The following is a 55,361-nucleotide window of genomic DNA, read 5'->3' on the forward strand; positions in this document are numbered from 1 at the left end:
GGTGCCATTCACTATGAGAGGACTGCGCCATGAGTGAAGTCGTACTCTCTGTTGAAAAACTGATGATGCACTTCGGTGGCATCAAGGCCTTGAGCGATGTCAGCCTGAAGGTCAAACGCAACTCGATTTTCGCCCTGATCGGCCCCAACGGCGCCGGCAAGACCACGGTGTTCAACTGCCTGACCGGGTTCTACAAGGCCTCCGGCGGCAAAATCGAACTCAACGTGCGCGGCCAGCAGACCAACGTCATCCAGCTGCTGGGCGAGTCGTTCAAACCAACCGACTTCGTCTCGCCGAAAAACTTTGCCAGTCGCCTGTATTACAAGATGTTCGGCGGCACCCACCTGGTGAACCGCGCGGGCCTGGCCCGGACGTTCCAGAACATTCGCCTGTTCAAGGAAATGTCGGTGCTGGAAAACCTGCTGGTGGCCCAGCACATGTGGGTCAACCGCAACATGTTGGCCGGTATCCTCAACACCAAGGGCTATCGCAAGGCCGAAAGCGACGCGCTGGACTGCGCGTTCTACTGGCTGGAAGTGGTGGATCTGGTGGACTGCGCCAACCGTCTGGCCGGTGAACTGTCCTACGGCCAGCAACGCCGTCTGGAAATCGCCCGGGCCATGTGCACCCGGCCGCAGATCATCTGCCTGGACGAACCGGCCGCCGGCCTCAACCCTCAGGAAACCGAAGCGCTGAGCGCGATGATCCGGCTGCTGCGCGACGAGCACGATCTGACCGTGGTGCTGATCGAACACGACATGGGCATGGTAATGAGCATTTCCGATCACATCGTGGTGCTGGACCACGGCATCGTCATCGCCGAGGGCGGTCCGGATGCCATTCGTAACGATCCGAAAGTGATCGCTGCCTACCTGGGCGCCGACGAAGAGGAAGTCGTATGACGCAACCCATCCTCGAACTCAAGGATCTGGACGTGTTCTACGGCCCGATCCAGGCCCTCAAAGGCGTTTCGCTGCAGATCAACGAAGGGGAAACCGTCAGCCTGATCGGCTCCAACGGTGCCGGCAAATCCACACTGCTGATGTCGATCTTCGGCCAGCCACGGGCGGCGGGCGGGCAGATCCTCTATCAGGGCGTGGACATTACCCACAAGTCATCGCACTACATCGCTTCCAACGGCATCGCGCAGTCGCCGGAAGGGCGGCGGGTGTTCCCCGACATGACTGTCGAGGAAAACCTGCTGATGGGCACCATCCCGATTGGCGACAAATACGCCAAGGAAGACATGCAGCGCATGTTCGAGCTGTTCCCGCGGCTCGAAGAGCGCCGTACTCAGCGTGCAATGACCATGTCCGGCGGCGAGCAGCAGATGCTCGCCATCGCCCGGGCGCTGATGAGTCGGCCCAAGCTGTTGCTGCTGGATGAGCCAAGCCTGGGGCTGGCGCCGATCGTGGTGAAACAGATCTTCGCCACCCTGCGGGAACTGGCGAAAACCGGCATGACCATTTTCCTCGTCGAACAGAACGCCAACCATGCATTGAAGCTGTCCGACCGGGCGTACGTGATGGTCAACGGCGAGATCCGCCTGACGGGCACCGGCAAGGAGCTGCTGGTGAACGAGGAGGTGCGTAACGCTTACCTCGGCGGTCACTGATCGCTTGAAGTTGTCCACAAGCCCCGATGCGCGAGTGTCGGGGCTTTTTTGCGTCTGCTCGTTCACTGAAAACCAGGACTTTCGGGAAATTGTGGAAAACAAAATCACCAACCTGCCAAAGCGCGACATAAAGCCGCTGCAAATGGCTGTTTTTCCACAGTTTTGACTTGTCCCCGTTTGCTGTGGAGCCGGCTGTGAATAACGTGGGTGTAGCTGGCTGAAAGCCTTTGAATACGTGGCTTGTAGCGCTGTGGTTGTTTTTTGAGCAGTGTGTTTTTGCTGAGGGGAAGGCCTGTTTGTCAACCTTTTTATGGGGGGGCAAAAAGGCGCGGATCGCTGTGGTCAAGCCTGTGGATAAGTCTGTGATTAAACTCTGGAAAGACTCGGCTAAGGGCCGTAATTGCTGGCCTCGCGCAATCACGGGCATGACCGGCCGGTCGTGCAAAATGCCCTGCCCGGCACAACTGGTTGTTCAGGGTCAAGCAAAAAACTTTCAAAATCCCCCGCAAAGCCTTGTGTGGCGCGGCTTTGCGCTTTCCCAGTTGCCCCCGGAAACTGTGGAAGGGCTTGTGGATAACGTGCGTGCACATGGCTACAGGCCACGGCGCGTATGGCGTAGCGGCTGTTGGTCAATTAATGAGCAGGATTCGGTGGTTGCCGGTTAAAGCGGGGCCGGGCATGCTGCCCGCTGATTTTCTATTCCAATGGCTGCCCCGGCGGCCGAAGCAAGGAGAACACGATGTCCAACACCCTGTTTATCACCGGCGCGACCTCCGGTTTTGGTGAAGCCTGTGCCCGTCGTTTTGCCGAGGCCGGCTGGAAACTGGTGCTGACCGGTCGTCGTGAAGAACGCCTCAACGCGCTGTGCGCCGAGCTGTCCAAGCAGACCGAAGTACATGGTCTGGTGCTGGACGTGCGTGATCGCAAGGCGATGGAAGAGGCGATTGCCAACCTGCCGCCGTCGTTCGCCAAACTGCGCGGCCTGATCAACAACGCCGGGCTGGCGCTGGGCGTGGACCCTGCACCCAAATGCGACCTCGACGATTGGGACACCATGGTCGACACCAACGTCAAAGGCCTGATGTACAGCACTCGTCTGTTGCTGCCTCGCCTGATCGCCCACGGTCGCGGCGCCGGCATCATCAACCTCGGCTCCATCGCCGGTAACTACCCGTACCCGGGCAGTCACGTTTATGGCGCGACCAAGGCGTTCGTGAAGCAGTTCTCGCTGAACCTGCGGTGCGACCTGCAGGGCACTGGCGTGCGCGTCAGCAATATCGAGCCGGGCCTGTGCGAGAGCGAGTTCTCGCTGGTGCGTTTCGCCGGCGATCAGGCGCGTTACGACGCGACCTACGCCGGTGCAGAGCCGATCCAGCCGCAGGACATCGCCGAGACGATTTTCTGGGTGCTGAACGCACCGGCGCATATCAACATCAACAGCCTGGAGCTGATGCCGGTGAGTCAGACCTGGGCCGGTTTTGCCATCGAGCGTAACAAGGCTTAAAACCTTGTAACGGCTATTCGCGAGCAAGCTCGCTCCCACATGAGACCGCGATCAACTGTGGGAGCGAGCTTGCTCGCGAAGGGGCCGGAACAGGCAAAATCCCCGCATGGGGTAGACTCCTCACTCAACAACCCCACCGCACCCTGCGGTTTTCAAGGTTTTTCGAGGAGTTCAAGTGAGTAACCGTGGTGAGCAGTCGCTGCTCAAACAATCGACCATCCTGATGTTGGCCGTGTCGATCGCCGGGATCGCCACCGGTTTTGTTTCGGGTTCCCAGTCCATCCTGTTCGATGGCTTTTTTTCGTTGATTGCAACGTTCATCAAAGTCCTGATGCTGATCACGGCGAAGCTGATCGCCAAGCAAAGCAACCAGCGCTTCCAGTTCGGCTTCTGGCATCTGGAGCCGATGGTGCTGCTGATCGAGGGCAGTTTCCTGCTGCTGATCGCAATCTACGCCTTTCTCAACGGCGTGTTCGGCATCATCAACGGCGGTCGTGAGATCGAACTGGGGCTGGTGATCATCTACGCGGCGGTGTTCACCGTTGTCGAGTTCGCCTACTTCTTCTACGTCCGGCACCGCAATCGCACGCTCAAGTCGAGCCTGATCCAGTTCGACAACATCAGCTGGCTGGTGGACGCGATGCTGTCGGTGGGCCTGTTGATCAGTTTCCTCGCGGCGTTGCTGCTCAAGTCACAGGGTTATGGTGAGTGGGCGAAGTTTGTCGACCCGCTGATTCTCATCGTGCTGGCCCTGACCATGCTGCCACCGGCGTTCAAGATCCTCGGCCCGGCACTGCGTGACGTGCTCGGCATTGCGCCGGATACGCTGGACGATCAGGTGCGCCAGGTGATGGAGGCGGCGAAGGTCGAGCATGGTTTCGACGACTACGTGTCCTACGTGCAGAAGCACGGACGGGCGCGATTCATCGAGATTCATGTGGTGTTGCCGGCGGATTACGCGCTGAGCAGCGTCGCTCAGTTGGATGCGTTGCGGGAGGAAATCTCGGCGAAGCTGGGCAAACCGGATGCGGCACGGTGGTTGACCATCAGCTTTACGGGCGACAAAAAGTGGATCGCCTAGCGACCGCGTAAAGGCCTTCGCGAGCAGGCTCGCTCCCACGTTGGAATTGCGCCGAACAGACTATTTGTGAACCGCACAATCACCTGTGGGAGCGAGCTTGCTCGCGATAGCGATTGAACAATCAGCGCAGATAATCGGCGAGGCCGCGATAGCAGGTCGCCAAGTGATACGGCGTGGTCGACGGCATGTCCTTGCGGCTTACCTCGCCCTGGGCGTCACGGCACTCGTGCCAGCCGCCGGCGTGCAGGAAGCGCTGTTGCAGCGCCTGCAACTGGCGCAGCACCGCGCTTTCACAGCCCGGACGCAACGTCAGGGCGCGCAGGTATTCGGCCTGGGCCCAGATGCGCTGGGTCGAATCCTTCCCGTGTCCTTGCGGATCAAGCATGGCCAGCACCGCACCGGTGTCGGCCTCGACGCCCTGTTGTTCGGTGAAGGCAAACGCACGATCCAGTGCCGCGTGCAGCTTCGACCCGCGCAACAGCGGCGAGGATTCGAGCAGGAAATACCATTCAAACTGATGCCCCGGCTCAAACCAGTTATCCACAGCCCCCAGCGGCTTTTCCATCAACACGCCCTGTTGTGGTTCGATGAAGCGCTTGTGCATGGCTGTGCATAATTCGCTCAGCGCCTGCCGGGTCTGGGGATCTTCGCGAACGGCCAACGTGGCCAGGAAGGCTTCGGCCAGGTGCATCAGCGGGTTTTGCAGCGGGCCGGTTTCCAGCGTGATCCAGTCGCGGTCGAGGCAGGCTTCGTAGAGGCCGTCGCCCGTTGCGAATCGCCGGCCAATGACTTCCAGCGCGGCGTTCAGGGTCGATTCCACCAACGGTTCGCGAGACTTGTCCCAATAGTGGGCGCAGGCGAACAGGATGAAGGCGTGGGTGTAGAGGTCCTTGCGCTGATCCAGCGGTTTGCCCTGCGGATCGATGCTGTAGAACCAGCCGCCGTGCTCGGCATCGTGGAAGTGCCGTTGCAGGGAACGGAACAGCGCAGCCGCGCGGGCTTCGGCGTTATCCACAACCCCGATCAGGCTGGAAAACAGGTACAGCTGCCGTGCGCAGGCCATGGCCCGATAGCGCTGCGGCGGCAGCGGCTGATGCGCGGCGTCCAGCGCCTCGTAAGGCAGCGCCATGTCGGCGTTCCAGCCCGGTCCTTGCCAGAGGGGCACGATCACGTTCAGAAAGTGCTGTTGCACTTCACCGAACAGGGCGGTCAGTTCAGGCAGGGAGGTGGAGCGGGAAGCGTGGGGCATGGGCGGACGTCGTCACGGCAGGGGCGATTGCGCGACATGTTAACAGAGCGACAACCATTAGCGGCTTGGTGTCTGATCGGCCGTCATCGCTGGCAAGTCGAATCGTCGCACCGCAGCTCCCACAAATTACTCGGTGTAGCCACAATCGTGCGATCACCGAAGATCCCTGTGGGAGCTGGCTTGCCAGCGATGGGGCCGGATCAGGCGATAAAAATCAGCCAGCCAACAACCACGCGCCCGTCACCGCCGAAGCCGCTCCGGCCAGTCGAACCAGCGGTGCAGCAGCCTGAGGCAGAAAACGAACCACTGCATAACCCGCCGCATGCAGGGCCGCCGTCGCGACCACGAAACCGGCGGCATATGCCCACGGGCTCGACATGTCCGGCAGCTCCAGCCCATGGGCCACGCCATGAAACAGCGCAAACAGCGCCGTCGCCGCCACCGCCATCACCAGCGGCGGACGCACCGCCAGCGCCACCGCCAGACCCAGCGCCAGCACCGACGCGGCAATCCCGCTTTCCAGCGCCGGCAATTCCAGCCCTTCAAACCCGAGTAAACCGCCAATCAGCATGGTGCCAACGAAGGTGCAGGGCAGCGCCCAGCGTGCGGCGCCTTGCTGCTGCGCCGCCCACAGACCGACGGCCAGCATCGCCAGCAAATGGTCGAGGCCGCCGATCGGGTGGCTGATGCCGGCCACCAGGCCAGAGTCGCCGTGGCCGGGGTGGGCGAAGGCCAGCGCCGGGGTCAGCAGCAGCGCGACGGCGCCGAGAATACGTTTGAGTGTCATGGATAAGCTTCCTTGTTGATCAGTGAATCAGGCTGCAGTCAGCAGGCCCTGGCGTTCGATGAAGGCAATGATTTCTTCCAGGCCCTGACCGGTTTTCTGGTTGCTGAACACGAACGGCTTGCCGTTGCGCATGCGTTGAGTGTCGCTGTTCATCATCTCCAGCGAGGCGCCGACCAGTGGCGCGAGGTCGATCTTGTTGATCACCAGCAGGTCGGATTTGCAAATGCCGGGCCCGCCCTTGCGTGGCAGCTTGTCGCCGGCCGACACGTCGATCACGTAGATGGTCAGGTCGGACAGTTCCGGGCTGAAGGTCGCGGACAGGTTGTCGCCACCGGACTCCACCAGAATCAGGTCCAGCCCCGGAAAACGCCGGTTCAGTTGATCCACCGCTTCGAGGTTGATCGAAGCGTCCTCGCGGATCGCGGTGTGCGGGCAGCCGCCGGTTTCCACGCCGATGATGCGTTCCGGCGCCAGGGCTTCGTTGCGCACCAGAAAGTCGGCGTCTTCGCGGGTGTAGATGTCGTTGGTGACCACGGCGAGGTTGTAGCGCTCGCGCAGGGCCAGGCACAGGGCCAGGGTCAACGCGGTCTTGCCGGAACCGACCGGGCCGCCGATGCCGACGCGCAGAGGTTGTGTGTTCATGTGATTCTCCAGATAAAAGGCCCTAGGAACGGAACAGGCGGCTGTACTGGCGCTCATGGGCCATGCACGCCAGGGACAGACCGAACGCGGCGCTGCCGAGGTGTTCGGGATTGATTCGGGTGGCGTCCTGCTGGGCCTGTTGCAGCAGCGGCAGCAGTTCGCTGGTCAGGCGCTGGGCGGCTTGCTGGCCCAGCGGCAGGGTTTTCATCAGCACCGCGAGCTGGTTTTCCAGCCAGCTCCACAGCCACGCGGCGAGGGCGTCCTGCGGGCTGATGTGCCAGGCGCGCGCCGCCAGTGCCCAGCACAGGGCCAGGTGCGGCTCGACGCAGTGTTCGAGAAAGTCCCGCGCGGGCTGATCGAGTTCGGGCAAGCCATTGAGCAGTTGCTGCAACGAATAGCCCATCTGCCGGCTCTCCAGATGCAGTTCGCGGGTTTCACGGCTGGCGCGGTGGCTTTCGCAGAGCTTGCGCAATTCATCCCAGTTTTCATCCGCAGCAGCCTGGCAATGGGCGAGCAACATGGGCGCCTCGAACCGCGCGAGGTTGAGCAGCAATTGATCGCTGATCCAGCGGCGGGCGCTGTCCGGGCTGTCGACACGGCCGTTATCCACCGCCATCTCCAGGCCCTGGGAATAGCTGTAGCCGCCAATCGGCAATTGCGGACTGGCCAGGCGCAGCAGCGCCCAGGCCGGGTTCACAAACGGACGCCGAACTGATGGAGTTTCGGCGCGTAGTTGAAGTCTTCGTCACCGTGCCGCGAATGGTGATGGCCGCCACCGTAGGCGCCGTGTTCCGGCTGGAACGGCGCTTCGATCGATTCCACGGCGGCGCCGAGCTGCTCGAGCATCGCCTTGAGCACGTAATCGTCGAGCAGCCGCAACCAGCCGTCACCGACTTGCAGCGCCACATGGCGGTTGCCCAGGTGATAGGCGGCGCGGGTCAGTTCGAAGGCGTTGGCGCAGGTGACATGCAGCAGCTGTTCGGGGCGGGCGCAGACCCGGACGATCCGGCCGTCTTCGGCTTGCAGGCATTCGCCGTCATACAGCGGCGGCTGACCGCGCTCCAGGAACAGTCCGACGTCCTCGCCTTCGGCACTGAAACAGCGCAGGCGGCTTTTGCTCCGGGCTTCGAAGGTCAGGTGCAACTCGGCGGCCCAGACGGGTTGGGGGTCGATTCTGCGATGAATCACCAGCATCGGAAAGCTTCCAGCAGTGGACAATGCTCAGGCTAGAGCAAGGGGCTTGCCAATCGGACGAAATGTAGGAAAACCCTGTCGGAGACTAGTGGATGTTTCAAGATGTTGCAGGGATGTGGGGTGTTTTGGTGCATGAAGTTTTTTACATGCACCAAACAGGAGCCAGTGTGGGAGCGAGCTTGCTCGCGAATGGCGTCCGCCCAGTCATATTGAGTTGACTGACACACCGCTATCGCGAGCAAGCTCGCTCCCACAGGGGATTGGGGCTTCAGAGGAATTATTCGGTACTGCCGAGCCCTTGCCAGTGCTTCAACCCGATAAAGATGAAGCGCAACTGCTGGGTGATCTTTGCCTGTGGCGTCAGATGCTCCGGCAGGGCTTCGGCCGGCGGGTCGATGATGTCCGGCAGGGTGGCGAACACCGATTTGACGATCAGGTCGGCCATCACGCTCAGACCGTCACGATTGAGGTGCTGGAGCTTGGGCATCAAGGCCAGATCCGCCGCCAGGTCGGAGCTGATGTCCTCACGCAAACGGCCAATCGCCTGACGCACCGGCAACGATCCGCCGTACTGCTCGCGGGCCAGAAACAGGAATTGCGAACGGTTGGCGCTGACCACGTCGAGGAAGATCCGCACCGACGCATCGATGATGCCACCCATGACGAATTCGTTGTGGCGCACCAGGCGGATGGTTTCGCGGAAGGTCTGGCCGACTTCGCTGACCAGTACCAGGCCGAGTTCGTCCATATCGGCGAAATGCCGGTAGAAACCGGTGGGCACGATGCCGGCGGTTTTCGTCACTTCACGCAGGCTCAGGCTGCCGAATCCTCGGCCGCTTTCCATCAAGTGGCGGGCAGCGTCCATCAGGGCGTTGCGGGTCTGTTGTTTCTGTTCGGCGCGGGGCAGCATCGCAAGGGTGTGTTCTTAGGCAAGACAAGCGCCGCACTCTAGCAAATCGGCTTTGTCGGCGTCGAACGGCAGCGGGGGAGATGGAAGCGGGAAATCGCGACTTCTTTATACAGGCTGCTGAAAAGTCAAAAGCCCAATCCGGGGATTGGGCTTTTTTTCCAGGCCGCCATGGGCTTAGCTCAAAGCGCTGTTGCGTTCGATCACGCGGTCACCACCACCTTCGGCCAGAGTTTGACCTTGTGGGGTTTTGTCGTAGCCGTCAGCAGCCAGGGTCTGACCTTGTGGGGTACGGTCGCCGCCGTCAGAAGCCAGAGTCTGGCCTTGTGGAGTGCGGTCGCCGCCATCAGATGCCAGGGTTTGACCTTGTGGAGTGCGATCCGAACCGTCTTGAACCAGACCTTTCTCTTCCAGACGATCACGGCCGCCTTCGGCTACGGTCTGACCTTGTGGAGTTTTGTCATAGCCATCTTGAACCAGACCTTTTTCTTCCAGACGGTTGCGACCGTTTTCAGCCAGAGTCTGGCCTTGTGGAGTGCGGTCACCACCATCAGCGGCAACAGTCTGGCTGAACACCGAGTGGCTGGATTTCACTTGCGGGGTAGCCTGATCGGCGGCTGGCAGAGCGAAAGCGGTGCTGGCCAGCATCGAGAGGGTAAGACTGAACAGAAGTTGGCGTTTCATGATGGGTTGCTCCTTGGGAGGGCGATAAAGTGGGTACGAGGGCAATGCTACTCTCGATAAGTCGATATAAAAGTTCATAAACACAATGGTAATAATCAACAGAATTGATTGTTCGCTTGGGAGGCTCTAGCTCGCGCGTTTCAGGCGGGCGGTTTTGCACAGCGGTGGGTATTTTCCACCCACTCGCGCCCCGCAAAAGTGCGGGTCCGGTAACGCCGAATCGACCGATCGGTCAGGATGGCGACCGTTTTTTGCCCTCGATGGGGCTTTGGATTAAACCTGCGGGCTGTTTGTCAGTCACAGATTTCATGAGGGCCATCACGGCCCGCCGTTTCAGCTGCGTCGTGCCAATGGATGCAGTCGTCTTCAGGAGCTTTGTGCAATGACGCGCACGCGTAAAATCTTCGCCTGGACCTTCGCCACCCTCGTGCTGCTTCTGGCGGTGCTGGTGCTGATCATCGTGTTCTTCGACTGGAACCGGATCAAACCGCCGCTCAACGCCAAAGTCTCGGAAGAATTGCACCGACCGTTCGCCATCAACGGCAACCTGTCCGTGGTCTGGCGGCGTGAACTCGACGAGGGCGGCTGGCGCGCCTGGGTGCCGTGGCCGCACGTGGTGGCCGAAGACCTGACGCTGGGCAATCCGGACTGGTCGAAGCAGCCGCAAATGGTCACCCTCAAACGGGTCGAGCTGCGCATTTCGCCACTGGCCTTGCTGGCGCAACGGGTGACGATCCCGCGCATCGACCTGACCGAACCCAACGCGCAATTGCAGCGTCTGGCCGACGGCCGCGCCAACTGGACCTTCAAGTTCGATCCCAAGGATCCCGATGCCGAGCCCTCGAACTGGGTGGTCGACATCGGCGCCATCGGTTTCGACAAGGGGCACGTCACTCTGGATGACCAGACCCTCAAGACCAGCCTCGACCTGCTGATCGATCCGCTGGGCAAGCCGATTCCGTTCAGCGACATCGTCGGCGACAAAGCCGCGAAAACCGCACAGGACAAGGGCGGTGCACCGCAGGATTACGCCTTCGGCCTGAAAGTCACCGGCCAGTACCACGGCCAGAAACTCGCAGGTCAAGGCAAGATCGGCGGCCTGCTGGCCTTGCAGGATGCGGCTAAACCGTTCCCGTTGCAGGCCCAGGCGAAGATCGGCGATACCAGCGTCGAACTCGCCGGCACCCTGACCGATCCGCTGAATCTCGGCGCCCTCGATCTGCGCCTGAAACTGGCGGGTGCCAGCCTCGGCAATCTGTATCCGCTGACCGGCGTGACCCTGCCGGACACCCCGCCGTACGCCACCGACGGCCACTTGATCGCCAAACTGCACGAGCCGGGTGGTGCGCAATTCCGCTATGAGCAGTTCAACGGCAAGATCGGCAGCAGCGACATTCATGGCGATCTGGCTTACGTCGCCAGCCAGCCACGGCCCAAGCTGAGTGGCGCGCTGCTGTCCAATCAACTGCTGTTCGCCGACCTCGCGCCGCTGATCGGTGCTGACTCCAATGCCAAGCAGAAGGCCCGTGGCGGCGAGAGCAAGCAGCCGACGGACAAGGTGTTGCCGGTGGAAGAATTCAAGACCGAGCGCTGGCGCGACATGGACGCCGACGTCGAATTCACCGGCAAACGCATCGTCCACAGCGAAGAACTGCCGTTCACCGACCTCTATACCCACCTGAAACTCAACGACGGCGAACTGAGCCTGGAGCCGCTGCGCTTTGGCGTGGCCGGTGGCAATCTCGATGCGCAGATTCGCCTCAACGGTCGCACCGAGCCGCTGGAAGGCCGGGCGAAACTGACCGCACGCAAGTTCAAGCTCAAACAACTGTTCCCGACCTTCGAACCGATGAAGACCAGTTTCGGCGAGCTCAACGGCGATGCCGATATCGCCGGTCGCGGCAACTCGGTGGCCAAACTGCTGGGTGGCGCCAACGGCAACCTGAAGATGCTGATCAACGACGGCGCCATCAGTCGCGAGTTGATGGAACTGGCCGGGCTCAACGTCGGCAACTATGTGGTCGGCAAGATCTTTGGCGACAAGGAAGTGAAGATCAACTGCGCGGCGGCGGACTTCGACATCAAGACCGGCCTGGCGAGCACGCGGCTGTTTGTGTTCGACACCGAGAACGCAATCATCTACATCGACGGCACGGCGAACATGGCCACCGAGCAACTGGATCTGACGGTGACGCCGGAATCCAAGGGCTGGCGTTTGATTTCCCTGCGTTCGCCGCTGTACGTGCGCGGCAAGTTCATCAAGCCGGATGCCGGGGTGAAAGCGGTGCCGCTGATTCTGCGCGGGGCGGGGATGGTGGCGCTGGGGGTGATCGCCGCGCCGGCGGCGGGCCTGTTGGCGCTGGTGGCGCCGAGCGGTGGCGAGCCGAACCAGTGCGCGCCATTGCTGGAGCAGATGAAGGCGGGCAAGGCGCCGGTGACTGTCAAACCCACCAAATGATTTTGTAGCGTCAGATCGTTCCCACGCTCCGCGTGGGAATGCCGCCATGGACGCTCTGCGTCCGCTCTTGGGACGCGGAGCGTCCCGGGATGCATTCCCACGCAGAGCGTGGGAACGATCGGTCGTCGGGGTCAGCGGGGTTAGCGGGGCTCAGAGGTCTTTCAGGATGTCGGCCATGTCATCGGCATGCTCTTCTTCCTGAGCCAGGATGTCTTCGAAGATCCGGCGGGTGGTCGGATCCTTTTCGCCGATGTACTGGATGATCTCGCGGTAGCTGTCGATGGCGATCCGCTCGGCCACCAGGTCTTCGTAAACCATTTCCTTCAAGGTGTTGCCGGCCACGTATTGCGCGTGGGACATCTTCGACAGCAGGTCAGGGTTGAACTCGGGCTCGCCGCCCAGTTGCACGATGCGCTCGGCGAGACGGTCGGCGTGTTCGGCTTCCTGAGTGGCATGTTCCAGGAACTCGTTGGCCGCGACGTTGGCTTTCAGGCCGTTGGCCATGAAGTAGTGGCGCTTGTAGCGCAGGACGCAGACCAGTTCAGTGGCCAGCGATTCGTTGAGCAGGCGCAGCACTTCTTCACGGTTGGCGCTGTAGCTTTCGGTCACCGCGCCATTTTCCACATGCAGGCGTGCGCGCTCGCGCAGGGTTTGAACATCAGACAAATGCAGGTCACTCATTTCAGTCTCCTGGAGGCTAATCCGATTGGCGTCACGTTCTGCTGACGTGATCGTTACCAGGTTGTGAGTGATGAACGCTGCAAAAAGTTTTGTCGGATTCAGCGCGGGACATGCCCGGAAAGCTGAGCCTCTTCGCGCAGCCAGGCAAAAAACGCCTTCACCGGTGGATGCCGCTCACGGCCCGGTACGCAAAGCGCGCTGTAACCGGCGCCGTCGACCTGCACCTCGCCCTTGTACGGCACCAGCAGACCGCTGGCGACGCTCTCCGACACCAGAATATTGCTCGCCAGCACCAGCCCCTGTCCGGCGATGGCCGCTTGCAGGGCGTAATGCTCTTCGTCGTATTCGCGGACGGCCGGGTGCTGATTCAACCAGTTCTCGCCCGACTGCGCGCACCACGCTTCCCAGCCGTGGGCGTAGAGCTTGGAGTTGTGCCAGCGCACGCTGATCAGCGCCGGGGTCCGACGGGCGGCCAGCGCCACTTGTTCCGGCGAGCCGTACACGCCGAACGACTCATCGAACAGGCACAGCCCGTAGAGGTTCGGGTAATCGTCGAGGCTGTAGCGCAGCACCAGATCGACGCTGGCGTCCTGATGCAGGTCGATCACTTCGCAATGGGTGTCCAGCCGCACATTGATGTTCGGGTGTTTTGCGTAAAACCGCCCCAGTCGTGGCACCAGCCACAGCGCGGCGAACGCGGCGGTGGTCGACAGCGTCAGGCTGCTGCCACTGCGTTGCGGGCGCAGGGTGTCGACGCTTTGCGCCACCTCCAGAAATGCGCCGTGCAGGCTGCGGAACAGTCGCTCGCCACCCTCGGTCAGGCGCACCTGTCGCGGCAGGCGTTCGAACAGCGCCACGCCGAGCCAGTCTTCCAGCGAGCGGATCTGATGGGAAATCGCCGTCGGCGTCACCGCCAGTTCTTCGGCGGCCGCCTTGAAGCTCAACAGGCGTGAGGCGGATTCGAATGCGCGCAGGGCGGTCAGGGGCAAGGCAGCAAACATGAAAACTCCACGGATGAAATAAATTCATCCAAACTGATTTTTGCTCATTTGAGGCGATGACGTGATGCCTGCAATATGGCGCCACACCGTCACTCAAGTCTAGTCCCAAGGAGATTCAGATGAGCAAGATTCTTGCGATCCATGCCAGCCCACGCGGTGAGCGTTCCCATTCGCGGCGTCTGGCGGAAAGTTTTCTCAGCGCCTGGCAAGTCCGTCATCCACAGGCTCAGGTCACCCGCCGTGAAGTCGGGCGGGCGTTGATTCCGGCGGTGAATGAAGCGTTTGTCGCAGCGGCGTTTTACCCGGAGCCTGGAGCACGGCCGCTGACGATGCAGGCCGATCTGGCGCTCAGCGATCAACTGGTGGGCGAGTTGTTCGATCACGACCTGCTGCTGATTTCCACGCCGATGTACAACTTCAACGTGCCCAGCGGCCTCAAGGCCTGGGTCGATCAGATCGTGCGATTGGGCCTGACGTTCGACCACACCCTGGACAACGGCATCGCCCAGTACACGCCGCTGTTGCACGGCAAGAAGGCGCTGATCGTCACCAGTCGCGGCGGTTTCGGATTCGGCCCCGGTGGCGAGCTGGAGGCGTTGAACCACGCTGATCCATGGTTGCGCACGGCATTGGGTTTTATCGGCATCAACGACGTCACGGTGGTCGCCGCCGAGGGCGAGGAATCCGCCGAGCGCACCTTCGCGGTGTCGGTGGCCGAGGCCGAGCAGCGCCTGCTCGACCTGGCCCGGGCGTTCTAGGTGGCCTGGCTGTTTCTGCTGATCGCGGCCGGGTTCGAGGTCACCTTCGCCATGGGCATGAAGTACGCCGAGGGTTTCACCCGGCTCTGGCCCTCGCTGATCACCGTGGTCGCGGCGGTGGGCGGGGTGTACTTCCTGACTCTGGCGATGCGCGAGTTGCCGGTAAGTATCGCCTACCCGATCTGGACCGCCATCGGCTCGCTCGGCACGGTGTTTCTCGGTTTTGCCCTGCTGGGCGAGAGCCTGACGCTGGTGAAATTGCTGTCGGTGGGGCTGATTGTGGCGGGGGTGGTGGGGCTGAAGTAGGCTGGTCGTGGAGTTGTCATCATCGAGGAGGATGCTTGGCGGGCGTTTTGCACGCCCTGCATCCACTCACCGACCACAAGGATGTTTGCCCATGTCGCAAGATTCGGCCACACGTTATCCACTGGTGCTGGTGCCGGGAATGCTCGGTTTCATCCGTCTGGTGCTGTACCCGTACTGGTACGGGATCATCAAGGCGTTGCGCCGTGGTGGTGCGACGGTGATTGCGGTGCAGGTGTCGCCGCTCAATTCCACCGAAGTGCGCGGCGAGCAATTGCTGACGCGCATCGATGAAATCCTGCGTGAAACAGGCGCGGCCAAGGTCAATCTGTTTGGCCATAGCCAAGGCTCGCTGACGGCGCGATACGCGGCGGCCAAACGTCCGGATCTGGTGGCTTCGGTCACGTCGGTGGCCGGGCCCAATCATGGTTCGGAACTGGCCGACTATCTGGCGAAACACTATCCGGCGGACAGCGCCAAGGGTCGCATTCTGGAAGCGCTGTTACGCTTTGTCGGTTGGCTGATGGCGCTGCTGGAAACCGGTTACCACGGACCGAAACTGCCGGTGGATATCCACGCTTCGCACAACTCCCTGACCACCGAAGGCGTGGCGCTGTTCAATCAGCGTTATCCACAGGGCCTGCCGCAAACCTGGGGCGGGCACGGGCCGGAAGAGGTCAACGGCGTGCGTTATTACTCGTGGTCCGGCACTTTGCAGCCGGGCAAGACCGACCGTGGCGGCAACCTGTTCGACGGCACCAATCGCAGTTGCCGGTTGTTCGCCAAGACCTTCGTGCGTGAGCCGGGACAATGCGACGGCATGGTCGGACGCTACAGCTCGCACCTGGGCACGGTCATCGGCGATGACTACCCGATGGATCACTTCGACATCGTCAACCAGTCGCTGGGACTGGTCGGCAAAGGCGCGGATCCGGTGCGGCTGTTCGTCGAGCATGCGGCGCGCCTCAAGGCTGCCGGGGTCTAACAGTCAGACCACGTTATCGTTCATCGCTGGCAAGCCAGCTCCCACAATGATTCAGGTGTGCACAAGATCTGTGCTCGACTCCAACTCTGTGGGAGCTGGCTTGCCAGCGAAGAGGCCAGATCAGGCGACGCTGAGTTTGCGGCCCAGCACTGTGGTCCAGCGCTCGGAAAGAATCACCCCGCCCAGCGTCAGCAAGCCACCGACCAGGTGATACATCGCCAGTTGTTCCTTCAGCACCACCGCGGCAATCAGCGCCGTTATCAACGGCAGCAGGTTGAAGAACAGCGTGGTCCGGCTCGGACCCAGGCGCTGTACGGCCTGCATCCACGCCAGCGGCGCGAGCATCGAAGCCAGCAGGCACGCATACAGCACCAGCGGAATGTTCTGCAGGGTCAGGCCGGTTTTCGGTGAAGTCGCGTACAGCGGAAACAGCACCACCACTGCCACCAGCACCTGCAGATACAGCAACACCAGCGGCGGCAAACGCAGCTGCCATTTTTTCAGCAGGGTGCTGTAGATGGCGTAGGCGAGGGTGGCGATCAGCATCATCGCGTCACCCAGGTTCACCCCGTGTTGCAGCAGTGCGCCGAGGCTGCCGGACGACACCACCACCAGCACACCGGCGAACGACAGCACCGCACCGACCAGCGCGCCGGCGGTCAGGCGCTGGCCGAGGCTGATGATTGCCATGGCCAGTGACATCAATGGCATCAGCGACAGGATGATGCCCATGTTGGTGGCGCTGGTCATGGTCGCCGCGAAGTAGGCCAGGCTCTGATAGACCGCCATGCCGAGCACGCCGAGGATGAAAATCTTGCCCAGGTTCGGGCGGATCTGCGGCCAGTGTGCGATCACCTTCTTGAGCATGAACGGCGTGAACAGCAGGCCGGCGAGCAGCCAGCGGTAGAAGCCGATCTCGGCGGGAAAGATCGCACCGACCGCTAGCTTGTTGATCACGGTATTGCCGGCCCAGATGAAAATCGCCAGCAGGGGAAACGCGTATTGCATGGGAGGAGAAACCAGTACGTTGATGAGCGGTGATTATCCCCTGTCTGGATACAGGCCTATACTGCGAACCGGACAACCCGCACCTGATTCCGGACAGCATGAACAGTAAACACATCGATCTGCTGGATTTCAGCGAATTGCCGTCGGCGGTGTATTTCCGCTATGCCGACTTCAATGCCCATGAATACGCCGCGCCGCACCGACATCCGTGGGGCACGCTGGAGTACGCGGCCCACGGCGTGCTGCACATGGATGTCGACGGCAGTCGTTTCATGTCGCCGCCGCAATACGCGGTGTGGGTGCCGCCGCAGGTCGAGCACAGTTTCTACAGTCATCAGCCGGTCAATTATCGGGCGGTGTGTCTGGCGCCGGATGTCTGTTCCGATTTGCCGGCGCAGGCCTGCACCCTGGCGATCAGCGACATTCTCAAGGCGATCCTCAAGGACTTCGCCGCCCGTGATGTGAAGATCCCCGCGTTCGAAGCCGACCAGCGCCTGGCCCAGGTGTTGGTGGATCAATTGCGCCAGGCACCCGTTCATCAGTGCTATTTGCCCTACGCCAGTAGCCCCGGTTTGCTGACCATTCTCGAAACCCTGCAGGCCGAGCCCGGCAACAACGAGCCGCTGGCTCACTGGGCGGCGCAGGTGCATGTCAGCGAGCGCACCCTGGCCCGGCAGTTTGTGCGGGAACTGGGGATGAGTTTTGGCGAATGGCGTCAGCGCCTGCGTTATCTCGCGGCCATCGAGGCGTTGGAAAGTGCGCACAGCGTTCAGGAAATCGCCTTCGACCTTGGTTACAGCAGCGGCTCGGCCTTCATCGCCATGTTTGCCCGACAGGCCGGGTGTACCCCGGAGCAATACCGGCGCAGCCATCTTGAGGGCAGGAAGGTGTAACAAGCTTTGACTACACTCAGCCGGAGGCCGCCTCCATCGAGGCGGCGCCAAGGAGAAAACTCCATGAAGATGCTGCGTGTCCCTTTGTTGATGATCGGTCTGCTGCTGTGCTCCCAGGGTTTCGCCGCCACGGCGCAACAGAACAAGATGACCACCTGCAACGCCGACGCCACGGCCAAGAGCCTCAAGGGCGACGAGCGCAAAGCCTTCATGAGCACCTGCCTCAAGGCAGCCCCGGCTGCCAACGACGCCAAGGCCCTGACCCCGCAGCAGGAAAAGATGAAAACCTGTAATGCCGACGCCAAGACCAAGGCGCTGACCGGCGATGCGCGCAAGACCTTCATGAGTGACTGCCTGAAGAAAAAATAGACGCCGGAGCTTTGTGGTGAGTGTGCTGGCCCCATCGCGGGCAAGCCCGCTCCCACAGGGAGTGAGGCTGTTCACAGCATTTGTGTTCGATTCTTAACTTGTGGGAGCTGGCTTGCCAGCGATGAGGCCCGAAAGGTCTGCCCGCATATCCCTAGTGCTCACCTCGGATCGCTGGCAGACTGCCAATCCTTTTACGCCGTTCGTTTTGAGGCTGTATGCCAACGTTTTCTGAGCGTCATGTAGTGTTCTGGGTCAGTTGCATCATCATTTTCGGCGGTCTGTTGCTGGTGTTGCCATTACGCCTGCTGCCCAGTCTGCTGGCCGGCTTGCTGGTGTTCGAACTCGTCAACATGCTCACACCCCAACTGCAACGGCTGATCGAAGGCCGCCGCGCGCGCTGGCTGGCGGTGGCGCTGCTGGGCACGCTGGTGGTGAGTGTGCTGACACTGATCTTCGCCGGCGCCATCAGTTTCCTGCTGCATGAAGCGGAAAATCCTGGCGCTTCCCTCGACAAATTCATGGGCGTGGTCGACCGCGCGCGCGGGCAGTTGCCGCCGTTCATCGACGCCTACCTGCCGGCCAGCGCTGCCGAGTTCCGGGTGGCCATCGGTGAATGGGCGAGCAAGCATTTGTCCGAACTGCAACTGGTGGGCAAAGACGCGGCGCACATGTTCGTGACGCTGCTGATCGGCATGGTGCTGGGCGCGATCATCGCCTTGCAGCGCGTGCCCGACGTCACCAAGCGAAAACCGCTGGCGGCCGCGCTGTTCGATCGTCTGCACCTGCTGGTCCAGGCATTTCGCAACATCGTCTTCGCACAGATCAAGATTTCCCTGCTCAATACCTTTTTCACCGGGATCTTCCTGGCCGTGGTCCTGCCGCTGTTCGGGATCAAGCTGCCGCTGACCAAGACCCTGATCGTCCTGACCTTCCTGCTCGGCCTGTTGCCGGTGATCGGCAACCTGATGTCGAACACGCTGATCACCATCGTCGGACTGTCGCTGTCGATCTGGGTGGCGATTGCGGCGCTGGGTTACCTGATCTTTATCCACAAGCTGGAATACTTTCTCAACGCGCGCATCGTCGGTGGACAGATCAGTGCCAAGTCCTGGGAGTTGCTGCTGGCAATGCTGGTGTTCGAGGCCGCGTTCGGCCTGCCGGGGGTGGTGGCGGGGCCGATTTATTACGCGTATCTGAAGAGTGAGTTGAAGCTGGGCGGGATGGTTTGATCCAGGCCTTGTAGCGTCAGAAAGGCCCACTTCGCGAGCAAGCTCGCTCCCACAGGTTCAGTGTGATCCTGTGGGAGCGAGCTTGCTCGCGATTGGCAGCGCCGCAGAAACTGGATCAGTTCACCGAGCCATAACGTTTCATGGCCTCGATCGCCAGACCGCTGCCGATGCTGCCAAAAATGTTCCCTTCCACATGCCGCGCGTTCGGCAGCATCGCCGAGACGCTGTTGCGCAACGCCGGAATACCGCTCGAACCACCGGTGAAGAACACCGTATCGACCTGACCCACCGCTACGTTGGCGTCCGCCAGCAATTGGGTGACGCTGCCACGCACGCGCTCGAGCTGCGACTCGATGGCCGACTCGAACAACGCCCGGGTCAGTTCCACGCTCAGGCCTGACTCGATGCGATCCAGCGGCACGTGACGGCTGTCGTTGTGGGTCAGCTGGATCTTGGTTTCTTCCACTTCCATCGCCAGCCAGTGCCCGGCGCGCTGTTCGATCAGCTTGAACAGACGGTCGATGCCGCCGGTGTCCTCGATGTCGTAGCGCATGCTGCCAAGGGCCAGAGTCGATTTCTGCGAGTACACCGAGTTGATGGTGTGCCAGGTCGCCAGGTTCATGTGGTGGCTGGTCGGCATGAACGCGCCGCTTTTCATACGGCTACCGTAGCCGAACAACGGCATCAGGCCTTGCAGGCTCAGCTGTTTGTCGAAGTCGGTCCCGCCGATGTGCACGCCGCCGGTGGCGAGAATGTCGTCGTGACGGTTATCGACACCGCGACGCTCGGGCGACAGGCGTACCAGCGAGAAGTCCGACGTACCACCGCCGATGTCGACGATCAGTACCAGCTCTTCCTTCTCGATGGTCGACTCGTAGTCGAAGGCCGCAGCGATCGGCTCGTACTGGAACGACACATCCTTGAAACCGAGTTTGCGCGCCACTTCCACCAGGGTGTCTTCGGCTTCCTGGTCGGCCAGCGGATCGTCGTCGACGAAGAACACCGGGCGGCCCAGCACCACTTGCTCGAACTCACGACCGGCGGCAGTTTCCGCGCGGCTCTTGAGCTGGCCGATGAACAGCCCGAGCAAGTCCTTGAACGGCATCGCCGTGCCGAGGACGCTGGTGTCGTGCTTGATCAGCTTGGAACCGAGCAGGCTCTTGAGCGAGCGCATCAGCCGGCCTTCGTAGCCTTCCAGGTACTCGTGCAGCGCCAGACGGCCGTAAACCGGGCGGCGCTCCTCGATGTTGAAGAAGACCACCGACGGCAGGGTGATCTTGTCGTCTTCCAGCGCGATCATCGTTTCCATGCCGGGGCGCAGCCAGCCGACGGTGGAGTTGGACGTGCCGAAGTCGATGCCGCAGGCACGGGCTGGAGAGGCGTCTTTCATGGTCTTTCGGTTCCGGTCAAAAAAACGGCCGCGCAGTGTATGTCAGTGCGCGACAGATTCGAAGGCCGGTCATCTGCTATTTCACGACTAAGCTTGCTTGAAACTCGCCGCTTTGCCCCAAACTTGCTGGCATGGGCCGGCAGACATACCGGCGGTCGCAAGAACCGCCGTCCGCTGCCGATAAACTTCTGCTGCGCCACCCGGTCACAACCTTGAGATCGGTCAACCGGCCTTGCGCGAATCGGCGCATGCTGGCATCGGCGCGAAATCGATAACGGATGGTGATTCCTTCGATGGACTTCAAAGACTATTACAAGATACTCGGCGTGGAGCCGACGGCTGACGACAAGGCGATCAAGGCTGCCTATCGCAAGCTGGCGCGCAAATACCACCCCGATGTCAGCAAGGAAAAGGACGCCGAGGCCAAGTTCAAGGACGCCTCGGAAGCCTATGAAGCACTGAAAAGCGCCGACAAACGCGCCGAATACGACGACCTGCGCCGCTACGGCCAGCACGGTCAGCCGTTCCAGGGCCCGCCGGGCTGGCAGAGCCGTGGCGGTTTTGGCGGCGGCGGTGGCGACACCGGTGACTTCTCGGACTTCTTCAGTTCGATCTTCGGCAATCGCGGCCCCGGTTTCGGTGGCGGCGCTGGCCGGCAATCCCGCAGCGCCGGACGGCGAGGGCAAGACGTGGAACTGGAACTGCCGATCTTTCTGGAAGAGACGCTTTCGAACGAATCGAAAAAGATCAGCTTCCAGGTGCCGCAATACAACGGTTCGGGCCAGCACGTCAGCAACACCAGCAAGAGCCTGAACGTGAAGATCCCGGCGGGCGTGACCGACGGCGAGCGCATTCGCCTCAAGGGCCAGGGCGCACCGGGCATCGGTGGCGGCGCCAATGGCGATCTGTACCTGACCATCCGTTTCGCGCCGCACCCGAAATTCGACGTTGAAGGCGAAAACCTGATCATCACCTTGCCGCTGGCACCGTGGGAGCTGGCGCTGGGCGCCGAAGTGGCCGTGCCGACCCTGACCGGCAAGATCAATCTCAAGGTTCCGGCCGGCAGCCAGAACGGCCAGCGCATGCGCGCCAAGGGTCACGGCCTGCAGAACAAGGCCGGCGAACGCGGTTATCTGTTCGTCCAGCTCAAGGCTGTAATGCCCAAAGCCAACGGCGATGACGTCAAGGCGCTGTGGCAGGAATTGGCGAAGAAGGCCGCCTTCAATCCGCGAGAGAACTTCTGATACTGACGACGGAGTAGCCCATCATGAGCAGCCCCCTGATCGTTCAACTGGACATGGCAGAATTCTGTGAGGCGGCCGACCTGTCGGACGTCTACGTGATCGAAATCGTCGAACACGGCATCCTCGAACCTCAGGGCGCGCAGCCCAGGGAATGGCGCTTCACCGATTACGAACTGGCCCTGGCCAAACGCGCCGCCAAGCTGCGGCGCGACCTGGATCTGGAATGGGAAGGCGTCGCCCTGGCGCTGGACCTGCTGGAAGAAGTGCAGGAACTGCGGGCCGAGAACCGCATGCTCCGTCAGCGTCTGGCGCGGCTGGTGGTCGAATAGTTTCTCGGATGTGATTGAGGGCCCCATCGCTGGCAAGCCAGCTCCCACAGGGTTCTGCGTAGTTCAAAGAAGTTTCGATCAACGATGAACTTGTGGGAGCTGGCTTGCCAGCGATGAAATCGCCGCGTTTTTCCTGCTTAAACCTGTCTGGGCAGCATCACGCTGAACAGCGTTCCGTCGGCTTCGCTGGAACTGACTTCGATCGTCCCGCCGTGGGCGGTCACCACTTCCTTGACGATGAACAGGCCCAGACCGAGACTGGTCGATGGCTGGCCGAGTTCTTCGTCGGCACTGCGCACCAATGGATCGAAAATCGTGCCGATGGCCTCTTCGGGGATCGGTATGCCGTCGTTGTGCACGCTCAGGTGAACGCGTCCCGAATCGCCCCGCAGCCTCACCAGAACTTCTCGCGGGTTTGATCCATGCTGCAAGGCATTGCCGATCAGATTCTGCAACAGTTGATCGATCCGTCCGGCATCCCAGACGCCACGGGTATCGCCCTCGGTTTTCAGGGTCGGATCACACTCCGGATTGCCGGCACAGGCCTCGGCGATGGCTGCTCGTGCCGCGTCGGCCAGGTCCATCGGCGCCGGTTCGATCGGCAGGCTCTTGCCCAGGCGGCTGCGCACCAGTTCCAGCAGGTCGCTGACCATCGCCGCCATGTGCCGCGCGCCTTGCTTGATGTTCAGCGCGCAGGTCAGCGCATCGCCTTCAAGCGCTGTTTTGCGCATCAGCAATTCGGTGGACATGCTGACCGCTTGCAGCGGTGCGCGCAGGTCGTGACCGAGGATCGCTAGGAATATATCGCGCGAGCGGTTGACCTGCTCGGCGTAGGCAGCCGTCGATTCGGCCAGGGCTTCATCGATGGCTTCGTTGAAACGGATCATGTCCTGAAAGTACGCCATGTCCGGCGATTCCAGACTGTTGACCCAGAGGCGAATCACACAGGCCCGCAGGTGGCGGAATTCCGAGGTCATCTGTACCAGATCGAAGCCGACGGTGTGTCGCAGCTCGCCATGGCTGGCGCCGGCTTCATCCAGACTCGGAGTCTTGACCGGGCCTTCGCCCTTGGCCTTGGCGGCTTGCTCACCGGGCGTCTGGGATTTGTTCATGTCCCGGGCGGCGGCCAGCAGGATTGCACTGGCGTGATCGCGCAGGGCCACACCGTCGAGAAAGTCGGCTGCAGGGGTGATGGTCTGGGCGAACTTTTCCCATTCATCAACGATTGCATCAACGTTGGACACGATGAATTCGGAAAGACGCATGAGCGGGGTACCTGAACACGATTCGCGGGGCAGCGTTTCGAATAGTAGTCCGTTTGACAGGAATTACACGACCGCTCGGACGGTGGCTGGTGACTAAATGAAAGAGCACCGCAGAACACCCCTCGGACTGGCGCAATGCGTACAAAACCGGGGGGCGTTCTCTGTGAGCCGACAGGATCAGAACAGAAAGTAACGCTGCGCCATCGGCAGGGTTTCGGCCGGTTCACACCAGAGCAACACGCCGTCAGCCTTGACCTGATACGTCTGCGGGTCGACGTCGATGTTGGGCAGGTAGTCGTTGTGGATCAGGTCGGTTTTCTGCACCTCGCGGCAACCTTTTACCACAGCGATTTTCTTCTTCAGACCCAACGCTTCGGGAAGCCCTGCTTCCTGCGCCGCCTGGCTGATGAAGGTCAGACTGGTGGCGTGCAGCGAGCCACCGTAACTGGCGAACATCGGGCGATAATGCACCGGTTGCGGTGTCGGAATCGACGCATTGGCGTCGCCCATCAGGCTCGCGGCGATGGCGCCGCCCTTGAGGATCAGCGTCGGTTTCACGCCGAAGAACGCCGGGCGCCAGAGCACCAGATCGGCCCACTTGCCGACTTCCACCGAACCCACTTCATGGCTGATGCCATGGGTGATCGCCGGATTGATCGTGTACTTGGCGATATAGCGTTTGGCGCGGAAGTTGTCGTTGCCTTCGCCGTCCTGCGCGAGCGGGCCGCGCTGCTTTTTCATCTTGTCGGCGGTCTGCCAGGTGCGCGTGATGACTTCGCCGACGCGGCCCATGGCCTGACTGTCGGAGCTGATCATCGAGAACGCGCCGAGGTCGTGGAGGATGTCTTCGGCGGCAATCGTTTCGCGGCGGATACGGCTCTCGGCGAACGCCACGTCCTCGGCAATGCTCGGGTCGAGGTGGTGGCAGACCATCAGCATGTCGAGGTGTTCGTCGATGGTGTTGCGGGTGAACGGCCGGGTCGGGTTGGTCGAACTCGGCAGCACGTTGGCGAAACCGCAGGCCTTGATGATGTCCGGCGCATGGCCGCCACCGGCACCCTCGGTGTGGTAGGTGTGGATGGTCCGGCCCTTGAACGCGCCGAGGGTGGTTTCGACGAAACCGGACTCGTTGAGGGTGTCTGTGTGGATCGCCACCTGCACGTCGTACTGGTCGGCGACGCTCAGGCAGTTGTCGATGCTCGCCGGGGTGGTGCCCCAGTCTTCGTGCAGCTTGAGGCCGATGGCGCCGGCCTTGACCTGCTCGATCAGCGGCTCCGGCAGGCTGGCGTTGCCCTTGCCGGTGAGGCCGATGTTCATCGGGAATGCATCCGCTGCCTGAAGCATCCGCGCCAGGTGCCACGGCCCCGAAGTGCAGGTGGTGGCGTTGGTGCCGGTGGCCGGCCCGGTGCCGCCGCCGATCATGGTGGTGACGCCGCTCATCAGCGCTTCTTCGATCTGTTGCGGGCAGATGAAGTGGATGTGGGTGTCGATGCCGCCAGCGGTGAGGATCATGCCTTCGCCGGCGATCACTTCGCTGCTGGCGCCGATGGCAATGGTCACGCCGGGTTGCACGTCCGGGTTGCCGGCCTTGCCGATGGCGGCGACGCGCCCGTCCTTGAGGCCGACGTCGGCCTTGACGATGCCCCAGTGGTCGATGATCAGCGCGTTGGTGATGACGGTGTCGACCACTTCGGCCGCCAGCAACTGGCTCTGGCCCTGGCCGTCGCGGATCACTTTGCCGCCGCCGAATTTCACTTCTTCGCCGTAGGTGGTGAAGTCCTGTTCGACTTCGATCCACAGCTCGGTGTCGGCCAGGCGCACCTTGTCGCCGACGGTGGGGCCGAACATGTCGGCGTAGGCTTGTCTGGAAATCTTCATTCGTTCGCCTTGGTATTGATCGTTCCCACGCTCTGCGTGGGAATGCCGCCATGGACGCTCTGCGTCCGCCGTTATGTGACGCGGAGCGTCACGGGATGCATTCCCACGCAGAGCGTGGGAACGATCAGTCAGTCGAGGTCACCCATGACCCGCCCGGCAAACCCGAACACCCGCCGGTGCCCGGCGTAATCCACCAGTTCCACCTCGCGGCTCTGGCCCGGCTCGAAGCGCACGGCCGTGCCCGCCGGGATGTTCAGGCGCATGCCACGGCTGGCAGCGCGGTCGAAGGTCAGGGCGTCGTTGGTTTCGAAAAAGTGGTAGTGCGAGCCGACCTGGATCGGTCGGTCGCCGCTGTTCGCCACTTTCAGGCTGATGGTGCGACGACCGACGTTGAGTTCGATATCGCCGGGCTGGATCCGGTATTCGCCGGGAATCATCAGTTCGCTCCTTGCAGGACTTTGTAATAGAGGGCCGTCGGGCGATAGGTGCCGTTCGGGTCGCAGGCGTAGTCGGGAATTTCCCCGGCGCGGGTGTAACCCAGGGCCTTGTAGAAATCTTCGGCAGGGGAGCCGGCCTCGGTGTCGAGGTAAAGCATGCCGCGCTTGTATTGGCGGGCCGTCAGTTCCAGCGCCTCCATCAACTGCTGGCCGAGGCCGCGGCGCCGGGCATGTTCGCGCACCAGCAATTTCTGCACCTCGGCGCGGTTCAGGCCGTTGGCCTTCTGGCACAGGCCCAGTTGCACGCTGGCCTGCACCTGTTCGTCCTTGACCACCACCCACAGCAAAACGTTGCCCTTGTTCAGGTTGTCCTGCACGTCGTCGAAATAGGCGCGGGCCTGTGTGGTATCGAGATCAGCCATGAAGCCGACGCTGGCGCCATAACCCACGGCATCGAGCAGCAAGTCGATCAGGCCCTGACGATAGTGCGCAAAACTTTCCGCGTTGACGCGTCGCAGTTGGGCGGGGTTCATCGGTGTCACTCCTTGTTGGCGGGCGGCGGCTCCGCGCCAGGATTGAGGGTCAGTTGCATGAAGGTCAGGTCGAGCCAGCGGCCGAACTTGGTGCCGACCTGCGGCATCTGCCCGGTGGTGATGAAACCGGCGCGCTCGTGCAGGCGGATCGACGCGGCGTTACCGCTCTCGATGGCGGCGACCATGACGTGCTTGTCGCAGTTCTTCGCGCGTTCGATCAGTGCGGTCATCAATTGCGGGCCAAGGCCGTTGCCGCGCTGGTCGCTGCGCACGTAGACCGAGTGCTCGACGGTGTGGCGGAAACCGTCGAACGGGCGCCAGTCACCGAACGAAGCGTAGCCGAGGGTGGTGTTGTCGGCGTCGACGATCACCAGGATCGGATAACTCTGGGCCTGGCGCGCGCTGAACCAGGCCTGACGGTTGCCGAGGTCGACGGCGGATTCATTCCAGATCGCCGTGGTGTTGAGCACGGCGTCGTTGTAGATGTCGCGGATCGCCGGCAGGTCGGCGTGCAGTGCATCGCGGATGGTGTAAGTCATGGCGCGGCCTCAGACGATCGGTTGATGGACGGTGACCAGTTTGGTGCCGTCGGGAAACGTCGCTTCGACCTGGATCTCCGGGATCATTTCCGGGATGCCTTCCATCACCTGATCGCGGGTCAGCAGGGTGGTGCCGTAGTGCATCAGTTCGGCCACGGTCTGGCCGTCACGGGCGCCTTCGAGCAGTGCCGCCGAGATATAGGCCATGGCTTCCGGGTAGTTCAGTTTCACGCCACGGGCCAGTCGCCGCTCGGCAACGAGGCCGGCGGTGAAGATCAGCAGCTTGTCTTTTTCGCGTGGGGTCAGGTCCATCGTTTGAAATCCATTGTCGGCAGTTGAAGAAAATCAGGTATTCCAGATTCGGGGGGGCAGGGCTTCACGGCCGAGCAGCGCAGGCCTGAGCAGTCGCCACAGATCGATCAGCCACGCTCGCGCCAGCAACGCTTCACTGGCCAGGCAACGGGCGACCAGAAGACCGGGCAGTTGCGTCAGGTCCCCGCGTACTTCGTGGCCCAGCGAGCGGCAGCGCTCCAGCAGTTCGGCATCGATTTCACCGCTCACCAGCAACGTCGCAAACACCGGATTGCCATCCAGTCCGATCGGCGAATCCAGCAATCCGTCATCGCCGACGATGCGCTGACGCTCATGCCAGAGCAATCGGCCATCGCGGCGAATATCCAGATGCGCCTGGAAATGCCCGAGGTCGAAGCGCTCGCCACTGGCCGGACGTCCCAGCGCCACTACGTCCCAGTAGAACAGTCGCGCATCGCCTTCAAGGTCGATCGAGGTCGCGAGTTCCGCCTGGGCGGCGCTGTAGACGATGGTTTCCTGGGGCAGCCATTCCAGTGTCGCGCCGTCAGCGACATGCAGGTCCAGCGACTGATAAGCGGGCCCTGCCGCGCGATACCACTTGGCCGCGCCGGGGCTGGTGATCTGCGCCCAGGCGCCCTGTTCGACGCGGGCGCTGATGTCCAGCCGGTCACCGCCGGCAATCCCGCCCGGCGGGTGGACGATGATGTGCTGGCAGACCTCGGGTCCTTCGGCGTACAGATGTTTTTGCACCCGCAACGGGCCGAGGTGCCGGCGTCGGGTCGGCCGCGTGCAATCGCCGAAGCGGGCGTAGGCCAGCTCAAGCTCGGCGTGCCAGCTCGGGGTAAACAGGGCAGTCGCAACAGGTAAGTTCATGTTTTCTAATTATCGTTAGGACGCTACAGATTAGACCGTAACCTCAAATAGTCACCAGCCCGCGTACACCTTCGGCTTCCATATTTTCGCCACGGCCCTGCTGCACGATCTCGCCCCGTGACATCACCAGGTACTGATCGGCCAGTTCGGCGGCGAAATCATAGAACTGCTCAACCAGCAGAATCGCCATGTCGCCACGGGCGGCGAGCTTCTTGATCACCGCGCCGATTTCCTTGATCACCGACGGCTGAATGCCTTCGGTAGGTTCGTCGAGGATCAGCAGCCGTGGACGGCTGGCCAGTGCGCGGCCAATCGCGAGCTGCTGTTGCTGTCCACCGGACAGATCGCCGCCGCGTCGTTGCTTCATTTGCAGCAGCACCGGGAACAGCTCGTAGATGAACGCGGGAACCTCTTTGGCTTCGCTGCCGGGGAAACGCGAGAGGCCCATCAGCAGGTTCTCTTCCACGGTCAGCCGGCCGAAGATTTCCCGACCCTGCGGCACGTAGGCGATCCCGGCATGCACCCGCTGATGTGGTTTGAACGTGGTGATCGGCTTGCCTTCCCAGTTCACCGCGCCTTCCTTGGCCGGCAACAGGCCCATCAGGCATTTGAGCAACGTGGTCTTGCCCACGCCGTTGCGCCCGAGCAGGCAGGTCACTTCGCCGACCTTCACGTCGAAAGACAGGCCGCGCAAAATGTGGCTTCCGCCGTAGTACTGATGCAGTTTGTCGACTTGCAGCATGTTCAAATTCTCCCCGGTGATCGTTCCCACGCTCTGCGTGGGAATGCATCCCGTGACGCTCCGCGTCACATAACGGCGGACGCGGAGCGTCCATGGCGGCGTTCCCACGCAGAGCGTGGGAACGATCTGATTCCTCTTCAGCGGCCGAGGTAAACCTCGATCACGCGCTCGTTGTCCTGCACCTGTTCCAGCGATCCTTCGGCCAGCACGCTGCCCTGGTGCAACACGGTGACGTGGTCGGCAATCGAGCCGACGAAGCCCATGTCGTGTTCCACCACCATCAGCGAATGCTTGCCCGCCAGCGACTTGAACAGCTCGGCGGTGAACTCGGTTTCGGCGTCGGTCATGCCCGCCACCGGTTCATCGAGCAGCAACAGTTGCGGGTCCTGCATCAGCAACATGCCGATTTCCAGAAACTGTTTCTGCCCGTGGGACAGCAGCCCCGCCGGACGATTGACCGAAGTGGTCAGGCGAATGGTGTCGAGCACTTCGCTGATCCGGTCTTTCTGCTCGCCGCTCAATTTCGCCCGCAGGCTGGCCCACACCGACTTGTCGGTTTTCTGCGCCAGCTCCAGGTTCTCGAACACGCTCAGCGCTTCGAACACCGTCGGTTTCTGGAACTTGCGACCGATACCGGCCTGGGCGATCTGCACTTCGCTCATCTGCGTCAGGTCGAGGGTTTCGCCGAACCAGGCCTTGCCGTGGCTCGGGCGGGTCTTGCCGGTGATCACGTCCATCAGCGTGGTCTTGCCCGCGCCGTTGGGGCCGATGATGCAGCGCAGTTCGCCGACGCCGATGTACAGGTTCAGATTGTTCAGCGCCCGGAAGCCGTCGAAGCTGACGCTGATGTCTTCCAGGGTCAGGATCGTGCCGTGGCGGGTGTCGAGGCCCGGCCCGACGCGTTGCCCGAGGCCGATCGAGTCGCGGCTGGTGCCTTCGTCCTTGTTGGGCTCCACCGGGAAAAAGGCCGGTTCCAGCATGAATTCAGCGCTCGCCGTGACTCTCATGATTCACCTCGTTTCTTCAGCAGACCGATCACGCCTTTGGGCAGGTACAACGTCACGACGATGAACAGCGCGCCGAGGAAGAACAGCCAGTATTCGGGGAAGGCCACGGTGAACCAGCTCTTCATGCCGTTGACCACGCCGGCGCCGAGCAGCGGGCCGATCAGGGTGCCGCGCCCGCCAAGGGCTACCCATACCGCGGCCTCGATCGAATTGGTCGGCGACATTTCGCTCGGGTTGATGATCCCCACTTGCGGCACGTACAACGCACCGGCCAGACCACACAGCACCGCGCTCAACACCCAGACGAACAACTTGAAACCGCGCGGATCGTAGCCACAGAACATCAGGCGATTCTCCGCGTCACGCAACGCCGTCAGCACCCGGCCGAATTTGCTGCGGGCCAGTCGCCAACCGATGAACAGGCTCGCCACCAGCAACAGCACCGTCGCCAGAAACAGCACCGCGCGGGTGCCGGGTTCGGTGATGCCGAAACCGAGGATCGTGCGGAAATTGGTGAAGCCGTTGTTGCCGCCGAAGCCGGTCTCGTTGCGGAAGAACAGCAACATGCCGGCGAAGGTCAGGGCCTGGGTCATGATCGAGAAATACACGCCCTTGATCCGCGAGCGGAAGGCGAAGAAGCCGAACACCAGCGCCAGCAACCCCGGCGCCAACACCACCAGGCACATCGCCCAGAGGAAGTTGCCGGTGCCGCTCCAGTACCACGGCAACTCGGTCCACGACAGGAAGGTCATGAACGCCGGCAAGCCATCGCCGGCCGCCTGACGCATCAGGTACATGCCCATCGCATATCCACCGAGGGCGAAGAACAGACCGTGGCCCAGCGACAAAAGACCTGCGTAACCCCAGACCAGATCCAGTGCCAGGGCGACGATGGCGTAGCAGAGAATCTTGCCGACCAGCGTCAGGGTGTAAGCCGAGACATGCAGCGCGCTGTCCGCCGGCAACAACGACAGCAGCGGCAGGGCGACCAGCAAAGCGAGAACGACCGCGCCGATGGCGAGGGTGACTTTCGGGCCGGCCTTTTGTGTGGCCGTGACTAGTAGAGGCTGGTTCATCAGTCGATCACCCGTCCTTTCAGTGCGAAGAGGCCTTGCGGACGTTTCTGGATGAACAGAATGATCAGCGCGAGGATCAGGATCTTGCCGAGCACCGCACCGATCTGCGGTTCAAGAATTTTGTTGGCGATACCCAGGCCGAATGCGGCGAACACGCTGCCGGCCAGTTGCCCGACGCCGCCGAGCACCACTACCAGGAACGAGTCGATGATGTAGCTCTGGCCGAGGTCCGGGCCGACGTTGCCGATCTGGCTCAGGGCCACGCCACCGAGCCCGGCGATGCCCGAGCCGAGGCCGAAGGCGAGCATGTCGACGCGCCCGGTGGGCACGCCACAGCAGGCGGCCATGTTGCGGTTCTGGGTGACGGCGCGCACGTTCAGACCGAGACGGGTCTTGTTCAGCAGCAGCCAGGTCAGCACCACCACGAACAGCGCGAAGGCAATGATCACGATGCGGTTGTACGGCAGCACCAGATTCGGCAACACCTGAATCCCGCCGGACAACCATGCGGGGTTTGCCACCTCAACGTTCTGCGCACCGAACACCAGACGCACCAGCTGAATCAGCATCAGGCTGATGCCCCAGGTGGCGAGCAGGGTTTCCAGTGGCCGGCCGTAGAGATGACGAATCACCGTGCGCTCCAGGGCCATGCCGATGGCGGCCGTGACGAAGAACGCCACCGGCAGCGCGATCAGCGGATAGAACTCGATGGCCTGCGGGGCGTAGCGCTGGAACATCAACTGCACGACGTAAGTCGAGTAGGCGCCGAGCATCAGCATCTCGCCGTGGGCCATGTTGATCACGCCGAGCAGGCCGAAGGTGATCGCCAGACCCAGGGCCGCGAGCAGCAGAATCGAACCGAGGGACATGCCGCTGAAGGCCTGGCCGAGCAGTTCGCCGATCAGCAGTTTGCGCTTGACCTGGGCGAGGCTGGTTTCGGCGGCGGTGCGTACATTGGTGTCGGCTTCGACGCCGGGTTCGAGCAGGCCTTCGAGGCGGGTGCGGGCCAGCGGGTCGCCGGTTTCACCGAGCAGACGCACGGCCGCGAGGCGCACCGCCGGGTCGGTGTCGACCAGTTGCAGATTGGCCAGCGCCAGGCTCAGGGCAGCATGGACGTTTTCATCGGTTTCGCCAGCCAGTTGCTGGTCGAGGAATTTCAGCTGCGCCGGTTTGGCGCTTTTCTGCAATTGCTGCGCGGCGCTCAGACGGGTTTTGGCGTCGGCGGCGAGCAATTGGTGGCTGGCCAGTGCGGTGTCGATCAGACCCCGCAGGCGATTGTTCAGGCGCAGGGTCTTGGGTTGGCCGTCGACGGTCAGTTCGCCTTGTTGCAGGGCGTTGATCAGTTCGACACGGGCCGGATCGGGCTGCGCGGCCCAGGCTTCCAGCAGTTTGGCCTGTTGCATCGGGTTGGCGGCGACGAAGTCTTCGGCGTCGCCGGCATGTGCGGCCATCGGTAGCAAAAGTGCGACGGCCAGGATCAAGCGGTAAAGGGCAGTGGGCATAGAGAGGCGCCTTGCTTGGATTTTGTGGGAGCTGGCTTGCCAGCGATGCAGGCGACTCGGTCTACCTTTTGGACCGAGGTGATGCCATCGCTGGCAAGCCAGCTACCACAGGATCGGTGTCAGGCTCAAGCCCTGTGCTCAAGCCTGACAACCAATGGCTCAGTTGCTCTTCACCGCATACTCCGGCTTCTTGTCGTTACCCGGAATGAACGGGCTCCAAGGCTGCGCCCGAATCGGCCCTTCGGTCTGCCACACCACGTTGAACTGACCGTCGCTCTGGATCTCGCCGATCATCACCGGTTTGTGCAGGTGGTGATTGGTCTTGTCCATGGTCAGGGTGTAGCCGGACGGCGCGGCGTAGGTCTGGCCGCCGAGGGCTTCGCGGACCTTGTCGACGTCGGTCGATTTGGCTTTCTCCGCCGCCTGCGCCCACATGTGGATGCCGACGTAAGTGGCTTCCATCGGGTCGTTGGTCACCGCTTTGTCGGCGCCCGGCAGGTTGTGTTTCTTCGCGTAGGCTTTCCAGTCGGCGACGAATTTCTTGTTCACCGGGTTCTCCACCGATTCGAAGTAGTTCCACGCCGCGAGGTTGCCCACCAGCGGTTTGGTGTCGATGCCGCGCAGTTCTTCTTCGCCCACCGAGAACGCCACTACCGGTACGTCGGTCGCCTTCAGGCCCTGGTTGGCCAGCTCTTTGTAGAACGGCACGTTGGAGTCGCCATTCACGGTGGAGATCACAGCGGTCTTGCCGCCGGCCGAGAATTTTTTGATGTTGGCGACGATGGTTTGATAGTCGCTATGACCGAACGGGGTGTAGACCTCTTCGATGTCTTTATCCGCGACGCCTTTGGAGTGCAGGAACGAACGCAGGATTTTGTTGGTGGTGCGCGGGTAGACGTAGTCGGTGCCGAGCAGGAAGTAGCGCTTGGCGCTGCCGCCTTCTTCGCTCATCAGGTACTCAACCGCCGGGATCGCTTGCTGGTTCGGCGCGGCGCCGGTGTAGAACACGTTCGGCGACATCTCTTCGCCTTCGTATTGCACCGGGTAGAACAGCAGGCCGTTGAGTTCTTCGAACACCGGCAGCACCGATTTGCGCGACACCGAGGTCCAGCAACCGAACACCACCGCGACCTTGTCCTGGGTCAGCAACTGGCGGCCCTTTTCCGCGAACAGCGGCCAGTTCGACGCCGGGTCGACCACCACCGGTTCAAGCATCTTGCCGTTCACCCCGCCCTTGGCGTTGATCTCGTCGATGGTCATCAACGCCATGTCCTTGAGTGACGTTTCGGAGATCGCCATGGTGCCGGACAACGAATGCAGAATCCCGACCTTGATGGTCTCGGCGGCCTGTACGGTCCAGGTCATGCCCATCGCGGCAATCGATGCCGTGAGTGTGAAAGCCTTGATCAAACTGCGACGCTTCATTGTGCGATCTCCATGAACGTTAAAGTTTTTTATGGTTGGCAGATGCGAACGACTGAAGGGTGTTTTGCAAGGGCTGTGCCCGGTCGGGTTCAGGCAGGGAAATGTCGGTTTAGAGCGGTTGCGCACAGAGTCGGCGCACCATGAGGGGACGTGTTGCATGCAAAGGTGCAGCGGGGTGCGCCAGATTGGGGCGCACCCGGAGGATTCAGCGGCGGCGCATCAGGCCGATGAAGAACAGGCCGCCGAGGGCCGCGGTGGCAACGCCGATGGGCAGGTCTTCGGGGGCGATCAGTGTCCGCGCCGCGACGTCGACCCAGACGAGGAACACACTGCCGAGCAACACGCACACCGGCAGCAGACGCCGATGCTCGGCACCGATCAGACGCCGGGCAATGTGCGGCACCATCAGCCCGACAAAACCGATGGAGCCACTGATCGACACCAGCACTCCGGTCATCAGCGAGGCGATCACAAATACCCGCAGACGCACCGCCCGCGCATTCAGGCCGAGGGTGACGGCGGTCTGTTCGCCGGCCATCAGGGCGTTCAGCGGACGGGCCATGCCGATCAGCAGAATCAGGCCGAGCAACACACTGAGCGCCGGCACCGCCAACAACTCCCAGCGCGCCAGACCCAGGCCGCCGAGCATCCAGAACATCACCGCCGAACTGGCCCGGTGATCGCCCATGAACAACAGCAGATTGGCAATCGCCATCATCACGAACGACACCGCCACGCCGCACAGCAGCAGACGATCACTGTCCAGCCGACCCTGCCGGTTGGCGATGCCCAGCACCAGAAACATGCTCAACAATGCGCCGATGAACGCGGCAATCGGCAAGGTCAGCAGGCCGACGATTTCGCCGACGTGCAGCACCACGATCACTGCGCCGAGCGTGGCGCCGGAGGTGACGCCGAGCAGGTGCGGATCGGCCAGTGGATTGCGCGTCACCGCTTGCAGCACCGCGCCGATCAACGCCAGCCCGGCGCCGACCAATGCACCGAGCAGCATGCGTGGCACGCGGATCAGCCAGACGATGTGCTCCTGACCGGCGCTCCAGTCCGGCACACCGAGGCCGAACAGTTTGTGCAGCAGAATCCGCCGCACCACCTCCACCGGCACCCGCGCCGGGCCGAAGCCCAGCGACACCACGCACGACACCAGGAGCACCGCGCCGAGGGCGATCAGCAGCCAGCCGTAACGACGATTGATCATTCGCCGTGGAAACATTTGGCCAGGGTTTCAACCGCCAGCACGTTGTCGATCCCCGGCGTGGCCTGCACGTAAGGGATGACGATGAAGCGCTGGTTCTTGATCGCGTCCACCGATTGCAGCGCCTTGTTCTTCAGCAGGAATTCAATCTTCTGCCCGGCAGTGATTTCGCTGTAGTCGACGATCACGATCACCTGCGGATTGCGCTCGACCACGGTTTCCCAGTTGACTCGGGTCCAGCTCGCTTCGACGTCATCGAGAACGTTGCGCCCACCGGCGGCGTCGATCAGCGCCTGCGGCATGCCGAGGCGGCCGGAGGTCATGGCGCGGTCTTCGCCGCTGTCGTACAGGAACACTCGTGGTTTTTCGGCGGGCAGGTCTTTGCGGACTTCGGCGACCTGACTTTGCATGTCGGCGATCAGCGCGTTGGCGCGATCCTGCACGTCGAAGATCTTTCCGAGGTTGCGCAGGTCGTTGTAAGTGTCGTCCAGCGTGGCGGCCGGGCGCTTCATCACGAAGGCGCAGGACTCGGTCAGTTCATACACATTGATACCCAGCGGTTGCAGGGTCTGCGGCGTGAGATCGCCGCCGACGCGCATGCCGTAATCCCAGCCGGCGAAGAAGAAATCGACGTTGGCGTTGAGCAGGGTTTCCACCGACGGGTACTTGGCTGCCAGCTCCGGCAGACCGTCGAGCAGCGACTGCATTTCCGGTGTCACCGATTTCCAGCCACTGACGCCGCTGTAGCCGGCCATTTTCGACTTGAGGCCGAGGGCGAGCATCATCTGGGTCATGTTGATGTCGTGACTGACCGCGTGCTTCGGCGCTTCCTTGAAGGTGACTTCACGGTTGCAGCTCTGGATCGTCAGCGGGTACTTGGTGGCCTCGGCGAAGGCTTGGGTGGTGCCCAGCAACAGAGCGAGGCAAAGCAGGGAGCGCACAGTCATGGTCGGGTTATCCAGGTGATTCGCGGGTAGCCGTGGAGGGGGTGTGGATCGATCAATGCTTCGACGCCGAACACGTCGCGCAGCAATTCAACAGTGAGCACTTCTTGCGGGGTGCCGCTGGCGACGATGCGACCGTGGTTGATCACATACAACCGGTCGCAGAACGCGGCGGCCAGGTTCAGGTCGTGGATGCTCGCCAACGTGCCGATCTGCAAACGCTTGACCAGTTGCAGCAGCTCCAGCTGATAGCGCGGGTCGAGGTGGTTGGTCGGCTCGTCGAGGATCAGCAGTTGCGGTTGCTGGGTCAGGGCACGGGCGAGGATCACGCGCTGTTTTTCTCCACCGGACAGGGTGGCAAACGCGTGGTCTTCGAAGCCGTCGAGGCCCACGGATTTGAGGGCCTGGGTGGCGAGATTGCGGTCGTCCAGGGTGTCGCCGTCGAACAGGCCTTTGTGCGGCGTGCGGCCCATGGCGACCACTTCTTCGACGGTCAGGCCGAAGGCGTCGGGGAATTCCTGCAGCACCACGGCGATGCGTTGCGCGCACCAGCGTGAGGATTGTTTCCACACGTTGTGGTGGTCGAGTCTGACCTCACCGTGTTCCGGCTGGCTGAAGCGGTAGGTGCAGCGCAACAGGCTGGTCTTGCCGCTGCCATTGGGCCCGATCAGCCCGACGAACTCACCGGCGGCCACTTGCAACGAAGCGTCACGCAGCTGGAACTGGTGATGACAGTGGCCGTGGCCCAGAGGTGTCCAGGCGAGGTTCGTCAGGGTCAGTGAGGTCATGCATCTCTCTTGATAACTATGGTGCGGCGGATACCGCTTTCGCGAGCAAGCTCGCTCCCACAGGATTTGTACAATCCCTGTGGGAGCGAGCTTGCTCGCGAATGGGGCCTTCAATCAGAAGGTGTAATCAGCGGTGACAAAGAACGAGCGAGGCTCACCCAGAATCCACTGCTGGCCCTCATTGTATTGGCTTTGTGCATACGTCCGGTCAAACAGATTGTTCACCTGCAACCCCAGTGTGGTGTTGCGCAGGGCTTTCCACGACAGCGTCGCATCGACCACGGTGTAGCTCGGCAGCTCGTTGCGGTTGGCCATGTCGGCGTAGCGCGCATCGACGTAACGCACGCCGGCGCCGGCCTTCAGGTCATCGGTCAGCGCCTTGCTCAGCCACAGGTTGGCGGTGCGTCGTGGTACGTCCACCGGGCGATTGCCATTGCGCGACACCGGAGCGCCGCCGACCACTTCTTCGAAATCGTCGTACTTGGCTTTCACGATGGCGGCGTTGGCTTGCAGTTGCCAGGCGTTCGGCAGTTGCAGATCAAGGCTGGCTTCCAGGCCGTTCGACGATTGTTGGCCGACCTGCTGCTTGAGCGTCGGGTTGCCCGGATCGTCGGTCAGCAGTTTCTTCTTCACGATGCGATACGCCGCCAGCGTGAATTCGCCACGCTGATCCCAGAACAGCTGCTTCAGGCCGATCTCGGTTTGCCGCGCGGTGGACAAGTCGTATTGCTGCTGGCTCGGGCTCAGGGAAATCAGCCCGCCGATGCCATCGGTGCTGGTGGCGACCTGGCCGTAGAACGAGGTGTCCTGCGTCAGCGCGAACACCAGCCCGGCCTTCCAGTTGTTGCCGGTCAAGGTCTTGTCGCTCTGGCTGCCGTCGACCAGGTTGTTGCGATCCACATGCACGTAGTCGCGGCGCACACCGGTCACCAGCGACCAGCGCTCGCTCAGTTGCGTGCGGTTTTCGGCGAACACCGACATCTGTTTGGTAGTGCTGTCGAACTGATCGCGATACGGATCGGCGCTCTCGAAATAGCCGGTTTGCGGGTGATAGCGATCCAGCGGCTGGCCGTTCGGCAATACGTCGTTGAACGGTGAGTTGCTGTCGAGCTGGAAGCGGATGCGGTTGTAGTCGACGCCGGTCACGGTTTGGCTGTCGAGACCAAACAGCGAGTGCTTGAAGGTGAAAGTCTGGCGGTCGCCGACCTGTTCCTGTTTGTGGCCGATGCCGAAGTAGCCGCTGCGGCTGAGCTGCTGACTGTCAGCGTTGAAGTTGTAGTTCTCGGCGTTCTGCCAGCGGCGCTGGGCCTTGAGGTAATACAGCTCGTTGCTGGCGCTGACTGCATCGTTGATCTGCCAATCGGTGGTCAGGCGCGTCCATTGATCGTTGTAGTGCTGCTTGTCGTCGCGCACGTTGTAGTTCTTGTTGCGCAGGCTGTCCTTCAACTGGCCGTTGATCAGCGGCGTGCCGAAATAGTTCTGCGGGCGCTGATCACCGTAATCGTGGGCGAGGGTGAAGGTCAGGTCGTCAGTAGCCTGCCAGCGCAGGGCGGCGCTGACGAAGTCGCTGGACGAGTCGCCGCGATCGACCCAGCCGTTGCTGCCCAGGCGGTTGAGGTTGAGGCGATAGCTCAGGGTGTCGGTCAGCGAGCCGCCGCTGTCGAACGCCTGTTGCTGGCGGTCGAACGAGCCGTAACCGACGCGCACATGGTTTTCGATCTCGCCTTCGAACGGTTTTTTCGGAATCACGTTGACCACCGCGCCGGTCGCACCTTCTCCATACAGCACCGAGGCCGGGCCGCGCAGCACGTCGACGCGCTCCACCGACCAGGTGTCGACCGGAAACGTCACGGTGCCCATGCCGGTGTACATGCGGTTGCCGTCATACAGCTGCATCACCGAACTCTGCCCGGTAAAACCCCGGGCCTGCAACGAGGTGCCGCCATCGCCCGGCGTGCCGGTGCGACTGATGCCGGTGCTGCGCGATACGGCGTCCTGCACACTGCGGTCACCACGGGCGCGGACTTGCTCGCCGCTGAGGCTCTCGACGCTGGCCGGGGTTTCCATGGGCGTGAGATTCAGGCGCGAGCCGGCGCTGGTCGGCGTGGTCAGGCTGACAGTCTGGTCATCATTGGCCGGGGCGGTGATGGTGCCGGTGGGCAGCGTCAGCGGGGCGTTGTCGGCGTGGGCGCTGTGGTTCAGGGCGAACAGACAGAGGCTGGACAAGAGGTACTTGTTCATCGGGCGGTGAATCACTTCTTCAAAAGAAAAGCCCGCAGGCTCATGACAGTGCATGGCTGCGGGCAGAGCAGCAAATTTGCGTTATACAGTAACACTAAAAAATGCCGGAGTTTAAGCCCCGGCAGTTTAAAGATCTGTCTGGATCGCGCATCTCGCCTGTTTCATGATGAAGTTGAGGCAGATTCAGCTTGTCGGCCCAGACGCGACAACAGCAGTCGATCCAGCAACCAGACCACCACCAGCGAAGCCCCCACCAGTGGAAACACCACCGCCAGAACCAGCATGATCACCACCCCGGTTTTCCATTTCGGCAGATCGTGACGCAGCGGCGGTACGCCGAACTTGCCCTGCGGCCGGCGTTTCCACCAGATCACCACGCCGCTGACGGCGCTGAGCAGGATCATCAGGCAGATCAGCAGCACGATGATCTGGTTGAAGGTGCCGAACATCTTGCCTTCGTGGAGCATCACGCCGATTTCGGTAGCGCGGGCAACAGCGCCGTACTGCTCGAAGCGCACGTCGGCGAGCACCTTGCCGGTGTACTGATCGACATGCAGGGTCGCATCGTTTCGCGGGTCGTCGGCGAACACGGCGATGGTGAACACGCCGGTGGCAGTGGTCGGCAGAGTGATGCTGTAGCCTGGCTCGACCTTGCGCTCGACAGCGATGTTCTGCACGTCCTGCAGGCGAATGGTCGGCGCAGCGGGACCATGTTGCATGCCGCCGTGGGCCATGTGTTCGGCGTGGTCGCCGGACATCGGCATCGGGGTGTTTTCCATCGCCCAGGGTACGGTCTGGCGCGCGGCGTTGTTGAGGCTGCCGGCCTCGACATCGGAGGTCGGCACGTTGTCCCACATCGCCGCCGGGAACACGTTCCACACCTGGGCGTATTGCTTGCCCCAGAAGCCGGTCCAGGTCATGCCGCTGAGCAGCATCACCAGCAGCAATGCCGCGCCCCAGAACCCGGTGACTGCATGCAGGTCACGCCACAGCACGCGGCCGCGACTGCTCAGGCGTGGCCACAGAATCCCCGCCGCCTGACCTCGCGGCCACCACAGGAAAACCCCGGACACCACCAGCACCACGCCCCAGCCGGCGGCCATTTCGATCAGTCGGTCACCGACGGTGCCGATCATCAGTTCGCCGTGGATCGCCCGGGCGATGGCTTGCAGGTTCTGCTTGGCATCCTGCTCGCCGAGGATGTCGCCGTGGTACGGATCGACGAACACGTTCAGCTCATGGCCGGCATTGGCCACGACAAACTGCGCGCTGCGCTCGGCATTCACCGGCGGCAGGTATTGGGTGACCTGGCCTTGTGGATAAGCGCTTTTGACCTTTTGCAGCAAGTCGTCGGCCGGCACGGTGTGATGCCCCGCGGGGACGTTCAGCAGGCTGCTGTACATCAGCGAATCGAGTTGCGGCTTGAACAGGTAAATGATGCCGGTCAGGGCCAGCATCACCATGAATGGGGCGACGAACAATCCGGCATAAAAATGCCAACGCCAGGCCAGGTTGTAGAAATTCGGTTTGGGCTGTTTCATCACGTGTGCTCCGCTTGGCTTGGATCTTCTAGTTGTTCACTCAAGTTGCTACACCGCATTACCTGTGGGAGCGAGCTTGCTCGCGAAGGCGTCCTGCCAGACGACATCTATGTTGGATGTGCCGTCCCCTTCGCGAGCAAGCTCGCTCCCACATGGGTGGGTGTCAGAAACTCATGTCCACCTTGGTCCAGAGCGTGCGCCCCGGTTCATTGATCGCTTGCGGGTCGTTGGCCGGGTAACCGAACCCGGCGTTGCCCGCCAGGTTCAGGTGTTCGGCGTAAGCCTTGCCGAACAGGTTGTCGACGCCGGTACTGACCTTCCAGTTCTTGTTGATCCGCCAGGCACCGTTGAGCGAGAACACGCCGAAGCCTGAACTCTTGTCGTAATCCTTGCCGACCACGTTGCCCTTGTTCTGGTCGATACGGTTTTGCGCGGCGACCACCCTCCACAGTGCGCCGGCGCTCCAGTTGTCTTCGGTATAGGTCAGGCCGAAACGTGCATCCAGCGGCGGCATCTGCGGCAGAGCCTTGCCGTCGCTGCTGTTCTTGCCCCAGGCGTAGGCCAGGGTCGCATCGGCTTTCCAGTGGTCGGTGAGTCTGTAAGCGGCACCGAGTTCACCGCCCATGATCCGCGCGTCGATGTTCTCGGCGCGGGAAGTGCTCATGCCCATCATCCCCGGGGTGTAATCGAACAGGATGTAATCGCGCACCTGGCCGATGTAACCCGAGGCCCAGGCTTCGAGGTCGGCGCTCTTGTAGTTCACGCCGAAGTCGAGCTGAGTGGTCTTTTCCGGCTTGATCGAATCGAACGCATTGACCGAACCCGCCGGGCCGGACTTGGGCGAAAACAGCTCCCAGTAATCCGGGAACCGTTGTGAGTGGCCGAGGCCGGCGTAGAGCGTGGTCGGGCTGTCGGCCAGGTCATGCTCGTAACGGACGAAACCGCTCGGCAGGGTGTCGGCGCGGGTATCGCCGGCGGTCGGGTTAGGGCGCGACATCATTCCCGAGCCGGTGGTCTGCCGGAAATCCCTGGCCGAGGCACGGTCGACCCGGGCGCCGGTAATGAGCCGGTCGCGGTCGGCGGCGTACCAGGTCATTTCGCTGAACACGCCGTAGTTATGGAAGTCGGCGTCCTTGGTGTACGGCTGATCCTTGTAGGTATCGATGCCCATGCCGCTGCGCTGCCGGTGTTCGTTGGTCTGCGCATCGAGGCCGGTGATCAGCTGGATATCGGCCCAGCGCCAGGTGGCCTTGATCCGCGCACCGAGGGTGCGACGGTCGACGTTGGACGCCATGGGACCTGCCATCATCCCGGTGCCGGATGGCGTGCGCAGGGTGTAGTTGTCCATCACGTGGTCGGCGTAGTTGTAGTAGACCTGGGCTTCGAGCTTCTCCAGCACGTCGGTGATGTTGGATTTCTCGAAGCGCAGGCCGAGGCTTTCGCGCAGGAACTGCGAGCCGTCCATGCCGCGCCCGGCGTAGCGCGCTTCGCCGTCGCCCTTGCCGGCGGTGAGTTCGATCAGGGTGTCGGCGTCCGGGGTCCAGCCCACCGCGACATCGCCGTTCCACTTGTCATAGCGCGAGGCGACGGTGTCGTTGTTGCCGTCGCGGTAGTCGTCGGAATGTGCGGTGTTGCCGATCACCCGCACGTAGCCCAGCGGGCCGCCGGCCGCTGCATCGACGACTTTGTCGAAGCGCCCGTGGGAGCCGGCCAGCACGCTGGCATTCACACGGGTGCCGAGTTCGCCGAAGCTTTCCGGCTCGCGGTCGAACAGGATCGTGCCGGCGGATGCGCCCGGTCCGTAGAGCACGGTTTGCGGGCCTTTGATCACGGTGAGTTTGTCGTAGGTTTCGGGCGAGATGTACGAGGTCGGCGCGTCCATCCGGCCGGGGCAGGCGCCGAGCATCATGCTGCCGTTGGTGAGGATGTTCAGGCGCGAACCGAACATGCCGCGCAGCACCGGATCACCGTTGGTGCCGCCGTTGCGCACCAGGGCGAAGCCGGGAATGGTCTTCAGGTAGTCGCCGCCGTCGCTGGCCGGCACCGGTTGGCGCGGGTCTTTCGGATTGGTGACGATGGTCAGCGGCGAGCTCGGGGCGATGGCGGTGATCACCGTCGGGCTCAGTGCTTCTGTGTGGCCGGCATGTTCATCGGCGTGGACCAGCGGGGACAGCAGGACGCCGCAAAGGACGGCGGTAGCGTGCCTGAAACGAATGCGCGATTCGTTCAGGGCGAAGGACGCCGGGGCAGAAGCCGGGCGTGGGACAGCAAAAAACCTGGACATGACAATTTCCATCAAACAGTCGTAAACGACACGGCCGGCAGCCTGAAGCTGTCTTCTCAACCGTGTGCAATCAGAGGTGGGTGTTTACGCTGCGACGGGCGGGGCGCGGGTGCGGGCGCCGGGGAAGAAGGTCTGCCGGGCATGGCCCAGGCGCGGGGAGGGCGGGGTAAAGGTGTTGACGAGAGGAATGCTGAAAGTGGCGAAACTGCCGCCGCCGGTCAGCGCCGGGCAGTTGAACAGCAGGCTGCAATAACCGCATTTTTCCCACAGCACATGGTGCGAGGATTGCGGCGGACAGTGTTCGGCCGAGGGTTTTGTTTCATGCGCGGAATGATCCATGCCCGGCATGTCCATCGACATGTCCATGCTCGTCGGCATCGAAGTCGAGGCGTGCTGATCCATCGGCATCGACTGAGAAATCAGCGGGCCGATGAAGATCATCAACATGGCGAACAGGGCTATCCAGCTGCCGCGGGTCAGGTGTTCAGTCTGACGGCGTTGCAGGGAGGGCCTGGCGCTCAGGGGGCGCATGGGCGGAGTCTGCCGGAACGGTTACTGGGCGTGCGCGTGGGCTTGCGTGGCTTCCGGCGGCTTCTTCTGCACGGCGACTTCGACGGTCACGTCACCGGCCTTTTCGAAGTGCATCGTCAGGGGAAAGCGCTTGCCGTCGGTCAGCAGACTGCGGTCGGTCGGATTCATCAGCATCACGTGATAGGCCATCGGCGCGAAGGTCACGTTTCCACCGGCCGGGATGGCCACGTTCGGCACCTGTTGCATCTTCATCAGGTCGCCCTGCATCACGTGCTCGTGCAGTTCGGCTTTCGACGCGATGGGCGAGTCGACGCTGAGCAACCGGTCAGCGGTTTTGCCGGCGTTGTGAATGATGAAATACGCAGCAACGGTCGGCGCGTTCGGCGGCAATTCCTGCGACCACGGGTGGGCGATTTCCAGCTCGCCGGCCTTGTATTCGTGGGCATGGGCAAAGCACGCAGGCAGCAACAGCGCAGCGATGACGATGAATTTGTTCAACATGGCAGTTCTCCAGAACGATTTGAAACGCAGGTCAAATGCGGGAACAAATCAAACCAGAGGGGAAGCACGGGGATTGAGGCTCGGCCATTGCTGGCGCGGTGTCGGAGTCTGCAGCAAGGCGGGCGCCACGCTGCGATTGCTTTCGTACCGGGCGAAATACAGCTGCGGCGAATGCCCCGGCAACGCCACCACCGGCGCCGATCCGGAACAGCACCAGCAATGCTGCATGGTCGAATGATTGTCACCGCTCTGCGGCGCTTTCTGATCAAGGCTGCCGATGTCGATCGCCACCATCTTCGTCCCGCTGCCGGTGCAGAAACTGCTCCACAGCAACTGCTCGGCCGGCGTCTGCGCCGCCTGCGCCATCGCTCCCGTCAACGGCATGGCGAGCATGTTGAACAGCACTGCAAAGCAGGCGATCCAGGCAAATGCGAGCCGGTGTCGGTTCATGGGACAGATCCGTAGGGTGGGCGATCAGGCGCGGCTATTTAGCCTGATCAGGGCCGATAAGTAAAAAAGCGTCGTGCGGTTTGGTGTCGCAGCGCTACATGCAATTGTACGAGTAGCATGCTTGCCAGTTCCGTCTCGCCGTTATGAAAGAGTGTAGCGGCTTCGATTCGCAATGCCTGTGCGAAATCCGGATCAGATTGAATTCTCAATCGGATGGTCTGCTTATAGTCTCGGAGCGCCACGCGGTTGAATCGTCCATGGCCTGAGTCCAGTTCCGAACATGCCTTGACGTAGTGCACCAGTTCAGCAGGCGTGTGGAGAAAGTCCTTGATGTCGAAACGGGTGAATTTTTCGGTCATTGGAGCGTGCTCACAAGTTCAATGAAACGCTAAACGTAAGCCTGGGCAGCTCACGCAGATAGTCAGCGAATCTTTAAGTTCTTGTGGGCAGTGTCCTAGCACTCAGTAGGACTTGAGCTTTTTGTTTTTCACGGTCGGAATTTGGCCGTGAGGGCAGCGATGGCTTCATCAACCGTCGAAAATTCCCGATCAACTCCCGCCAACCCCGGCCGCTTCAACACCATCACCGGCACCCCAAGCTCCCGCGCCACGTCCAGCTTCGGCTCGGTTGCGGTGCTGCCGCTGTTCTTGCTGATCAGCACGTCGATCTGCCGGCGTTCGAACAGCGCCCGTTCATCCTCCAGCAGAAACGGCCCACGGGCGCCGATGACTTCGCAGCGTTCGTTGCCGGGGTAGACGTCGAGGGCGCGCAGGGTCCAGAACTGGTGCGCGGGGATTTCATCGAGGTGTTGCAGCGGTTCGCGGCCAAGGGTGAACAGGGGGCGGCGGAAGGGGGCGAGAGCGGCGATCAGTTCCGCCCAGTCGGCGACTTCACGCCAGTCATCGCCCGGTTGTGGTTGCCACGCCGGGCGGCGCAGGGCCCAGCAGGGGATGCCGGTGAGTTGCGCAGCGGTGGCGGCGTTCTGGCTGATCTGTGCGGCGTAGGGATGGGTGGCGTCGAGCAGCAGGCTGATGCCTTCGTCGCGAATGAACTGCGCCAGACCTTCGGCGCCACCGTAGCCGCCGACGCGCACCTGACACGTCAGGTCGGTCGGCACACGGCCGACGCCGGCCAGGCTGTAAATGTGTTCCGGTCCCAAAGTGCGCGCGATGGCCAGCGCTTCAGTCACGCCGCCGAGCAACAAGATTCGCTTCATTCAAAGGCTCCCGCATGGCCGACGATGCCGCCCTGACGATCAATCGCAAACACCTCGACCCGCACCTGCGCCGGCACCACGCTACGGGCGAATTCCAAAGCATGGCGACAGACCTCATCACCAAGGGCAACACCCGCCGCACTGGCCATCGCCAAGGCCTGCTGACTGGTGTTCGCCCCGCGAATGGCTTCTTGCAACGCATCATCGGCGCCAATCGCCGCCGCCCATTCGGCCAGTTGTGGCAGGTCGATGCTCGAATGACGCGAGTGCAGGTCCATGTGCCCGGCCGCCAGTTTGCTGATCTTGCCGAAGCCGCCGCACAGGCTGAGTTTATCCACAGGCACTTTGCGCAGGTGCTTGAGCACGGCGCCGACAAAGTCGCCCATTTCGATCAGGGCGATTTCCGGCAGATCGTAGACCCGGCGCATGGTGTCTTCGCTGGCGTTGCCGGTGCAGGCGGCGATGTGCAGGTAGCCGTTGGTTTTCGCCACATCGATGCCTTGATGGATCGAGGCGATGTACGCCGCGCAGGAAAACGGCCGGACGATGCCGCTGGTGCCGAGGATCGACAACCCGCCGAGGATGCCCAGGCGCGGGTTCATGGTTTTCAATGCCAGGGCTTCGCCGCCCTCGACGTTGACGGTCACTTCGAAGCCGCCGCGATAGCCGGTTTCTTCGGCGAGCAATGTCAGGTGATCGCTGATCATTTTGCGCGGCACCGGATTGATCGCCGGTTCGCCGACGCCCAGCACCAGCCCCGGTCGAGTCACTGTGCCGACGCCTTTGCCGGCGATGAAGCGGATTCCCGGCTCGGCCATCAGCTGCACCCGCGAATAGAGCAGGGCGCCGTGAGTCACGTCCGGGTCGTCACCGGCATCTTTGATGGTTCCGGCTTCGGCGCCGTTCTCGGTCAGCCGGCAGAACTCGAGACGCATCTGCACCTGCTTGCCCTTGGGCAGCACGATCTGCACGGCGTCCGCCACCACACCGCCGAGCAACAGGCGGGCAGCGGCGAGGCTGGTGGCCGTGGCGCAGCTGCCGGTGGTCAGGCCGCTGCGCAGGGGCGCGGGTTGTTCGGCGGTTTCGTCACGCATCGAGAGGTTTGACCAGATCGAGCAGGGTGATCGGCAACGCCTGGCGCCAAGTGTCGAACTCGCCCAGCGGCTGGGCTTGAGCGATGTGGATGCGGGTCAGCTCGCCGCCGTGGCGTCCGCGCCAGCTCATCAAGGTCATTTCGCTTTGCAGGGTCACGGCGTTGGCGACCAGTCGGCCACCGGGTTTGAGTTGTTCCCAGCAGGTGTCGAGCACGCCTTCGCGGGTCACGCCGCCGCCGATGAAAATCGCATCCGGTCGCTCAAGACCGGCGAGGGCCTGAGGTGCACTGCCGCGAACCAGTTGCAGACCGGGAACGCCCAGCGCATCGCGGTTATGTTCGATCAATTGCTGGCGACCGTCATCGGCCTCGATGGCCAGAGCACGACAACTCGGGTGCGCGCGCATCCACTCGATGCCGATCGAGCCGCTGCCGGCGCCGACGTCCCATAACAGTTCGCCCGGCGTCGGGGCGAGGCGGGCGAGGGTGATCGCGCGCACGTCGCGCTTGGTCAGTTGGCCGTCGTGCTGGAAGGCCGAGTCCGGCAGACCGGCGAGGCGTGACAGGCGTGGTGTATCTGGATCACCCAGGCACTCGATGGCGATCACGTTGAGGTCGGCAATGAGCGGATCGTTCCAGTCGTTGGCGGTGCCGTCGATGCGGCGCTCGGCGTCGCCGCCCAGATGTTCCAGAACATTCAGGCGACTGGCGCCGAACCCGCGCTCACGCAGTAATTCGGCAACGGCGGCGGGGCTCTGGCCGTCATTGCTCAGCAGTAACAAGCGTACGCCGCTGGATAACTGACCATTGAGGGCCGCAAGCGGGCGAGCCACCAGCGACAACACGCTGACGTCCTGCAACGGCCAGCCCAGTCGGGCAGCCGCCAGCGAGCACGAAGACGGCGCCGGCAGAACCAGCATCTCGGCCCCCGTAACCTGCCGCGCCAGGCTCGCGCCAACGCCGTAGAACATCGGATCACCGCTGGCCAGCACACACACCGCTTCGCCGCGCCGCTCGAGAACCGGGGCCAGCGAAAACGGGCTCGGCCACAACTGGCGCTCGCCACGGATGCACACCGGCAACAGATCCAGCTGACGCTGACCGCCGATGATCCGCGAGGCGCCCATCAAGGCGCGCCGGGCATTCTTGCCCAGGCCCTTGAAGCCGTCTTCACCGATTCCTACTACTGTCAGCCAGGGTGACATCTGTAGCCCCTCAAAAAAGTGTCCGCAAACGCGCCGTTCCGACGGGCAGACTTTTCATGCCGTCGGACAAAGCAGGCATAATACCGCGCCTTCGCCCGCGAAGCGCCTTTCCCACAGAGCTGCCAGCCCTTGAACGAACGCCCGATGTCCAACGCCATACGCCCCTCGGCCTGCCCGGGGTTGCTGCGTATCGTCCAGGCGCTGGATGGCGGGATCTGCCGGATCAAGCTCGATGGCGGCTCGATCACGGCCGGTCAGGCCGATGCGGTGGCCCATGCTGCCGAGCGGTTTGCCGGCGGGGCGATCGAGGCGACCAACCGGGGCAATCTGCAGATTCGCGGGATCGGCGAGCAGTCCGCCGCGCTGATCGATAGCCTGCTGGCCGCCGGTCTCGGGCCGCGAACCGCAGCGGGCGACGATGTGCGCAACCTGATGCTCAGCCCCGCAGCCGGCATCGACCGGCAGATGCGTTTCGATACCCGCCCATTGGCCGGGCAGATTCTCGAGACCCTGCAAAGCCGTCCGCGCTTCCACGAGCTGAGCGCCAAGTTCGCCGTGCAACTGGACGGCGGTGAAGCGCTGGCGATGCTCGAACATCCCCATGACCTGTGGTTGTCGGCACTCAAAAGCGGTGAAAACACGCTGTTGGCGTTTGGCCTGGCGGGTTGCCCGACGGATCGACCGCTGGCCGCCGTGACGCTTGCGGACGGACATGCGCTGGTGGTGGCGGTGCTGGAGCTGTTCCTCGATCTGGCCCGACCGGAGCAGACGCGAATGCGCCATCTGCTGGATGAATGCCCGGCACCGGTGTTCCTGGAAAAGCTCGCTCAGCGGATCAATCTGAAAGCTACCGCTGATTGGCAGCGCGAAGCCGGACGAGAAGGTTTGCACCTCGGCATCCATCCTCAGCAATCGGCCGGTCAGGTCTATGTCGGTGCCGCACCGGCGCTCGGTCGCCTCGATCCGGACATGCTGCGTGGCGCCGCACAATTGGCCAGAACCTTCGGTGACGGCAGCCTGCGTTTCACCCCTTGGCAGAGTCTGTTGCTGCCTAATGTGCGGGAAACCGATGCGGTTCAAGTGCTCGACGAATTGGGCAAGCTGAACCTGCTGACCCAGACCGAAGACCCACTGTCACATCTGATCGCCTGCACCGGTGCCAACGGCTGCGGCAAAGGCCTGGCCGACACCAAACACGATGCCCGCCTTCTGGCTACGCTGTTGCCACACGCCGTGGACGTGCACCTGTCCGGCTGCCCGCGTTCCTGCGCCGCCGCGCATCGGGCTGCGGTGACTCTGCTGGCGGTCGGCCCCGGTCACTACGATCTCTATTTTCGCGATGCAGCACAGCCCGGTTTCGGCGCGCTGCACGCTCACAACCTTACTATCGAAGCGGCCGCGACCCTGCTCGCCGCCCGCTCACGGAGCCCCCTTGATGCTTGATTACATCCGCGACGGTCAGGAGATCTATCGCAACTCCTTCGCGATCATTCGCAGCGAGGCCAACCTCGCGCGCATCCCGGCCGACCTGGAAAAACTCGCCGTGCGGGTGATCCACGCCTGCGGCATGGTCGAGGCCATCGACGGGCTGCAATTTTCCGAAGGCGCGGGCAAGGCCGGGCGCGATGCGCTGGCCGCCGGCGCGCCGATCCTGTGCGATGCGCGGATGGTTTCCGAAGGCGTGACCCGTGCGCGCCTGCCGGCCAACAACCAAGTGATCTGCACCCTGCGCGACGACAGCGTGCCGGAGCTGGCGCGTGAGCTGGGCAATACTCGCTCCGCTGCGGCGCTGGAACTGTGGCGCCCGCATCTGGAAGGCAGCGTGGTGGTGATCGGCAACGCGCCGACCGCGTTGTTCTATCTGCTGGAAATGCTCGACGCCGGCGCCCCGAAACCGGCGCTGATTCTTGGCTTCCCGGTGGGCTTCGTCGGCGCAGCCGAATCCAAGGCCGAGCTGGCCGCCAACAGCCGTGGCGTGCCGTTCGTGATCATGCAGGGCCGCCTCGGCGGCAGCGCCATGGCCGCCGCTGCGGTCAATGCCCTCGCCACGGAGATTGAATGATGCAGGCTCAAGGACGTTTGATTGGCCTGGGCGTCGGCCCCGGTGATCCGGAACTGATTACCGTCAAGGCCCTGCGCCTGCTGCGCGAATCGCCGGTGGTGGCGTACTTCGTGGCCAAGGGCAAGAAGGGCAACGCATTCGGCATCATCGAAGCGCACCTGCAAGACGCACAGAACCTGCTGCCGCTGGTGTACCCGGTGACCACCGAAGTGCTGCCGGCGCCGCTCTCTTACGAGCAGGTCATCAGTGATTTCTACGATGAGGCGGCAGAGGAAGTGGCGGCGCATCTGGATGCCGGTCGCGACGTGGCGGTGATCTGCGAAGGTGATCCGTTCTTCTACGGCTCCTACATGTACCTGCACGATCGCCTTGCCAGCCGTTACGAAGCCGAAGTGGTGCCGGGCGTCTGCTCGATGCTCGGCGGCGCGTCGGTACTGGGCGCGCCGCTGGTGTATCGCAATCAGAGCCTGTCGGTGCTGTCCGGCGTGCTGCCTCACGATGAACTCAAGCGCCGTCTGGCCGATGCCGACGCGGCGGTGATCATGAAGCTGGGCCGCAACTTTCCGAAAGTGCGCGACGTATTGGCAGAGCTGGGCCTGGCCGAGCGTGCGCTGTACGTCGAGCGCGCGACCATGGCCAACCAGAAGATCGTGCCGCTGGATGAGGTCGAGCCGATGTCGTCGCCGTACTTCTCGCTGATCATTGTTCCTGGCGAACGGTGGCAAGGCTGATGACTCATTCCACACCGGCCATCGTTATTCTGGGCCAGGGCGCACTGGCCACGGCCCGTCGCCTTCAGCAGGTCTATCCGGCTGCGCAGATTCACGGCCTCTCCGGGCGCGTCGAAGGCGCCGACCTGACTTACAGCGAATTCGGCGCGACCTTGCGTGAGCTGTATCAACAAGACACGCCGATCATTGCTCTGTGCGCGGCGGGCATTGTCATCCGCACCCTGGCGCCGCTGCTGCTGGAGAAAGGTGTCGAACCGCCGGTGCTCGCCGTGGCTGAAGACGGCAGCGCCGTGGTGCCGCTGCTCGGTGGTCTTGGCGGGGTGAATGTCATGGCCCGCGAGATGGCGGCTGCGCTTGAAGTGGCAGCGGCGATCACTACCAGCGGCGAGTTGCGTTTCGGCACCTGCCTGCTCAACCCGCCCGGCGGTTATGCCCTTGGCGATCTGGAGCAGGGCAAGCGCTTTGTCTCCGATCTGCTCGCTGGCCACAGCGTGCGTATCGACGGCGCCGCACCTTGGCTTGCTCAGGCGCAACTGCCGGAAGATCCACAGGCGCAACGCTCGATTCATGTCAGCAGCGAAGCCCGAGAAGCGAGCGCCAGTGAGCTGCTGATTTATCCGCGCAGTGTGGCGGTGGCGGTCGGTGCCGATGTGGTCGACCCGCCGGGCGCGATTCGCGATGCGTTGCAGCAGGCCGGTGTAGCGATTCAATCGCTGGCCTGTCTGGTGGCGGCTGACGATCAGATGGCCAGCCCTGCATTGCGTGAAGCTGCGCTTGAACTGGCGGTGCCGCTGCGCTTTGCACCTGCGAGTGACATCGGTGAGCTGGTTCGCGATGCAGTCCCCGACGCCCGGATCATCACAACATCCCACGACATTGCCATCGCTGTGGCGGAAAAGCCGCTGGATGTTTCGCAGATCGGTCGCCCGCGCGGTCGTCTGGCCGTCATCGGTCTCGGGCCGGGCGCTGCCGAGTTGATGGTGCCCGCGGTGAAAGCCGAACTGGCCCGGGCTACTGATGTGCTGGGTTACGAAACCTATGTGCGCATGGCCGGACCGTTCCGCGACGATCAGGTGCAGCATTGCACCGACAACCGCGAAGAAATGCAGCGTGCCCGTCACGCCTTCAGGCTGGCGGCTCAGGGTCGTTCGGTGATTGTGGTTTCGTCCGGCGATCCGGGCGTGTTCGCCATGGCGGCGGCAGTGCTCGAAGCGTTGCACGAGTCGACGGATCCGGCGTGGCACAGCGTCGATCTGGAAATCCTGCCGGGTGTTTCGGCGTCGCTCGCCACCGCCGCTCAGGCCGGTGCACCGCTGGGCCACGACTTCTGCGTGATGTCGCTGTCGGACAACCTCAAGCCGTGGTCGATCATTGAAAAACGTCTGGATCTGGCCGCCGAGGCGGATCTGGCGTTGGCGTTCTACAACCCGATTTCCCGTGCCCGGCCGTGGCAACTGGGGCGAGCGCTGGAAATCGTCGCGCAACACCGTACGCCAGAGACCCCGGTGGTGCTGGGGCGCGATATCGGCAGACCGGGGCAGACCCTGCGAACCACTACATTGGGTGCGCTGACACCGGATCAGGTCGACATGCGCACCATGGTGCTGATCGGTTCGTCCACGACCTGCACGTTCCCCCGCGCAACGGGAGGAGACTGGGTGTACACCCCTCGATGGTATGGCGAGAAACCCAATACCTGAGGCAAAAAAAAGCGGCTCTTCGGAGCCGCTTTTCATTTCAGTGGTGGCAGGTCAGCCAAGATAACCTTTCACCCCGGTGAAGATGATCTGTGCGGCCAGAGCGCAAACAAACAGGCCCATCAGGCGGCTGACGATCTGCAACCCTTGATCGCCGAGAATCCGCTCGATGCGGTTCGACAGATAAAGCACGACACCCACGGTAAAGCTGGCGAGCGCAATACTCATGATCGCGATCAGCTTGTCGTCCCAGTGCGGCTGGCTGACGCCCATCACCAGCAGCGCACCGATGGTACCGGGGCCGACGGTCAGGGGAATGGTCAGCGGGACAATCGTCACATCCTGCTGCACGTTGTCGGTCTGCACGGCGGACTTGCCCTGCGCCATGCCCAGCGCCGAGATGAACAGCACGCTGCCGGCACCGATGCGAAAAGCATCCACCGTGATGCCGAACACATCGAAAATCACCCGCCCGAACAGATACAGCAAGACGCTCGATACCAGTGTGGCGATCGCCACTTTCCAGGCCAAGCGGCGTTGTTCCTTGCGCGAATAACCGCGGGTCAGGCTGATGAAGCAGGACAACACGAAGAACGGGCTGTAGAGCACCAGCATCTTCAGGTAAACACTGAATAACACGTGGAGCATGGCGCAGGCTCGCTGGCGGGAAAAGTCGGGGGGAGTCTAACAGGCGCTATCGTGTCTGTCGGCTCACGACGGTTGCGTCGTCGTACGGTTCTGCTGATCACGCTGGGCCACCCAATGCTCGATCAGCTCACGCAGTTGCGACAGCTCCACCGGTTTGGCCATGTGCCCGTCCATTCCGGCCTGGCGCGCGCGCTCCTTGTGCTCGGCAAGGATGTGCGCGGTCAGTGCCACGATCGGCGTGCGGATGCGCTGATTGCCGACTTCCCAGGCCCGCAGTTGCTGGGTGGCCGAGAAGCCGTCGAGGATCGGCATTTCGCAGTCCATCAGCACCAGGTCGTAGCGCTGGGCTTTCATTGCCTGCAAGGCTTCTTCGCCATTGCTGGCAGTGTCCGGCTGCAGATTGAGTTTGCCGAGCATGCCACGGATGACCTTGGTGGAAATCGTGTTGTCCTCGGCCACGAGAATGCGGAAATCGCTGGGCACCTTGACCGGAGCAGCAGGGCTGGCTGGCTGCGGCTGGAACACCACCTGGCCACGGTTGCGCTGGTTCAGTTCGTCGGCGAGCGTGGTCTTGAGGGTGTAGCCGGCCACCGGTTTGGCCAGGATGCGCTTGATCCCCGAGTTGCGCGCGATGATCTTGCTCGGCGCATTGCTGATGCCGGTGAGCATGATCAGCAGGATGTCGTGGTTCAGGCTCGGGTCTTCCTTGATCTTGGCCGCCAGTTGCATGCCGGTCATGCCTGGCATGTTCTGGTCCAGCAGGACCACGTCGAAGTAATCGCGCAAATGCGCCTTGGTGCGCAGCAGGGCCAGCGCTTCCTTGCCCGACGGCACGGCGCTGACGTTCAGGCCCCAGGCGCTGCACTGTTGCACCAGCACCTTGCGGCAGGTGTCGTTGTCGTCGACCACCAGCACGCGTGCGCCTTGCAGCGGGCTGTCGAGGTCCGAGGTCGGATGCTCCAGGCGATCGGGATCCAGCGGCAGGGTCAGCCACAAAGTACTGCCCTGGCTGGCGCCGCTCTTGATGCCGAACTCGCCTTGCATCAAACGGATCAATTGCCGGGCGATCACCAGTCCGAGGTTGCCGCCCAGGCGGTTGGCCGAGAGGAAGTGCTTGCTGTGCAGTTCGGCGTGCATCAGGGCGTCGCGCTCTTCCTGATCCATCGGCTGGCCGCTGTCCTGCACGGCAATGCGCAGGCGCGGGCCGGTGCTGCGTTCGTCCAGAGCGACCACCACCAGCACTTCACCTTCTGCGGTTTTCTTCAGGGCGTTTTCCAGCAGGCTCAGCAACGTCTGACGCAGGCGCGTCGGGTCGCCGCTGATGACCCGTGGCACTTGTGGCTGGATAAAGCTGATCAGCTCGACATTCTGCTGTTCGGCCTTGGCGCGGTAGATGCTCAGGCAATCGTCAATCAGCGCGTTGAGGTCGAACTGCACGTCGTCCAGTTCGATCTGCCCGGACTCGAGCCGCGAGATGTCGAGGATCTCGTTGATCAAAGTCAGCAGTTCGTTGCCGGCACTGTGGATGGTCTGCACATAATCGCGCTGCTTGACCGACAGTGGCGTGCCGAGCAGCAGTTCGGTCATGCCCAGTACGCCGTTCATCGGCGTGCGGATCTCGTGGCTGATCTTGGCCAGGAATTCGGCCTTGGCATTGATCTCGGCGTTGCTCGCGGCGAGGTCACGACTGATGCTGAAACGGCTTTCGGTGATGCTGCGCTGACGTTCGCCCAAGGCGATGCTCATCAACAGGCCGCTGATGCAGATGAAGCCCATCAGGGTCATGATCAGGCCCTGCGGGGCCACCAGGGTCAGCCCCAGCAAGGCCGGGAGGATGATCAGCGTGCCGATGTTGAACACCACCATCGCGGCAACGAACAACCGTGCAGGGCGGTAGCCCTTTTGCCAGTGGTAGAAACCCACCAACAGCATGCTCAGACCTGCCAGGGCGACAAGTGCATAGGTAATGATGTTCAGCGGCAGGGTGTTGACGAACAACAGCAGCAGGCTGCAGATCACGATGAACAGGATGTCGCCCAGCAACAGTTTGTTCAGCGGGTGCGGCCCGAGCGGGGCGAAGAAGCGGTAGGCGAACATCAGGCCGGCCGGCGCGGTCAGCAGCAGGGCCAGATAGGCGCCGGGGGTCTGGATCGCATGCCAGTTCGGCAGCCACGGGCCGGCGAGGTTGAGCAGCAGCAACAGGCTCAGGCTCAGCAATGCTTCGCAGACGGCCAGCCACAGGCTGCTGCGCGAGCGGGTGTAGGCGTAACGGATCAGGTTGTGCAGGATCAACATCGCCAGGCAGCCGAACAGCAG

At 62.5% G+C, this 55,361-nt stretch carries 56 protein-coding genes (2 of these 56 running past the window's edge); 18 read left to right on the forward strand and 38 right to left on the reverse strand.

Annotated features, from left to right (window positions below; translation table 11 throughout):
• The 5 genes from livM to IHQ43_RS02955 all read left to right on the forward strand — a co-directional run.
• Positions 1-33: the 3' end of a high-affinity branched-chain amino acid ABC transporter permease LivM gene (gene livM / locus IHQ43_RS02935; RefSeq protein ID WP_007950660.1), read on the forward strand. Its footprint begins 1,269 nt before the window's first position; only the last 33 of its 1,302 coding nucleotides appear in the window; its start codon lies beyond the left edge, outside the window; the stop codon is at positions 31-33.
• Positions 30-902, forward strand: coding sequence for an ATP-binding cassette domain-containing protein (locus IHQ43_RS02940; RefSeq protein ID WP_007950657.1), 873 nt, complete (start codon positions 30-32; stop codon positions 900-902). The genes livM and IHQ43_RS02940 overlap by 4 nt, the downstream gene beginning before the upstream one ends.
• A complete protein-coding gene (locus IHQ43_RS02945) occupies positions 899-1,615 on the forward strand; it encodes an ABC transporter ATP-binding protein (protein WP_007950655.1) in 717 nt (238 codons plus the stop codon). Before IHQ43_RS02940 ends, IHQ43_RS02945 begins: the two co-directional genes overlap by 4 nt.
• Positions 1,616-2,354: 739 nt before the next feature.
• Positions 2,355-3,119, forward strand: coding sequence for an SDR family oxidoreductase (locus tag IHQ43_RS02950; protein WP_011332209.1), 765 nt, complete (start codon positions 2,355-2,357; stop codon positions 3,117-3,119).
• 175 nt (positions 3,120-3,294) lie between these two features.
• Positions 3,295-4,200, forward strand: coding sequence for a cation diffusion facilitator family transporter (locus IHQ43_RS02955; RefSeq protein ID WP_192563310.1), 906 nt, complete (start codon positions 3,295-3,297; stop codon positions 4,198-4,200).
• A 121-nt stretch (positions 4,201-4,321) separates the two neighbouring features.
• Here the strand turns inward: IHQ43_RS02955 and IHQ43_RS02960 are convergent, their stop codons facing one another.
• From IHQ43_RS02960 to IHQ43_RS02990, 7 genes are all read right to left on the reverse strand, one after another.
• Positions 4,322-5,449, reverse strand: coding sequence for an AGE family epimerase/isomerase (locus tag IHQ43_RS02960; RefSeq protein ID WP_192563311.1), 1,128 nt, complete (start codon positions 5,447-5,449; stop codon positions 4,322-4,324).
• A 214-nt stretch (positions 5,450-5,663) separates the two neighbouring features.
• Entirely contained in the window at positions 5,664-6,236 is a 573-nt protein-coding gene (locus IHQ43_RS02965; RefSeq protein ID WP_074689651.1) for a HupE/UreJ family protein, read from the reverse strand.
• 27 nt (positions 6,237-6,263) lie between these two features.
• A complete protein-coding gene (gene ureG / locus IHQ43_RS02970) occupies positions 6,264-6,878 on the reverse strand; it encodes an urease accessory protein UreG (protein ID WP_008001031.1) in 615 nt (204 codons plus the stop codon).
• Between the two features lie 22 nt (positions 6,879-6,900).
• Complete coding sequence (locus IHQ43_RS02975; protein ID WP_192563312.1) at positions 6,901-7,575, reverse strand: urease accessory protein UreF; 675 nt, start codon at positions 7,573-7,575, stop codon at positions 6,901-6,903.
• Positions 7,572-8,072, reverse strand: coding sequence for an urease accessory protein UreE (gene ureE / locus IHQ43_RS02980; protein ID WP_007950631.1), 501 nt, complete (start codon positions 8,070-8,072; stop codon positions 7,572-7,574). The genes IHQ43_RS02975 and ureE overlap by 4 nt, the downstream gene beginning before the upstream one ends.
• Before the next feature lie 277 nt (positions 8,073-8,349).
• Positions 8,350-8,982 (reverse strand): TetR family transcriptional regulator, encoded by a 633-nt coding sequence (locus IHQ43_RS02985; RefSeq protein WP_039766718.1) that lies wholly within the window; start codon positions 8,980-8,982, stop codon positions 8,350-8,352.
• Positions 8,983-9,156: 174 nt separating this feature from the next.
• The gene (locus tag IHQ43_RS02990; protein ID WP_192563313.1) at positions 9,157-9,663 is read right to left on the reverse strand and encodes a hypothetical protein; all 507 of its coding nucleotides are present in this window, start codon (positions 9,661-9,663) and stop codon (positions 9,157-9,159) included.
• 382 nt (positions 9,664-10,045) lie between these two features.
• Between IHQ43_RS02990 and IHQ43_RS02995 the strand changes: the two genes are divergently transcribed.
• Complete coding sequence (locus IHQ43_RS02995; protein ID WP_192563314.1) at positions 10,046-12,121, forward strand: AsmA family protein; 2,076 nt, start codon at positions 10,046-10,048, stop codon at positions 12,119-12,121.
• A gap of 150 nt (positions 12,122-12,271) precedes the next feature.
• On the opposite strand, the gene IHQ43_RS03000 is transcribed toward IHQ43_RS02995, so the two are convergent.
• Both IHQ43_RS03000 and IHQ43_RS03005 read right to left on the reverse strand, forming a co-directional pair.
• Positions 12,272-12,802 carry a ferritin-like domain-containing protein gene (locus tag IHQ43_RS03000; RefSeq protein WP_064593148.1) on the reverse strand — a complete coding sequence of 177 codons (531 nt, stop codon included), beginning with the start codon at positions 12,800-12,802 and terminating at the stop codon, positions 12,272-12,274.
• Between the two features lie 98 nt (positions 12,803-12,900).
• On the reverse strand, positions 12,901-13,803 hold the full coding sequence (locus IHQ43_RS03005; protein ID WP_007950621.1) for a LysR substrate-binding domain-containing protein: 903 nt from the start codon (positions 13,801-13,803) through the stop codon (positions 12,901-12,903).
• A gap of 119 nt (positions 13,804-13,922) precedes the next feature.
• On the opposite strand from IHQ43_RS03005, the gene IHQ43_RS03010 reads away from it, so the two are divergent.
• The 3 genes from IHQ43_RS03010 to IHQ43_RS03020 all read left to right on the forward strand — a co-directional run bounded on the left by IHQ43_RS03010 (position 13,923) and on the right by IHQ43_RS03020 (position 15,849).
• A complete protein-coding gene (locus IHQ43_RS03010) occupies positions 13,923-14,561 on the forward strand; it encodes an FMN-dependent NADH-azoreductase (protein ID WP_192563315.1) in 639 nt (212 codons plus the stop codon).
• The gene (locus IHQ43_RS03015) at positions 14,562-14,867 is read left to right on the forward strand and encodes a DMT family transporter (RefSeq protein WP_011332220.1); all 306 of its coding nucleotides are present in this window, start codon (positions 14,562-14,564) and stop codon (positions 14,865-14,867) included.
• Between the two features lie 91 nt (positions 14,868-14,958).
• Complete coding sequence (locus IHQ43_RS03020) at positions 14,959-15,849, forward strand: esterase/lipase family protein (protein WP_192563316.1); 891 nt, start codon at positions 14,959-14,961, stop codon at positions 15,847-15,849.
• A 120-nt stretch (positions 15,850-15,969) separates the two neighbouring features.
• On the opposite strand, the gene IHQ43_RS03025 is transcribed toward IHQ43_RS03020, so the two are convergent.
• Positions 15,970-16,857 (reverse strand): DMT family transporter, encoded by an 888-nt coding sequence (locus tag IHQ43_RS03025; protein WP_192563317.1) that lies wholly within the window; start codon positions 16,855-16,857, stop codon positions 15,970-15,972.
• A gap of 98 nt (positions 16,858-16,955) precedes the next feature.
• Here IHQ43_RS03025 and IHQ43_RS03030 point away from each other — a divergent pair, with 98 nt between their 5' ends.
• From IHQ43_RS03030 to IHQ43_RS03040, 3 genes are all read left to right on the forward strand, one after another.
• On the forward strand, positions 16,956-17,750 hold the full coding sequence (locus tag IHQ43_RS03030) for an AraC family transcriptional regulator (protein ID WP_192563318.1): 795 nt from the start codon (positions 16,956-16,958) through the stop codon (positions 17,748-17,750).
• Between the two features lie 63 nt (positions 17,751-17,813).
• Positions 17,814-18,119 carry a PsiF family protein gene (locus tag IHQ43_RS03035; protein WP_064379136.1) on the forward strand — a complete coding sequence of 102 codons (306 nt, stop codon included), beginning with the start codon at positions 17,814-17,816 and terminating at the stop codon, positions 18,117-18,119.
• Between the two features lie 215 nt (positions 18,120-18,334).
• Positions 18,335-19,348, forward strand: a complete 1,014-nt coding sequence (locus tag IHQ43_RS03040; RefSeq protein WP_011332225.1) for an AI-2E family transporter — start codon at positions 18,335-18,337, stop codon at positions 19,346-19,348.
• Between the two features lie 115 nt (positions 19,349-19,463).
• Here IHQ43_RS03040 and IHQ43_RS03045 read toward each other — a convergent pair whose 3' ends face one another.
• A complete protein-coding gene (locus IHQ43_RS03045) occupies positions 19,464-20,738 on the reverse strand; it encodes an Hsp70 family protein (RefSeq protein ID WP_192563319.1) in 1,275 nt (424 codons plus the stop codon).
• A 293-nt stretch (positions 20,739-21,031) separates the two neighbouring features.
• Between IHQ43_RS03045 and IHQ43_RS03050 the strand changes: the two genes are divergently transcribed.
• The gene (locus IHQ43_RS03050; RefSeq protein ID WP_007950610.1) at positions 21,032-21,982 is read left to right on the forward strand and encodes a DnaJ C-terminal domain-containing protein; all 951 of its coding nucleotides are present in this window, start codon (positions 21,032-21,034) and stop codon (positions 21,980-21,982) included.
• Positions 21,983-22,005: 23 nt separating this feature from the next.
• On the forward strand, positions 22,006-22,311 hold the full coding sequence (locus IHQ43_RS03055; protein ID WP_007950609.1) for a chaperone modulator CbpM: 306 nt from the start codon (positions 22,006-22,008) through the stop codon (positions 22,309-22,311).
• 137 nt (positions 22,312-22,448) lie between these two features.
• Here the strand turns inward: IHQ43_RS03055 and IHQ43_RS03060 are convergent, their stop codons facing one another.
• From IHQ43_RS03060 to cbiE, 25 genes are all read right to left on the reverse strand, one after another.
• Entirely contained in the window at positions 22,449-23,576 is a 1,128-nt protein-coding gene (locus IHQ43_RS03060; RefSeq protein WP_192563320.1) for a sensor histidine kinase, read from the reverse strand.
• Positions 23,577-23,753: 177 nt separating this feature from the next.
• Positions 23,754-25,454: an urease subunit alpha gene (gene ureC / locus IHQ43_RS03065; protein WP_192563321.1), complete on the reverse strand. Its 1,701-nt coding sequence runs from the start codon at positions 25,452-25,454 to the stop codon at positions 23,754-23,756.
• A gap of 128 nt (positions 25,455-25,582) precedes the next feature.
• The gene (locus IHQ43_RS03070) at positions 25,583-25,891 is read right to left on the reverse strand and encodes an urease subunit beta (protein ID WP_192563322.1); all 309 of its coding nucleotides are present in this window, start codon (positions 25,889-25,891) and stop codon (positions 25,583-25,585) included.
• Positions 25,891-26,424 carry a GNAT family N-acetyltransferase gene (locus IHQ43_RS03075; protein WP_192563323.1) on the reverse strand — a complete coding sequence of 178 codons (534 nt, stop codon included), beginning with the start codon at positions 26,422-26,424 and terminating at the stop codon, positions 25,891-25,893. The genes IHQ43_RS03070 and IHQ43_RS03075 overlap by 1 nt, the downstream gene beginning before the upstream one ends.
• A gap of 5 nt (positions 26,425-26,429) precedes the next feature.
• Positions 26,430-26,963, reverse strand: coding sequence for a GNAT family N-acetyltransferase (locus tag IHQ43_RS03080; protein ID WP_192563324.1), 534 nt, complete (start codon positions 26,961-26,963; stop codon positions 26,430-26,432).
• Positions 26,964-26,972: 9 nt separating this feature from the next.
• Positions 26,973-27,275: an urease subunit gamma gene (gene ureA, locus IHQ43_RS03085; RefSeq protein WP_039766748.1), complete on the reverse strand. Its 303-nt coding sequence runs from the start codon at positions 27,273-27,275 to the stop codon at positions 26,973-26,975.
• A 33-nt stretch (positions 27,276-27,308) separates the two neighbouring features.
• The gene (locus IHQ43_RS03090) at positions 27,309-28,148 is read right to left on the reverse strand and encodes an urease accessory protein UreD (RefSeq protein ID WP_192563325.1); all 840 of its coding nucleotides are present in this window, start codon (positions 28,146-28,148) and stop codon (positions 27,309-27,311) included.
• 43 nt (positions 28,149-28,191) lie between these two features.
• Entirely contained in the window at positions 28,192-28,890 is a 699-nt protein-coding gene (gene urtE, locus IHQ43_RS03095; RefSeq protein ID WP_007950600.1) for an urea ABC transporter ATP-binding subunit UrtE, read from the reverse strand.
• Between the two features lie 137 nt (positions 28,891-29,027).
• Positions 29,028-29,897, reverse strand: coding sequence for an urea ABC transporter ATP-binding protein UrtD (gene urtD / locus IHQ43_RS03100; protein WP_007950599.1), 870 nt, complete (start codon positions 29,895-29,897; stop codon positions 29,028-29,030).
• A complete protein-coding gene (urtC, locus tag IHQ43_RS03105) occupies positions 29,894-30,973 on the reverse strand; it encodes an urea ABC transporter permease subunit UrtC (RefSeq protein ID WP_192563326.1) in 1,080 nt (359 codons plus the stop codon). Before urtC ends, urtD begins: the two co-directional genes overlap by 4 nt.
• Positions 30,973-32,475, reverse strand: a complete 1,503-nt coding sequence (urtB, locus tag IHQ43_RS03110; protein ID WP_192563327.1) for an urea ABC transporter permease subunit UrtB — start codon at positions 32,473-32,475, stop codon at positions 30,973-30,975. The genes urtC and urtB overlap by 1 nt, the downstream gene beginning before the upstream one ends.
• Positions 32,476-32,634: 159 nt before the next feature.
• Positions 32,635-33,900 (reverse strand): urea ABC transporter substrate-binding protein, encoded by a 1,266-nt coding sequence (gene urtA / locus IHQ43_RS03115; RefSeq protein ID WP_192563328.1) that lies wholly within the window; start codon positions 33,898-33,900, stop codon positions 32,635-32,637.
• 205 nt (positions 33,901-34,105) lie between these two features.
• Positions 34,106-35,116, reverse strand: coding sequence for a FecCD family ABC transporter permease (locus tag IHQ43_RS03120; protein ID WP_192563329.1), 1,011 nt, complete (start codon positions 35,114-35,116; stop codon positions 34,106-34,108).
• A complete protein-coding gene (locus IHQ43_RS03125; RefSeq protein WP_192563330.1) occupies positions 35,113-36,060 on the reverse strand; it encodes an ABC transporter substrate-binding protein in 948 nt (315 codons plus the stop codon). The genes IHQ43_RS03120 and IHQ43_RS03125 overlap by 4 nt, the downstream gene beginning before the upstream one ends.
• Positions 36,057-36,845, reverse strand: coding sequence for an ABC transporter ATP-binding protein (locus tag IHQ43_RS03130; protein WP_192563331.1), 789 nt, complete (start codon positions 36,843-36,845; stop codon positions 36,057-36,059). Before IHQ43_RS03130 ends, IHQ43_RS03125 begins: the two co-directional genes overlap by 4 nt.
• A 114-nt stretch (positions 36,846-36,959) precedes the next feature.
• A complete protein-coding gene (locus tag IHQ43_RS03135; RefSeq protein ID WP_192563332.1) occupies positions 36,960-39,086 on the reverse strand; it encodes a TonB-dependent receptor in 2,127 nt (708 codons plus the stop codon).
• Positions 39,087-39,247: 161 nt separating this feature from the next.
• The gene (locus tag IHQ43_RS03140; RefSeq protein ID WP_192563333.1) at positions 39,248-40,627 is read right to left on the reverse strand and encodes a PepSY-associated TM helix domain-containing protein; all 1,380 of its coding nucleotides are present in this window, start codon (positions 40,625-40,627) and stop codon (positions 39,248-39,250) included.
• A gap of 163 nt (positions 40,628-40,790) precedes the next feature.
• Positions 40,791-42,911, reverse strand: coding sequence for a TonB-dependent copper receptor (locus tag IHQ43_RS03145; RefSeq protein WP_192563334.1), 2,121 nt, complete (start codon positions 42,909-42,911; stop codon positions 40,791-40,793).
• Positions 42,912-42,995: 84 nt separating this feature from the next.
• A complete protein-coding gene (locus IHQ43_RS03150) occupies positions 42,996-43,442 on the reverse strand; it encodes a DUF2946 domain-containing protein (RefSeq protein ID WP_192563335.1) in 447 nt (148 codons plus the stop codon).
• 21 nt (positions 43,443-43,463) lie between these two features.
• On the reverse strand, positions 43,464-43,943 hold the full coding sequence (locus tag IHQ43_RS03155) for a copper chaperone PCu(A)C (protein ID WP_192563336.1): 480 nt from the start codon (positions 43,941-43,943) through the stop codon (positions 43,464-43,466).
• Between the two features lie 48 nt (positions 43,944-43,991).
• Complete coding sequence (locus tag IHQ43_RS03160; RefSeq protein WP_192563337.1) at positions 43,992-44,393, reverse strand: DUF2946 domain-containing protein; 402 nt, start codon at positions 44,391-44,393, stop codon at positions 43,992-43,994.
• A 47-nt stretch (positions 44,394-44,440) separates the two neighbouring features.
• Complete coding sequence (locus tag IHQ43_RS03165) at positions 44,441-44,752, reverse strand: hypothetical protein (RefSeq protein WP_192563338.1); 312 nt, start codon at positions 44,750-44,752, stop codon at positions 44,441-44,443.
• A gap of 128 nt (positions 44,753-44,880) precedes the next feature.
• A complete protein-coding gene (locus tag IHQ43_RS03170) occupies positions 44,881-45,609 on the reverse strand; it encodes a cobalt-precorrin-6A reductase (RefSeq protein WP_192563339.1) in 729 nt (242 codons plus the stop codon).
• Positions 45,606-46,703 carry a cobalt-precorrin-5B (C(1))-methyltransferase gene (locus IHQ43_RS03175; protein ID WP_192563340.1) on the reverse strand — a complete coding sequence of 366 codons (1,098 nt, stop codon included), beginning with the start codon at positions 46,701-46,703 and terminating at the stop codon, positions 45,606-45,608. Before IHQ43_RS03175 ends, IHQ43_RS03170 begins: the two co-directional genes overlap by 4 nt.
• Positions 46,696-47,907, reverse strand: a complete 1,212-nt coding sequence (cbiE, locus tag IHQ43_RS03180; protein WP_192563341.1) for a precorrin-6y C5,15-methyltransferase (decarboxylating) subunit CbiE — start codon at positions 47,905-47,907, stop codon at positions 46,696-46,698. The genes IHQ43_RS03175 and cbiE overlap by 8 nt, the downstream gene beginning before the upstream one ends.
• Positions 47,908-48,051: 144 nt before the next feature.
• On the opposite strand from cbiE, the gene cobG reads away from it, so the two are divergent.
• Genes cobG through cobJ form a run of 4 tightly spaced genes read left to right on the forward strand, consistent with a single transcriptional unit; the run spans position 48,052 to position 52,400 of the window.
• Positions 48,052-49,350: a precorrin-3B synthase gene (gene cobG, locus IHQ43_RS03185; RefSeq protein ID WP_192563342.1), complete on the forward strand. Its 1,299-nt coding sequence runs from the start codon at positions 48,052-48,054 to the stop codon at positions 49,348-49,350.
• Positions 49,343-49,969, forward strand: coding sequence for a precorrin-8X methylmutase (locus tag IHQ43_RS03190; RefSeq protein ID WP_011332253.1), 627 nt, complete (start codon positions 49,343-49,345; stop codon positions 49,967-49,969). Before cobG ends, IHQ43_RS03190 begins: the two co-directional genes overlap by 8 nt.
• Positions 49,966-50,700: a precorrin-2 C(20)-methyltransferase gene (locus IHQ43_RS03195; protein ID WP_425220290.1), complete on the forward strand. Its 735-nt coding sequence runs from the start codon at positions 49,966-49,968 to the stop codon at positions 50,698-50,700. Before IHQ43_RS03190 ends, IHQ43_RS03195 begins: the two co-directional genes overlap by 4 nt.
• A complete protein-coding gene (cobJ, locus tag IHQ43_RS03200; protein WP_192563343.1) occupies positions 50,700-52,400 on the forward strand; it encodes a precorrin-3B C(17)-methyltransferase in 1,701 nt (566 codons plus the stop codon). The genes IHQ43_RS03195 and cobJ overlap by 1 nt, the downstream gene beginning before the upstream one ends.
• 51 nt (positions 52,401-52,451) lie before the next feature.
• Here cobJ and IHQ43_RS03205 read toward each other — a convergent pair whose 3' ends face one another.
• Together IHQ43_RS03205 and IHQ43_RS03210 are read right to left on the reverse strand one after the other, a co-directional pair.
• A complete protein-coding gene (locus tag IHQ43_RS03205; protein ID WP_192563344.1) occupies positions 52,452-53,045 on the reverse strand; it encodes a MarC family protein in 594 nt (197 codons plus the stop codon).
• A gap of 63 nt (positions 53,046-53,108) precedes the next feature.
• On the reverse strand, positions 53,109-55,361 hold the 3' portion of the coding sequence (locus IHQ43_RS03210) for a hybrid sensor histidine kinase/response regulator (protein ID WP_192563345.1). 525 nt of this gene lie beyond the right edge of the window; only the last 2,253 of its 2,778 coding nucleotides appear in the window; the start codon falls outside the window, past its right edge; its stop codon occupies positions 53,109-53,111.

This window comes from Pseudomonas gozinkensis (assembly GCF_014863585.1).
Lineage (GTDB): Bacteria > Pseudomonadota > Gammaproteobacteria > Pseudomonadales > Pseudomonadaceae > Aquipseudomonas > Aquipseudomonas gozinkensis.

What these genes read in the sequence shown, in the direction of transcription:
- IHQ43_RS03170 (WP_192563339.1), bottom strand. Translation starts at nt 45,609, where the DNA reads ATGAAGCGAATCTTGTTGCTCGGCGGCGTGACTGAAGCGCTGGCCATC.
- cobG (WP_192563342.1), top strand. Translation starts at nt 48,052, where the DNA reads ATGTCCAACGCCATACGCCCCTCGGCCTGCCCGGGGTTGCTGCGTATC.
- IHQ43_RS03195 (WP_425220290.1), top strand. Translation starts at nt 49,966, where the DNA reads ATGATGCAGGCTCAAGGACGTTTGATTGGCCTGGGCGTCGGCCCCGGT.
- IHQ43_RS03070 (WP_192563322.1), bottom strand. Translation starts at nt 25,891, where the DNA reads ATGATTCCCGGCGAATACCGGATCCAGCCCGGCGATATCGAACTCAAC.
- IHQ43_RS03135 (WP_192563332.1), bottom strand. Translation starts at nt 39,086, where the DNA reads ATGAACAAGTACCTCTTGTCCAGCCTCTGTCTGTTCGCCCTGAACCAC.
- urtA (WP_192563328.1), bottom strand. Translation starts at nt 33,900, where the DNA reads ATGAAGCGTCGCAGTTTGATCAAGGCTTTCACACTCACGGCATCGATT.
- IHQ43_RS03060 (WP_192563320.1), bottom strand. Translation starts at nt 23,576, where the DNA reads ATGCGTCTTTCCGAATTCATCGTGTCCAACGTTGATGCAATCGTTGAT.
- IHQ43_RS02990 (WP_192563313.1), bottom strand. Translation starts at nt 9,663, where the DNA reads ATGAAACGCCAACTTCTGTTCAGTCTTACCCTCTCGATGCTGGCCAGC.
- IHQ43_RS02995 (WP_192563314.1), top strand. Translation starts at nt 10,046, where the DNA reads ATGACGCGCACGCGTAAAATCTTCGCCTGGACCTTCGCCACCCTCGTG.
- IHQ43_RS03155 (WP_192563336.1), bottom strand. Translation starts at nt 43,943, where the DNA reads ATGTTGAACAAATTCATCGTCATCGCTGCGCTGTTGCTGCCTGCGTGC.
- IHQ43_RS03190 (WP_011332253.1), top strand. Translation starts at nt 49,343, where the DNA reads ATGCTTGATTACATCCGCGACGGTCAGGAGATCTATCGCAACTCCTTC.
- urtB (WP_192563327.1), bottom strand. Translation starts at nt 32,475, where the DNA reads ATGCCCACTGCCCTTTACCGCTTGATCCTGGCCGTCGCACTTTTGCTA.
- IHQ43_RS03005 (WP_007950621.1), bottom strand. Translation starts at nt 13,803, where the DNA reads ATGTTTGCTGCCTTGCCCCTGACCGCCCTGCGCGCATTCGAATCCGCC.
- IHQ43_RS03030 (WP_192563318.1), top strand. Translation starts at nt 16,956, where the DNA reads ATGAACAGTAAACACATCGATCTGCTGGATTTCAGCGAATTGCCGTCG.
- IHQ43_RS03050 (WP_007950610.1), top strand. Translation starts at nt 21,032, where the DNA reads ATGGACTTCAAAGACTATTACAAGATACTCGGCGTGGAGCCGACGGCT.
- IHQ43_RS03055 (WP_007950609.1), top strand. Translation starts at nt 22,006, where the DNA reads ATGAGCAGCCCCCTGATCGTTCAACTGGACATGGCAGAATTCTGTGAG.
- IHQ43_RS02945 (WP_007950655.1), top strand. Translation starts at nt 899, where the DNA reads ATGACGCAACCCATCCTCGAACTCAAGGATCTGGACGTGTTCTACGGC.
- urtD (WP_007950599.1), bottom strand. Translation starts at nt 29,897, where the DNA reads ATGAGAGTCACGGCGAGCGCTGAATTCATGCTGGAACCGGCCTTTTTC.
- IHQ43_RS03205 (WP_192563344.1), bottom strand. Translation starts at nt 53,045, where the DNA reads ATGCTCCACGTGTTATTCAGTGTTTACCTGAAGATGCTGGTGCTCTAC.
- IHQ43_RS02965 (WP_074689651.1), bottom strand. Translation starts at nt 6,236, where the DNA reads ATGACACTCAAACGTATTCTCGGCGCCGTCGCGCTGCTGCTGACCCCG.
- ureA (WP_039766748.1), bottom strand. Translation starts at nt 27,275, where the DNA reads ATGGACCTGACCCCACGCGAAAAAGACAAGCTGCTGATCTTCACCGCC.
- IHQ43_RS03075 (WP_192563323.1), bottom strand. Translation starts at nt 26,424, where the DNA reads ATGAACCCCGCCCAACTGCGACGCGTCAACGCGGAAAGTTTTGCGCAC.
- IHQ43_RS03175 (WP_192563340.1), bottom strand. Translation starts at nt 46,703, where the DNA reads ATGCGTGACGAAACCGCCGAACAACCCGCGCCCCTGCGCAGCGGCCTG.
- IHQ43_RS03150 (WP_192563335.1), bottom strand. Translation starts at nt 43,442, where the DNA reads ATGCGCCCCCTGAGCGCCAGGCCCTCCCTGCAACGCCGTCAGACTGAA.
- IHQ43_RS03090 (WP_192563325.1), bottom strand. Translation starts at nt 28,148, where the DNA reads ATGAACTTACCTGTTGCGACTGCCCTGTTTACCCCGAGCTGGCACGCC.
- IHQ43_RS03145 (WP_192563334.1), bottom strand. Translation starts at nt 42,911, where the DNA reads ATGTCCAGGTTTTTTGCTGTCCCACGCCCGGCTTCTGCCCCGGCGTCC.
- urtC (WP_192563326.1), bottom strand. Translation starts at nt 30,973, where the DNA reads ATGAACCAGCCTCTACTAGTCACGGCCACACAAAAGGCCGGCCCGAAA.
- IHQ43_RS03165 (WP_192563338.1), bottom strand. Translation starts at nt 44,752, where the DNA reads ATGACCGAAAAATTCACCCGTTTCGACATCAAGGACTTTCTCCACACG.
- IHQ43_RS03025 (WP_192563317.1), bottom strand. Translation starts at nt 16,857, where the DNA reads ATGCAATACGCGTTTCCCCTGCTGGCGATTTTCATCTGGGCCGGCAAT.
- urtE (WP_007950600.1), bottom strand. Translation starts at nt 28,890, where the DNA reads ATGCTGCAAGTCGACAAACTGCATCAGTACTACGGCGGAAGCCACATT.
- IHQ43_RS03000 (WP_064593148.1), bottom strand. Translation starts at nt 12,802, where the DNA reads ATGAGTGACCTGCATTTGTCTGATGTTCAAACCCTGCGCGAGCGCGCA.
- IHQ43_RS02950 (WP_011332209.1), top strand. Translation starts at nt 2,355, where the DNA reads ATGTCCAACACCCTGTTTATCACCGGCGCGACCTCCGGTTTTGGTGAA.
- cobJ (WP_192563343.1), top strand. Translation starts at nt 50,700, where the DNA reads ATGACTCATTCCACACCGGCCATCGTTATTCTGGGCCAGGGCGCACTG.
- IHQ43_RS02940 (WP_007950657.1), top strand. Translation starts at nt 30, where the DNA reads ATGAGTGAAGTCGTACTCTCTGTTGAAAAACTGATGATGCACTTCGGT.
- ureE (WP_007950631.1), bottom strand. Translation starts at nt 8,072, where the DNA reads ATGCTGGTGATTCATCGCAGAATCGACCCCCAACCCGTCTGGGCCGCC.
- cbiE (WP_192563341.1), bottom strand. Translation starts at nt 47,907, where the DNA reads ATGTCACCCTGGCTGACAGTAGTAGGAATCGGTGAAGACGGCTTCAAG.
- IHQ43_RS03035 (WP_064379136.1), top strand. Translation starts at nt 17,814, where the DNA reads ATGAAGATGCTGCGTGTCCCTTTGTTGATGATCGGTCTGCTGCTGTGC.
- ureG (WP_008001031.1), bottom strand. Translation starts at nt 6,878, where the DNA reads ATGAACACACAACCTCTGCGCGTCGGCATCGGCGGCCCGGTCGGTTCC.
- IHQ43_RS03040 (WP_011332225.1), top strand. Translation starts at nt 18,335, where the DNA reads ATGCCAACGTTTTCTGAGCGTCATGTAGTGTTCTGGGTCAGTTGCATC.
- IHQ43_RS03020 (WP_192563316.1), top strand. Translation starts at nt 14,959, where the DNA reads ATGTCGCAAGATTCGGCCACACGTTATCCACTGGTGCTGGTGCCGGGA.
- IHQ43_RS03080 (WP_192563324.1), bottom strand. Translation starts at nt 26,963, where the DNA reads ATGACTTACACCATCCGCGATGCACTGCACGCCGACCTGCCGGCGATC.
- IHQ43_RS03120 (WP_192563329.1), bottom strand. Translation starts at nt 35,116, where the DNA reads ATGATCAATCGTCGTTACGGCTGGCTGCTGATCGCCCTCGGCGCGGTG.
- IHQ43_RS03125 (WP_192563330.1), bottom strand. Translation starts at nt 36,060, where the DNA reads ATGACTGTGCGCTCCCTGCTTTGCCTCGCTCTGTTGCTGGGCACCACC.
- IHQ43_RS03045 (WP_192563319.1), bottom strand. Translation starts at nt 20,738, where the DNA reads ATGAAAGACGCCTCTCCAGCCCGTGCCTGCGGCATCGACTTCGGCACG.
- IHQ43_RS03130 (WP_192563331.1), bottom strand. Translation starts at nt 36,845, where the DNA reads ATGACCTCACTGACCCTGACGAACCTCGCCTGGACACCTCTGGGCCAC.
- ureC (WP_192563321.1), bottom strand. Translation starts at nt 25,454, where the DNA reads ATGAAGATTTCCAGACAAGCCTACGCCGACATGTTCGGCCCCACCGTC.
- IHQ43_RS02960 (WP_192563311.1), bottom strand. Translation starts at nt 5,449, where the DNA reads ATGCCCCACGCTTCCCGCTCCACCTCCCTGCCTGAACTGACCGCCCTG.
- IHQ43_RS03010 (WP_192563315.1), top strand. Translation starts at nt 13,923, where the DNA reads ATGAGCAAGATTCTTGCGATCCATGCCAGCCCACGCGGTGAGCGTTCC.
- IHQ43_RS03160 (WP_192563337.1), bottom strand. Translation starts at nt 44,393, where the DNA reads ATGAACCGACACCGGCTCGCATTTGCCTGGATCGCCTGCTTTGCAGTG.
- IHQ43_RS02985 (WP_039766718.1), bottom strand. Translation starts at nt 8,982, where the DNA reads ATGCTGCCCCGCGCCGAACAGAAACAACAGACCCGCAACGCCCTGATG.
- IHQ43_RS03140 (WP_192563333.1), bottom strand. Translation starts at nt 40,627, where the DNA reads ATGAAACAGCCCAAACCGAATTTCTACAACCTGGCCTGGCGTTGGCAT.